Here is a 56,900-nt window from a genome sequence, read left to right on the forward strand (position 1 = left end):
AACCTCCTTGAACAGCGCCTCGCCAATCGCGCTGGCGTCGATTTCAGCGATCTGGCTGATTGACGGAACCGTCCATGGCGCCAGTTGACCGGCAAGGGATCCGTTGATCAGGGTATTGATGAAGTTGACGGCAACCTGGTTGGATGAAAGCTGCATCAGGTCTTCACTGAATATTCTATTCAGTCTGAGTTCACCCTGGCGTGAGGTGTAACCACGAATCAGGGCAGAGTAGGCACCGTTTCCACCGTTGGCATCAATGGCCACGGCTAGCCAGAGTCTGGCGCTTTTCAGCACCTCTCCAGCCTCTTTATCGACAGCGAAAACCTCAGAAACTTTTTCGCCAATAATATCGAACAGCTTTTGATACAGAGGAGCGCAGCTCGCCCCTGCTAATTCCAGTGCAATGTACTCCACACCCTCAGAATTTAACGTCATGCCTTTGCAACTATTTGCCGCATTGAAAATTTCCGATTTTTCCATATCGTTAAAAACATAACTCATTGTTACTTCCTTGTAATAACAGAGCGTGAAAGATAATCACTGAGATACTTGAGCATCTCAGGTGCTTCGCGTAATGACGACAGACCAAGTCCTACACTACCGTGCCCTCCAGCGAAGTCGAAGTTATCCAGATTGATCGTGCAGAAGAAATTTAATTTGCCGAAATCCAGATTCTCCAATTCAGCCCTACCAAAACTTGCCAGCTTTTTGTCAGTCAGTTGCTCTTCGGAAGCCGGGCGAATCAAGCCGTCACACTTGATCAGCCGAGGGGTTCCGTCTCGCCGCGGCCAACCTGCAATGACAAAATTTCGTACGGATGACACATTCTTGAAATGCGGTGGCGGAGCATTCAGCCAAACTTCCAGCCCCGGATAATTCTTTAGTTTCACAATCAACTCATCCGGCCAGTTGACGTGCCGATAACCCCGCTCATGGGGCTCGGTAGTTTCTTTTCTAGTAAAAAGCCCGGCATTCAATTTATAGAGCCGCCAGCTTTCGGGGATCGGTTCCGGGCGCTGATTCTGGTGCCGGTGCAGTCCCGTCCCGGTCCACCAGAAAAGCCCCTTCAGAGCAATGGCCAGACACGCTTTCTTGTTCACCATCTCCGGCATGCCAACGTAAAACTCAGGGACTAGCGTCTTATCTATATAGGCGCCGCCTAATATCGGCACTTGCTGCATGCTCGCCAGTTTTTTCTGACAAGCTTTCTCGTCTGCCTGGTGAATAGCCGCCGACGCCGCGGATTGTTCTTTGCGAATATAAAATTCCGCTACGCAATAACAGACATAAAAGAACAATCCATACTTCAATAACCTTTTAAACCACCTGATCGCCTGCTTACGCGACTTCCTGGACATTTCAAACCTCCCGCTCAAACTGCGGAACGGTTGGTATGTCGTTATGTCCGGATATCGCGTTTGCAAAAACCTCAAAGTATTGGCTCACGCCCGATTCCACACTGAACCGACCTGCCGTCAACTTCGCGGCGCTGGCAAGACCATCGTACTCACCTGCCGACTGCAAAACCTTGCTTACACTGCTGGCAATTCCTTGATGGTCGAAGAAATCCACCAACATGCCATTAGCCCCATCGACAATGACTTCCCTTACCGGAGCCGTATCCGACGCAACAACCACACAACCGGACGCCATCGCCTCCAGTAACGACCACGACAAGACAAACGGATACGTCAAATAAACATGGACTTTGGAACATGCGAGAACCGCGCGGTAAGTCTGGTAAGGAAGTTTCCCTGTGAAATGCACGCTGGAGTGATCGAAACTGACCTCTGCCTCCATCCTGCTGCGCCAATCCGGATACCCGACCGGCTTACTCCCGTAACTGACACCATCACCGCCAACCACGATGATCTGCGCATCGGGGCACTCTGCCTGAATAAGCGGGATCGCTCGCATGAAACTGTGAAAGCCGCGATAAGGCTCGAGGTTTCTGGCGACATAGGTGACGATCGGCTGTCCGGCTTTGAGCTCGATTCCATTGGGCAATCTGACTGCCGCGACTTTCGCCAGGTCAGAACGTTGAATCACACCTTCGTGAACTACCCGGATTGCCGACTGGTAAGCAGCCGGAAACAGGCTGCGCTGCCACTGCGTAGGCGCAATCGCGGCATCACAGTGTTCAAGATTCAACAGATGCAGCGAGTTGAGCACTCGCAGCCGTGACGACTCCGTTGTGGCTCGGCGGAATTCAGGGTCGAACCCGCAATCGGCGCCCTGCGCTCGATAGTAATACTCGCAATAGTGAATCAGCGGCGTATCGGGATAGACGTCCTTGGCGAACAGCGTTTCTCCCCATCCGGGATGAGCAAGAATGACATCTGGCTGATAACCCGAACGCTTCAGCCTGCTCAGAATTTCGAAGACCTTCTGCCCATCAATTACCGCTTGTTCGTATCGGATCAGATAGGGGTGAATATTGCCGGGCGCTCGGCTGGTCGCTCGATAGCGATGGGTGTTCACACCGTCGACGCCCGGTGCCGTGTCCCGGCCTATCGCCACGACCTCATCACCGCGGTCCAGTGCTGCCAGCACCACATGACGGAACTGACCGGGAAAATTTTGATGAATAACCAGTAGCTTCATAGCGCTGAACGTCCATTTTTCGCCGCTATCGAGCTGAGGATTGCTCGCCTCGTTCGGCATCCACGAACGCTAACAAACACCACGAAATGAAACTGTAGGACGCTTCCGGGATTGCCTTGGGAGACGGCCCACGGAACACGTTTTCGACAGGCAAAAAAAAGCGGCGCTTGATGCGCCGCTTGTTCGTTGCGGTGATTTACCAGCGGTTGCCACGGCCGTTGTAGTCACGGCGACCGCTGTGACGATCATAGTTGCCGCGGCCCCGGTGGTCATTGTCCCAACCGCCGCGACGGTGGCCGTCCCAGCGTCCGCGATCGTTGCCGTGCCAGCGACGGCTTTCGTAATAACGCGGGGCCGGTTGATAGTGCCGCGGCGCCTGGTAATAACGCGGTTGCTGGTAGTACCGCGGCGCTGGCTGGTAGTAGCGCGGCTGAGTGTAATAAGTGCCGCCGCTGCGGTAATAGGAGCCGCCACCGCTGTAATAGGCCGGTGCGGGTGATGTGTAGACCTCTGACCTGTAGTAGCTGTCTCCATAGGAATAAGGAACGCATCCGCCAAGGGAAAAAAGCATCACGGCAAGCAGTACGATTCGGCGATACATGGCGGCCTCCTGGACCGCGGGTTGGCCACACCAGCGACGCTGGCAGGCGACCGTCAGCAATTGCGTGACTGTCGAAGAATCAGACAGCGGTTTCAGAATCTGGTGCGTTCCTGCAACAAGTTGAAACAAGTGATTATGAAATCTTGTTTATCCGCAAAATCAGCGACCCGTGAAGCGTAAACGCGCTGCATGACGGTGCAACCGCGCACCACCACGATGCGCTATAGCTCCCCCAGCTTCCCTCGGCAATCCAGCAGATCCCCGCCGCAGAGGCCTCGGCGCGACTTGGCACGTCTCTCGCTTTAGCAAACCTGTGCAGGAGTCATCACAGGTTCGCGGCACCACAATTTGCAATGGCTGACTAGGGTTCCGGCTCGCAAGCGCGAGTGGCTGGTCCGAGAGTTGGCGACCTCCAGTTGAGGTTACACGGCGGGACAAAAGCCCGGGAGACAAGCCACCGTTCGCGGTGCCGCGTTGCCTTCCTGTCCGCCCTCGATCAACTGGAGAATCCGCAATGATCCGACTACGTTTCCCCGCCCTGCTCGCCGCCGCCTTCGCCGCGCTCATCAGCACGCAATCTTCCGCTGCCCAGAAAGACCACTTCAGCGTGTGCTGGACGATCTACGCCGGCTGGATGCCATGGGAATACGCCGGCAGCCAGGGCATCGTCGACAAATGGGCGAAGAAATACGGGATCAAGATCGACGTCGTGCAGCTCAACGACTACGTCGAATCGATCAACCAGTACACCGCCGGCCAGTTCGACGGCTGCACCATGACCAACATGGATGCGCTGACCATTCCCGCTGCCGGCGGCGTTGACAGCACCGCGTTGATCGTCAGCGATTTCTCCAATGGCAACGACGGCATCGTGCTCAAAGGCGAAGGTAAAAAAGTCGCCGATCTGAAAGGCATGGACGTCAATCTGGTCGAGCTGTCGGTCTCGCATTACCTGCTGGCTCGCGCGCTGGACTCGGTGGACCTGACCGAGAAAGACCTGAAAGTGGTCAACACCTCCGACGCCGACATTGCCGCCGCGTTCAACACCGACGAAGTCAACGCCGTGACCACCTGGAACCCGATGCTCTCGGATATCAAGGCCAAACCCGGCGTCACCGAAGTGTTCAATTCCAGCCAGATTCCGGGCGAGATCATGGACATGATGGTGGTCAACAGCGCCACGCTCAAAGACAACCCGGCACTGGGCAAAGCGCTGACCGGGGCGTGGTTCGAAGTGGTCGCTTTGATGAACGCGAAAAATGCCGCGAGCAAAGCCGCACTGGAACACATGGCCAAGGCCTCTGGCACCGATCTCGCAGGCTTCCAGGCGCAACTGGACACCACAAAGCTGTTCGCCACGCCGAGCGAAGCGCTGAATTTCGCCACCAGCAAACAACTGCCGGACACCATGCGCAAGGTCGCTGAGTTCTCCTTCGAGCACGGCCTGCTCGGCGAAGGCGCGAAGGACCCGAGCGCGGTCGGCATGTCTTTCGCCAACGGCGTGACCAGCGGCGACACCGCCAATCTCAAGCTGCGTTTCGATCCGACCTACGTGCAGATGGCCGCCGACGCCAAGCTGTAAGCCACAGAGGATTTGGCCATGCGCCTGATCAATCGCCACCCCGATCGCCCGAGTCGCCTGTTGCTGGTGATCCTGCCGTTCGCGCTTGTCCTGTTCGCCTACTTCACAGGCTCGGCCGAGCGCCTGGCGGACAACCCCAACGACAAACTGCTGCCCAGCGCCGTGCAGATGAGCGACGCGGTAAAACGCCTGGCCTTCAACGCCGACAGCCGCACCGGTGAATACCTGCTGTGGCAAGACACTGCGTCGAGTCTGCGCCGTTTGGTCATCGGCCTCGGCATCGCGGCGCTGGCGGGTCTTTGCCTCGGTATTGCGGCGGGCACCCTGCCGCTGTTCGGCGCGCCGTTGTCGCCGTTGCTGACGGTGCTGTCGATGGTGCCGCCGCTGGCGATCCTGCCGATTCTGTTCATCGTCTTCGGCCTGGGCGAGTTGTCGAAAGTCATGCTGATCGTCATCGGCATCACCCCGGCGCTGGCCCGGGATCTGGAACAGCGTGCCCGCGACATTCCGGTCGAACTGCTGATCAAGGCGCAGACCCTCGGTGCCTCGACCTGGACGCTGATGCTGCGCGTGGTCTTGCCGCAGCTGTTGCCGCGCTTGCTGATCTCGCTGCGCTTGATGCTCGGTTCGGCGTGGCTGTTCCTGATTGCCGCCGAAGCGATCGCCTCCACCGATGGCCTCGGCTACCGGATCTTTCTGGTGCGGCGCTACCTGGCGATGGATGTGATCCTGCCCTACGTGGTGTGGATCACCCTGCTCGCCTGGCTGATGGACTGGGGCTTGAAACAGCTGACCCAGCGCGCTTTCCCTTGGTACGAGGGAGCGGCGAAATGAGCTTCATCACAGTAAAAAACGTCTGGCAGCAGTACGCCGATCAAGTGGTGCTGGAAGGCTTGAACCTGAGCGTCAACGAAGGCGAGTTCTGCACCTTGGTCGGCGCCTCCGGTTGCGGCAAATCGACCTTCCTGCGCCTGCTGCTCGGCCAGGAAAGCGCCAGTCGCGGGGAGATTCTGCTCGACGGCCAGCCCTTGGCCAGCGAGCCGGATGCCAGCCGTGGCGTGGTCTTCCAACGCTACTCGGTGTTCCCGCACCTGAGCGTGCTCGACAACGTCGCCCTCGGTCTCGAATTGCCGCGCGCGCCCTTGCTTGGCCGGCTGTTTGGCAGCGCCAAACGCGAGGCCCGCGAGCAGGCTGCAGCCCTGCTGACAAAAGTCGGCCTCGGCCATGCGCTGGACAAGTACCCGGCACAGCTGTCCGGCGGCATGCAGCAACGCTTGGCCATCGCTCAGGCGCTAATCATGAAGCCGCGCGTGTTGCTGCTCGACGAGCCCTTCGGCGCGCTGGATCCGGGCATCCGCAAAGACATGCACGCGCTGCTGCTGGAGCTGTGGCGCGAGACGCAACTGACGGTGTTCATGGTCACCCACGACCTGTCCGAAGGCTTCAGCCTCGGCACGCGCCTGCTGGTGTTCGACAAGGTGCGCCTCGACCCGCACGCCCCCGGCGCCTATGGCGCCCGCATCACCTACGACATCCCGTTGAACAGCGACCGCCGCGCCCAGCGCGCCGCCGTCGAGGCCCTGCCGCTACCGCTGGCGGGCACCCTTCGCACTGCTTGAGAGGACTGCTCCAATGACTGATTCAATCCAACTCTTCCCACCCTTCGCTGAAGAACTGCTGCCGGGCGGCGGCCACCGTTCGTTCGTGCTCAAGCGCGGCCAATTGCTGCGTCTGACCGACCTGCGCGGCGGCGCCAATGTCAGCCTGACCTTGCTCAATGCCAATGAAAAAACCGAGCGGCTGAACCTGCCCGACAGCCTCAAATGCCAACACACCGCCAAGCTCACCGCCGGCCACTGCCTGTACTCGGACATGGGCCGCGTACTCGCCGCGATCAGCGCCGACACCTGCGGTTGGAGCGACAGCCTCGGCGGCGTGCTGTGCGCGCAAGAGGTCGCCGAAAAATACGGCCAGGGCCGCTATCAGGAATTGCGCAACGGCTTCTTTCGCAACGGCAACGACAACCTGCTGGTGGAACTCGGCAAGTGGGGCCTGGGCCTGTCCGACCTGCTGATGACCCTCAATCTGTTCAGCCGCGTGAACGTCGATGAGGCCGGGCATTTCCACTTCATCGAGGGCAATTCGAAGGCCGGCGACTACATCGAGTTATACGCGCCGATGGACACTTTGGTGGTGCTCACCGCCCTGCAACACCCGATGGACCCGTCCCCCGAATACGCCCCGAAACCCTTGAAGCTGAGCTGGATGAACGCCGACGCCAGCGTCGCCGAACATTGCCGCACTTCGCGCCCGGAAAACGAGCGCGGCTTCATCAACACCGACCGTTTGTTCGCCTGAGGATCGCTGCCATGTCACTCGCAATCGCCACTTCGCACAAGCAAGCCGACAGCGCGATCTACCGCGCGACCATTCCCGCCGGCGAGCCCTGGCTGATGGAAGTCAAGGCCGGGCAGACCCTGCGCATCCTCGATCTGGAAGGCAATCAGGCCGTCGACACCTTGTTCTACAGCCTCGCCAACCCGAAGGAACGCTACGACGTGCAACGCACCTTGCGCCGACAGAACAGCGTCTACCTGAGCACCGGCAGCGTGCTGTATTCCAACCTCGGCCAGCCGATGCTGACCATCGTTGCCGACACCTGTGGGCGCCACGACACCCTCGGCGGCGCCTGCGCGCAAGAGAGCAACACCGTGCGCTACGCCCTGGAAAAACGCTACATGCACAGCTGCCGCGACAACTACCTGCGCGCCTGCGCCCACGACGGCCGATTGAGCAAGAGCGACATCGGGCCGAACATCAATTTCTTCATGAACGTGCCAGTAACGGCGGATGGCGGGCTGACCTTCGAGGACGGTATTTCGGCGCCGGGCAAGTACGTTGATTTGCGCGCGGAGATGGACGTCATCGTGCTGATTTCCAACTGTCCGCAGTTGAACAACCCGTGCAATGCCTACAACCCGACCCCGGCGGAGTTGCTGGTATGGAACTGACCATGAGCCGTTTACGCCGTTGGCTTTTTGCCCTGTGCCAGGCGCGTTCCGGGCAGTGTCTGAAAGCTTCAAGGCACTGATAGTCCTGTGGGAGCTGGCTTGCCAGCGATTGCGGTGTTTCAGTCACCAACAATGTTGGATGTGCCGACCTCATCGCTGGCAAGCCAGCTCCCACAGGGGGTTTGTGGTGGGTTGGAGTGAAGTGTGTTTTTTCCATCCGGGACGGCCCGGATGTCTGTCGAAAAACAGCGGGACGGCCCGCTCCCCCTTCAGGGGTTATGCCATGTTCGAAAAAATCCTGATCGCCAACCGTGGCGCGATTGCCTGTCGCATCCTGCGCACGATCAACGTGCTGAAGGCCCAAGGCGTCGCCGTGTACTCCGAAGCCGATGCTGCCAGCCTGCACAGCTCCCAGGCCGCTGAAGCGCACAGCCTCGGCGAAGGCGCGGCGTCCGTGACCTATCTGGCGGTCGACAAAATCCTCAAGATCGCCAAACAAACCGGCGCCACGGCGATTCATCCCGGCTACGGGTTTCTCTCCGAGAACGCAGCGTTCGCCGAAGCCTGCGAAGCGCAGGGCATCGCCTTCATCGGACCGACGCCGGAGCAATTGCGGGTGTTCGGCCTCAAGCACACTGCTCGCGCATTGGCCAAACAGCACGGCGTACCCATGCTCGAAGGCACCGACCTGCTCGACAGCCTCGATTGCGCGCTGAGCGCCGCCGAACAGGTCGGCTACCCGGTAATGCTGAAAAGCACCGCTGGCGGTGGTGGCATCGGCATGCGCGTGTGCCGCAGCGCCAATGAATTGAGCGAATCATTCGAAGCGGTGAAACGCCTCGGCCAGAACAACTTCAGCGACGCTGGGGTGTTCATCGAGAAGTACATCGAACGCGCGCGGCATCTGGAAGTGCAGGTATTCGGCGACGGCTGCGGTGAAGTCATCGCTCTCGGCGTGCGCGACTGCTCGGTGCAGCGGCGCAACCAGAAAGTCCTCGAAGAAACCCCGGCGCCGAGCCTGCCCGAAGGCATGGCCGATGAGCTGTGCGCGGCGGCGATCAAACTGGCGCGAGCGGTGAATTACCGCAGCGCCGGCACCGTCGAATTCGTCTTCGACAGCGAGGCTCAGCGTTTTTATTTCCTTGAAGTGAACACGCGGCTGCAGGTCGAGCACGGCGTCACTGAACAAGTGTGGGATGTGGACCTGGTGCGCTGGATGATCGAGCTGGCCGCCGGTGATCTGCCACCGCTGCGCGAGTTGTATCAAGGTCTGGAACCGCAGGGCCATGCAATTCAGGCACGTCTGTACGCGGAAGATCCGGGGCGTGATTTCCAGCCGAGCCCGGGCCTGCTGACCGCTGTGCAGTTTCCGCCTGCCAACGGCGTTGAGTTGCGCATCGACACCTGGGTCGAGGCCGGTGTGGAAATCCCGCCGTATTTCGATCCGATGATTGCCAAGCTCATCGCTTGGGCGCCGAGTCGCGAACAGGCTCGCGCTCAATTGCATCAGGCACTGGGCGATAGCCTGCTGTACGGCGTGGAAACCAACCGCGACTATCTGCGGCAGATTCTGCTCGATACTCCATTCGCCAGCGGTCAGCCGTGGACCCGTTGTCTGGAAAATCTGCTGTATCACGCCAACACCTTCGAAGTGCTCAGCGCCGGCACGCAGACCAGCGTGCAGGACTACCCCGGCCGCCTCGGTTACTGGGCCGTCGGCGTGCCGCCCTCGGGACCGATGGATAGCCGAGCGCTGCGTTTGGGCAATCGTCTGCTCGGCAATGAACAAGGCGCCGCCGCACTGGAAATCACCATGAGCGGGCCGATCCTGCGTTTCAATTGTGATGCCGTGGTCGCAGTCACTGGCGCGCCGATTGCCCTTACGCTTGACGCTGAACCGGTGCCGATGAACACCGCGCTGCTGATCCCGGCCGGCGCTACATTGCAACTGGGCAGCATCAGCGGCGCCGGCGCGCGCAGTTATCTGTGTCTGCGCGGCGGCCTGCAGGTGCCGGATTATCTGGGCAGCAAAAGTACCTTCACTCTCGGCCAGTTTGGCGGGCATGGCGGTCGCGCGTTGAGGGCCGGTGACGTCTTGCATGTGCCGGCATTGACCGAGCGCAGCGCCGGCCAGCAACTGGCCGAACAGCACATCACTGCGCTGCCGAGCGTGCGCCAGATCCGGGTGATCTACGGCCCCCACGGCGCGCCGGAATACTTCAGCGAAAACTACATTGCCACGTTCTTCGCAACCCAGTGGGAAGTGCACTTCAATTCCAGCCGCACCGGCGTGCGCCTGATCGGGCCGAAGCCTGAGTGGGTGCGTGAGGATGGCGGTGAAGCGGGTCTGCATCCGTCGAACATCCATGACAATCCGTATGCGATTGGTGCGGTGGATTTCACTGGCGACATGCCGGTGATCCTCGGCCCGGATGGCCCGAGCCTGGGTGGGTTTGTCTGCCCGGTGACGGTGATCGAGGCGGATCTGTGGCAGTTGGGGCAGCTCAAGGCGGGTGATAAAATTCAGTTCATTCCCGTCGACCTCAAGGCCGCCCGCGATCTCGCCCTGAAATGGGATGCACCCTGTGGGAGCGAGCCTGCTCGCGAAAGCGTCGGCCCAGACAAATCGATATTGACTGACACGGCCTCTTCGCGAGCAGGCTCGCTCCCACAGGGTTTAGTGTCGCCTGTGGTGCTGGCGTTGGGTCAAGGCGATCAGCGACTGGTTGCACGGGTTTCTGGCGACACTCATCTACTGCTGGAAATCGGCGCGCCGGAGCTTGATCTGGTCCTGCGCTTTCGCGCCCACGCGCTAATGCAGGCGCTGGAAAGCAAAGCCCTGCATGGCGTGATCGACCTCACCCCGGGCATTCGCTCGCTGCAAGTGCACTACCAGCCGGAGCAACTGCCGTTGGCCGATCTGCTCGGCATCATCGTCGGCGAATGGGACGCGGTGTGCGCCGCAAAAGATCTGCAAGTGCCGTCGCGCATCGTGCACTTGCCGCTGTCGTGGGACGACCCGGCCTGCCAGTTGGCGATCGAGAAATACATGACCACCGTGCGCAAGGACGCGCCGTGGTGCCCGAGCAATCTGGAATTCATCCGGCGCATCAACGACCTGCCGAATCTCGACGAAGTGCAGCGCACGGTGTTCGATGCGAGCTATCTGGTGATGGGCCTTGGCGACGTTTACCTCGGCGCGCCGGTGGCCACGCCGCTCGATCCGCGCCATCGTCTGGTGACCACCAAGTACAACCCGGCACGCACCTGGACCGCCGAGAATTCGGTGGGCATCGGCGGCGCCTACCTGTGCGTGTACGGCATGGAAGGCCCGGGCGGTTATCAGTTTGTCGGGCGCACGCTACAAATGTGGAATCGCTATCGCGAAGTCGCCGCGTTCGATGGCAAACCGTGGCTGCTGCGCTTCTTCGATCAGATCCGCTTCTACCCGGTCAGCGCCGAAGAACTGCTGCGCATTCGCCGTGATTTCCCGCTGGGGCGCTTCGATCTGAACATCGAACACAGCCAGCTCAACCTCGCCGACTATCAGGCATTTCTCAGTCAGGAAGCCGAGGGCATCAGCGCTTTCCGTGCGCAACAACAGGGCGCGTTCAAGGCTGAACGCGAGCGCTGGATCGCCAGCGGCCAGGCGCATTTCGACAGTGAAGAAGCCGTGCCTGACGCCAGCGAAGAAGCTCCACTGCAAAACGGTGAACACAGCGTCGACAGCCACATCGCCGGCAATCTCTGGCAGGTGCAGGTCGCGGCCGGCCAGCGTGTCGCGGCGGGCGATGTGCTGGTGATTCTCGAGTCGATGAAGATGGAAATCCCGGTGCTCGCGCCGCTGGCCGGCGTGGTGCGAGAGATCCGCGTGCAACCCGGTTCGGCGGTGCGCGCCGGACAACGGGTGGTGGTGCTGGAACTCGACTGAAGCCATTTCTGAAAAGGATCAACCGATGAATCTGCAACTCGATGCACTGCGCCACGCCTATCGCAATGGCGACACCACACCGCGCCAACTGCTGCTGCAATTGCGCGAAAAAGCCGCTGCGCTGAATCCCGACTATCACCTGTTCATCCACCTGCTCAGCGTAGATGAACTGGAGCCGTATCTGGCCGCTCTCGACGGTCGTGACCTCGACAGTCTGCCGCTGTATGGCGTGCCGTTCGCGATCAAGGACAACATCGATCTGGCCGGCATTCCCACCACCGCCGCGTGCCCGGCGTTCGCCTATGTGCCGCAGCAGTCGGCGACCATCGTCGAGCAGCTATTGGCGCTGGGGGCGATTCCGCTGGGCAAGACCAATCTTGATCAGTTCGCCACCGGCCTCAATGGCAGCCGCTCGCCTTATGGTGCGTGCCCGAACAGTGTGCTGGCGGAGTATCCGTCCGGCGGTTCCAGCGCGGGTTCATCCCTGGCGGTAGCGCTAGGTGTGGCGAGTTTTGCCTTGGGCACTGACACCGCCGGTTCCGGGCGGGTGCCGGCGGCGCTGAATAATCTGGTGGGCTTGAAGGCGAGCAAGGGCCTGATTTCCACCGCTGGCGTGCTGCCGGCGTGCCGCACGCTGGACTGCGTAACCACCTTCACCGCCACTGCTCGCGAGGCCAGTCAGTTGTTGGCGTTGACAGCCAAACATGATGCTCGCGATGAATACAGCCGACGCAACCCGGCATGGAACGACGGCTCGGCATTCGGCGCGGTACGGCCGTTTCGCTTCGGCGTGCCACGGGCGCAGGACCTTGAATTTTTCGGCTGCAACGAAGGGCCGCAACTGTTCGCAGCGGCCATCGAACGGCTCAAGGCTCTGGGTGGCGAAGCGGTCGAACTGGACCTGTCGCCATTTCTCGAAGCAGCGCGGTTGCTTTACGACGGGCCTTGGGTCGCCGAGCGTTACAGCGTCGCCGGTGAGCTGATGGAGCAGAATCCCGAAGCGGTGCTGCCAGTGATCCGTGCGGTGCTGGCCAAGGCTCCGGCAGTGACTGGCGTGCAGACCTTCCGCGCGCAATATCGATTGCAGGCGCTGAAGGCCCTCTGCGACGAGGCCCTGGAAAATCTCGACTGCGTACTGACGCCGACCATCGGCCGTCCAGTGACGTTGGCCGAGCTTGCGGCCGAGCCGGTGCTGCGCAATTCCGAACTCGGCTATTACACCAACTTCATGAACCTGCTCGACTACGCCGCCGTCGCCGTGCCGACCGCGTTCATGAGCAACGGTTTGCCGTGGGGCGTGACGTTGTTCGGGCGGGTGTTTACCGATCAGTATCTGTTGAGCGTGGCCGATGCCTTGCAGCGCCAGCAGGACAGTGCCCTGCCAGTTCCGGCAAACCCTGCGCGCAATGACCGCGCTCGATTGGTGGTGTGTGGCGCGCACCTGCAAGGGCTGGCGTTGAACTGGCAACTGACCCAGCGTGGCGGGCGCTTGCTGGAAACCACGTTCAGTTCGCCGGACTATCGACTGCACGCCCTCGCCGGCGGCCCGCCATTGCGGCCGGGCATGGTACGGGTCAAGGACGCCGGCGTGGCGATTGCCGTGGAGGTGTGGGAATTGCCGAGCAGCGAATTGGGCTCGTTTCTGACCGGAATTCCGGCGCCGCTCGGGTTGGGCAAGGTGCAACTGGCGGATGGGCGCTGGGAGAGCGGGTTTATCTGTGAGCCGTATGGGTTGGAGGGTGCGGTGGATATCAGTCATTTGGGGGGATGGCGGGCGTATCTGGCATCCCGGGGCTGATCCGAAAGCTCGCCTCACCCTGGCCCTCTCCCCCAGGAGAGGGCCAGGGTGAGGCGATTGTCCATCGGTTGCCATTGGCTGATACCGAGTCGATCACAGATTTTCCATCACCCACAATCCAGCTCCCTCTCACCCGGGAAAGGGCTGGGGTGAGGGGCTGCGATTTCCCTGACACACCGCTACGTCATATCCCCCGCCATTTCAGGCACAAATCCCGCAGTGTTTTCCCGACCATCCCACTAGAATGCATCCCATCGGGCCACTGCCAACGGATCTGCCATGCCGCTTCGTTCTCCCTTGTACTCGCAACGTTCCCTGGTGCTCACCCTGGTCGCCCTGCTCGGCGCCGGCTTTCTCGCCACGTCACTGTTGAGCTACTTCGCCTCCCGCGAGTCGATCCGCGACAACATCGTCAACACTGAACTGCCACTGACCTCCGACACGGTCTATTCGGAAATCCAGAAAGATCTGGTCCGGCCGATCCTGATTTCCTCGATGATGTCCCGTGACACGTTCATGCGCGACTGGGTGGTTAACGGCGAGCAGAATCCCGAGCAGATGACCCGCTATCTCGACGAGGTCATGACCCATTACGGCGCCTACACGGCGTTCTTCGTTTCCAATGCCACGCTCACCTACTACCACGCCAAAGGCGTGCTCAAGCAGGTCAAAGTCGACGAGCCGCGCGACACCTGGTACTTCCGCGTGCGCGACATGCAGGACCCGTACGAGATCAACGTCGACCCGGATCTGGCGAATAAGGACAACCTGACGTTCTTCATCAACTACAAGGTCTACGACTACCACAACCGCTTCATCGGTGCAGCGGGCGTGGGCCTGACCGTGGACGCGGTGATCAAGCTGATCGACAAGTATCAACAGCGCTATCAACGCAGCGTGTACTTCGTCGATACCTTCGGCCGCCTCGTATTGACCGGTGCCGAGGGTGGCCCGGATGGCGCGCACATCGGCCAGAGTCTTGGCGAACTGGAGAGCATGAAAAGTCTGGTCAGCCAGTTGCCCAAGCCGCACAGCGGCAGCTACGAATATTCCACTCAGGGCCAAGGGCATTTTCTCAACGTGCGGTTTATCCCCGAGTTGAACTGGTACCTGTTCGTCGATAAACGCGAGGATGGCGCGCTGAGCGAGATCCGCCAGTCGCTGTATCTCAATCTGCTGATCTGCCTGCTGGTGACGTTGATCGTGCTGGCGCTGCTCAATCGGGTCATCAAGCGCTTCCAGGCGAAGATTCAGGCGCACGCCACCCTCGACAGTCTCACTGAACTGCCGAACCGACGCGGTTTCGACATCCTCGCCGCGCAAGCGCTGCACGAGGCCCAACGAGAAACCAGGCCGCTGACCGCGTTGTTGCTCGACCTCGACCACTTCAAAGCCTTGAACGACACCTACGGCCACATGGCCGGCGATCAGGTGTTGATCGGTTTCGCCCGTGACCTGCAAAGTTGCCTGCGTCACGCCGACATCGTCTGCCGCTGGGGCGGTGAAGAGTTTATCGTTCTGTTGAAAGATACCGACGGCGAGACCGGGCAGAAAATCGCCGAAAAAATCCGTCAACACGTCGAGCAACACGAATATGCCTACGATGGCCACAGCCTGCATCTGACCGTGAGCATCGGCGCCACCACCGTGCAACGCGATGACACCTTGCACACTCTGCTGTCGCGGGCCGATCATGCGATGTACCGCGCCAAGCAAACCGGGCGCAACCGCACCTGCATGGAAATGCCGCACTCGACCTATGCCTGATAACGACGTTAAACCCGACCACTGCCCGGCCTGCGGTGCCCGCAACGACTGCAGCCTCGCCGACCCACGCACCGCCGACCGCGAATGCTGGTGTTACGGCGTAACCATCGACCCGGCGGTGCTCGAGGCGCTGCCGGTCGAGTTGCGCAATCAAGCCTGCCTGTGCCCGCGTTGCGCGCAGGTCGAAGCGCAACTGCAAGCAGGCCGGCGGCCGATCCCGTAAGATGCGCGGCCCTTTGTCCGTTGAATTCTGACCATGCGCGTCGACCGTTTCCTCAGCAATCTGCCCCGCTACAACCGTCAGCAGGTTCGCCTGTTGCTGGTAGAAAAGCGCGTACGGATTGACGGGAAAGTCGTCAGCGACCCGCACAGTGACGTGCTGGAATTCAGCCGGGTCGAAGTCGACGATGAGGTGCTGCAAAGCGGTAAACATGCGCGCTATTTTATGCTGCACAAACCGCCAGGCTGCGTCAGCGCCACTCGCGATCCGCAGCATGCGACCGTGCTCGACCTGCTCGATGAGCCGGACAAGGCTGACCTGCACATCGCCGGACGTCTGGATTTCAACACCTCCGGGCTGATGCTGATCACCAATGACGGCGCCTGGTCGCGGCGCCTGACGCAGCCGCAAACCAGACTGCCGAAGGTCTATTACGTCGAAACCGAACAGGATATCGACGCGAGCTACGCGTTGAAATTTGCCGAGGGCATTTACTTCGCTTTCGAAGATCTGACCACGCTACCGGCGCAGCTTGAGCTGCTTGGTCCACGCTCGGCACGGCTGAGCATCGTTGAAGGCCGCTACCATCAGGTCAAGCGCATGTTTGGGTTTTTCAACAACAAAGTCTTGCGCCTGCACCGCGAATCCGTGGGTGAACTGGCGCTCGATCACGCGCTAAAACCGGGCGAGTACCGCGCTTTGCGCACCGAAGAGATTCATTTGTTCTAAGCCGCCGACCGCTCAGCCGAAGTTGTCGAACAATTTGCCGACGGCACTTGCGTGATCCCGAGTCCCCTGCTTGAATCAGGACGTCGGCCGAAATGTGACCGATGAGTCACCACATACTTCCAAGAAACTTTTTGTCGGTCGTCTGCCCTCAAGGGCTGCGCCTCAGCCGGCAATCTGCCCGCCAATAACAACACCCGTCGACCTGCCGTACCGGATCGACATGGGCCAGCAAATTCCAGGCGTATGCCTACCTGTCACAAAGCTCGTGCAATCTCGATTGCGCGCATACCCGCTTGCTTGCCAGGAGTCTTATGACATGAGGCCAGAAATCGCTGTGCTGGATATACAGGGTCAGTATCGGGTTTACACGGAGTTCTATCGCGCAGACGCCGCAGAAAAGACCATCATTCTGGTCAACGGCTCGATGGCCACGACTGCGTCGTTTGCACAGACCGTGAAAAACCTGCACCCGCAATTCAACGTGGTCTGCTACGACCAGCCCTATGCGGGTCGGTCAAAAGCCCACAACCGGCATGAGAAACATCTGACGAAGGAAGTCGAAGGGCAGATTCTGCTGGAGCTGATCGACCACTTCGCTGCCGAGCACGTGCTGTCGTTCTCCTGGGGCGGTGCGGCAACATTGGTCGCCCTCGCCCAGCAGCCCCGGCGCATCGAAAAAGCCGTGATCAGCTCGTTCTCGCCGGTGATCAATGCGCACATGCTCGATTACCTTGAGCGCGGCGTCGATTACCTCGGCAGCCGCGACGGCGACAGGGTCGGCCATCTGGTCAACAACACGATTGGCAAACACCTGCCGTCGCTGTTCAAACGCTTCAACTATCGCCACGTCAGCAGCCTCGCCGAGCATGAATACGGGCAGATGCACTTTCACATCAACGACGTCCTGCACAGCGATCGCCAGTGCTATCTGAATGCGGCGAAAAAGATCAACGTGCCGGTGCTGTTCCTGAACGGTGAATGGGACGAATACACCGCCGCTGAAGACGCACGCCTGTTTGGCAATCACGTAGCGCACAGCAGCTTCACTACCCTGCAAGCCACCGGGCACTTCCTCGACATGGAGCACAAAGCCGCCTGCCGCGACAGCCAGAACGCTCTGCTCGGCTTCCTGAAACCTGCGCCGCAAGCCAGCCGAACGCGCTACTCGTTTATGCAGGATCACCATGCCCTGGCCATTTGAAACAGCGTCATCGCGGGCAAGGCTGCAAGCTTGAAGTGCCTGTTGCACCGGCGCAGCCCTTGCTCGCGATCGACCGATTTCTGCGTGGCAAGGCCCTCGCAGAGAAAAGAAAACTTCAAATCCGTGGCCGAGTCTGGTACAAAGTCAGCCGCTCTGAGCGGGTATAGTTTAGTGGTAGAACGAAAGCTTCCCAAGCTTTAGATGAGGGTTCGATTCCCTCTACCCGCTCCACCGAATATTGATCTCGCGTTGTGTCGTCTGACGCGGGATGCAGGAATGGAAAAAACCGGTCTTGATGGCCGGTTTTTTTGTGCGTGGGATTTGAGATCTGGTTACCAGCGCAGACCAATTCAGAGGATCACAGACGGAGCAATCACATGAAATTCGGATCCGAAAAGGAATCCACCAGTCCGTTCGCAGACTTCATCCGAAATGCTAAATCGGAGGAGAAAAAGCGTGTTTACAGCGAAGTGCTGACCGAAGCTACCAAAAAGCAGATTGAAGTGATGCTGGCGGCACGTGAGAAGCAAGCGTGACGGTGCTGAGAGAGTAAAGTAGAGCCTGGCACGCGCCGGGCTTTTTATTGGGCAGTTGTCACGGCGTGTTGGAATTGCCTTGCTGGTCGCTTTTTAGCGGCTGGGATTTGAAATGTCAGCGTCAACATCTATCAGAACGAACAATGCTGCCCACCCGTCTGCAGCTTGCTTCCTCGAAATCCAGATGCAGCCTCGCCAGTACATTGAAGATCGGCTCCCCGGCTTTGTGCGGGACATTCAATCGAGTTAATACTTTCTTCCAGTTGGCGAGCGCAGCGAGAGTCTGCTCGATATATTCCTCGGCCTTGAGGAACTGACCGGGTTGTGTTCAAGAGATGCGCCGACATGAGATAACGTGGCGAACTCAAGAAAGTTAGCGGCGTGATTCAGCGAGTCGCAACAATAAACAGCCGTGGAAACGGCAGCAGCACCGAGCCGTCAGCCAAGGCCGGATAAGCCTTGGCAACTTCCGCCAGATACCGCTGCAGATACTGCGCCCGTTCCTCCTCGGTCAACGGGCTCAGGAATGGAATCAACCCGCTGCCCTTGAACCACTCCACCACCCCCGCCGCACCATCGCGAAGTTGGTGGTGATAGGTGGTGCGCCACACATCGACCCGCGCGCAGTGCGGCCGCAGCATTGAAAAATAATCACTGGCACTGGCCATGTCGGTACGCTGCCCGGCAGCGTCTGCGAGCTTGCTCGCCCACGGCCCATTGGCGGCGACTTCACGCATCAAACGGTGGGACGGTTCGTTGAGGTTGTCCGGCATCTGAATCGCCAGGCTGCCACCATCTGAAAGCTTGCTCGCCAAGGCTGGCAGCAACGAAGCGTGATCAGGCACCCATTGCAACACTGCATTGGCAAAGATCACATCGAACGGGCCTTCATCGGTCCACTTGTCGATCTCGGCCACCTCGAACTGCACATCGGGCAAGCGCTTGCGCGCGGCGGCGATCATGTCCGCCGAACTGTCCAGGCCACTGACCTTGGCCTCGGGAAAACGCTGCACCAGCAACTCGGTGGAATTGCCCGGCCCGCAACCAATATCCACCACCGCCCGCGCGTGCTCCGTGGGTATTGCCGCCAGCAGATCACGGGCCGGGCGGGTGCGTTCATCTTCGAAAGCGACGTATTGCTTGGCAGACCAGCTCATTGCGTTCTCCTGTCGAGGGTGTTCTGGCAACTGCCGACACAATACAGCGATCCGTGCGGCACGCCTTCCCTACCAAAGTCCTGCACCGAAACTTGTAAACAGAATTTTCAGCGCAACGCTGATGTCTGAATTTCAAGCTCCCAAAACAAGGACTCCCATCATGAAATTCGCCAAGATTGCCCAAAAACTTGCCCTGTGGGCCGGTAGCCCGAAGACGTTCATGGGGGCGTTGATCCTGATCGGGTTGTGGGGTTTGAGCGGGCCGATTTTTGGTTACAACGACACTTGGCAGCTGATCATCAATACATCGACGACGATCATCACGTTCCTGATGGTGTTCCTGATTCAGAACACGCAGAACCGCGATACCGACATTCTGCATTTGAAGCTCGATGAGCTATTGCGGGTGAACAAGGAGGCGCAGAACGCAATGCTCGGGCTGGAGGCGCTGGATTTGCAGCAATTGGAGGCGCTGCGCCAGCACTACCGAGCATTGGGTGAAAATCAGGTGTTCGATCTCGAAGGGCTTGGCGACAAGAGCAAGCCAAAGCAGGATTTGAATGAGTGCTGAGCAAATCCAGTGCGTAACCACAACTGTGGGAGCGAGCCTGCTCGCGAAAACGGAGGGTCAGTCAACACATCATTGACTGAGACACCGCTTTCGCGAGCGGGCTCGCTCCCACAGGGCAAGCACCGCATTTCAACTGAAGGTCTCGCTCGCGCTACAACAATAAGGCGAAGTTAACGACTGGCCTGCAACGCTCGAGCCTTCTCCAGATGGCTTTGCAGTTTCGGCAAGGTCTCATCGGCAAACGCTTTGATTTCCGGCACGTCGGTGGTTTGCGCCTGCTGCTCGATCTGGGTGATGGCCTCTTCAGTCGCTTTGACCTGGCTCGCGGCGTAGGCCTGATCAAACGTCGCGCCGTCCTTCACTTCCGGCATCAGCTCTTTGGCCTTGTCGGCGAGCTCTTCGCGGGGGGCCACCGGCAGGTCGAGTTTCTTGGCGATTTTCGCCAGATGCTGGTTGGCCGTGGTGCGGTCGTTGATGACAACGATAGTGTAATCCTTGACCTCTTTCGATTCGGTCTTGCCATGGGCCTGACGGCTGGCTTCGATGTCGGCCATGCCTTTGGCGGAGGCATCGTTGATGAATTCGGCTGGCGACTGGGCGAACGCAGTGCTGGCGCACAGGCCCAGCAGGGTTGCAAAACTGGCGTTACGTAAACGGGTGGCCATCCGGCTCATGGTCGCGCCCTCCTTCGTGGAAAATTCAAGCGGGCCGTGATTCGCCCGCTGCTCAAATAGTCGCGGCGGACAATTGTCCGCCTCAGTTAGGAAGGCTTTTACGGTCAAAGGTTTAGAAAAACTGCCGCAGGCGCGACGAACGGTTCAGTCACTATTTGCTCAGCATCAGCCCTTGTCGGGCATCAAACCCGGCAGCGCGTGCACCAGTGCGTTAATGGCAAAACCGATAAACATCACGCCGCACAAACGGGTGATCAGCAATTCGTGACGTTGATACACCGTGCGCACTCGCTGCGCGCCAACCACGCCGATGAGGATTGCGTAAGCCAGCGCGCCGCCGATAAAACTCAGGGCGATCAGCGCCGGCAGCATCGACCAGTTGAGCAGTTCAGCGCGGCTCGACAGCAGCGCCGTGAAGGTCGCCACCGCCACCGGGTAGGCCTTGGGATTGGTCAGGCCGAAGACAATGCCGTGCCAGAACGGCTGCCGCGCCGCCCCTCGCGCCTCGTCGCCGCTACGGCGCTGGGCACGCACTGCACGCCAGCCGAGCCAGAACAGATACACCGCGCTGAGCACGCCGAGCACATCGAAGGCGGTGCTGCCGATCTCCCGCGCACCGACAATCGCCACCAGCGCCGTGCTGCACCAGACCACATCGCCGAGCAGATGCCCACACAGAAACCCCGCCCCGGCCCGCCGCCCATGCGCCGCGCCAATGCCGAACACCGCCAGCACACCCGGACCCGGCGTGATCCCGTAGATGAAACCCGAAGCCAGAACGGCCAACAGCAATGATGGAGTCATGGAAAACCTGCAAGCGCCAGAACACGTGGCGCAGAGTCTATCTCAGCCGAACACGTCCGATCACTGCGCGTCGTGAAACGCATGCCCGGAGACGTTTTTCGATTCAATAACCTCTGAGGTTTTCAGGGACGACATATTGCTGGCCGTCGTAGATCAAGCTGACTTGGGTTGTCTTCAGGTGGGTGGTTTTCGACAGGCACTCTTTACCCGACTGAGTGTTTTTCATCTTGCTGCCACGGCTGGTAACGATCAGATCGGCGAGACCATGATGACTGGACTCAGCGATCTCAACGGTGCGGCGTACCTGTTTGAGGTAGCCCTCGCAGTCGCCGCTGAACTCCCCGTTGTTCTTGTAGACCACCAAGCCTTCCAGCACCGGGCGCAACTGATTGCCTTCGCGGACATACAAGGCCAGATCGGTTTTCTCGTAAGGAATTGCGTGGGAACTGTGGACGAACTTCGAACGCAAGCCAAATGCGCGAACATCCTCTGCCAGGCGATAGCGCGCGGTGTCGATGCGCAGATCGTCGAAACGCACGGCATCGGAGTTGTAAGCGCCGGGTTTGCGGTAAGTGGCAATCGGTTTGGCGTTGCTGGCATTGACGATTGCAAGGTCAAGATCGAATACCCCGACGTCTTCGTCATCCGCATCCGCCAGATACGTGGATTTGACGGCAATCGCCTGATTCTGCACAGCGGGCCAGACCTTGCAACGCGACAGGTATTCGCCATTGAAGGCTTTGGTTTCGCAAGCGGCGTGGACTTGAGCCGTAAGCGCAAACAAGCCGAGTGCGATAAAAATTCGGAGAGGCACAATCATGATTCTTCCTTGAAATATTCGTCTCAGTGACGCAGGTCACACGCCTTTGAAACCTTGCGGCAAAACGTAGGTTTTCCCGTCGTAACGCAACGTGGTCAGCACTGGTTTTTCGTGGGTGGTCTTCGATTCGCAGGTGTCGCGTGGCCCCTCACCCACCAGCCCAGTGGTGACTGAGCGGACAATGATATCCGCATAACCATGGGAACTGGTCTTGCCCATCTCAAGCGTACGCACCGTCTCTGCTCGCTCGCCCGCGCAGTTGCCATCCCATTCGCCGCTGAAGCTGTAAACCAGCAAGCGATCCAGCACCGGGCGCAGTTTGTCGCCCTCCTTCACGTAGAGCGACAGCAGCGTTTCATCCAGCGGATTGACGCGTGACGAGCCTTTGAAATGGGCGCGTACGCCGAAAGCACGGAGGTCGGGCGTGAGTTTATAGCGCGCGGTATCCAGTTCCAGATTGTCGAGCGCGATGGCATCGGAGAGAAACGCCGACGGCTGATGATAGGTCGCCAGCGGCTTGGGGCCGCCAGCGGTAGTGACGGCCAGAGCCAGATCGTACGAACCCACCGTGCCGTCCTGGCCATAGACCGGATCGGGCACAAACGTCGATAGCGCGGTGATCGTCAGCGGTGGATAAGCCGGCCAGTCCTTGCACAGCGAGAAATCCGCTTCCCCGCTGACCGCAGGCGGCGTGCAATCGGCCCACGCCTGCCCAGCCATCAACCATCCACAGAGCGCTGTAGCGCTGATCCATATGGACTTCATTGTCACTCCCGCTCCTTGATGACATTTGCAGCCGCGCACTATCCCCTTCTGCATCGGAGGATTCAACAGATCAGGCCAGCGAATCTTCTCATGTGTCTGAAGTGGGAATTCGCGAGCAGGCTCGCTCCCACAGGAAAGAGCATTCCAAATGTGGGAGCGAGCCTGCTCGCGAAGGCGTCATCACAGACGCCGCCAATCTCAATACTTGTCAAGCGTACGCAACTTCTGCGGCAGGCCCCACAGCAGCAACGCTGCCGCGATCAGCGCGGCGACGCCGATGACGTACAGCGCCGGGGTGGTGCTGCCGGTGAGGTCCTTGATGCGCCCGACCATGACCGGGCTGACGATCCCGCCGAACTGCCCCAAGGTATTGATCACCGCGATCCCGCCTGCCGCGCCGGCACCGGCGCCCGCCAGCAGCTTCGGTGGCAGTGTCCAGAAGCTCGGAATCGAAGCGATAATGCCCGCACCGAGCAGGCCGAGCGCGACGATCAGGAAGGTCGTGTGGCTGGCGAAGATCCCTGCGCTGAAAAAGCCGATCGCACCGACGATCACCAGCCCGGCGACGAACTTGCGCCGTTCACCGGTGGCGTCTGACAAGCGCCCGATCACCACCATGCTGATCGCCCCGCAGATGTACGGAATGGCGGTCAGCAGGCCGATCATCACCGGGCTTTCGGTGCCGGCGCTGCGGATCAATTGCGGTGCCCAGAAATTCAGGCCGTAGGACGCGACCTGAATCAGGAAGTAGATCAAACCCAACGTCAGGAAACCGGGAATTTTCAGCGCCGCGAGCAATGAGCCGCCGCTCTTGTGTGGCTCGTGATGGGCGATGCGGCTGGAGAGCAATTTCTTCTCGTCAGCCGTCAGCCAGTGCGCATCCTCGATGCGGTCCTTGAGTTGGGTCAGCACGAGAAAACCGAGGGCGATACACGGCACACCACCGAGCAGGAACAACCAGTGCCAGCCGCGCATCTGCAACACGCCGTCGAGGTGTTGCAGCACCAGCCCCGAGAACGGTGCACCGACCAGTCCGGCGAACGCCGAGGCGAGAAACAGCATCGAGGTGATGCGGCCACGAAAGTGCTGCGGAAACCACAGTGTCAGGTAATACAGCACGCCCGGAGCAAACCCGGCTTCCATCGCGCCGATCACGAAGCGCAGCGCATAGAACTGCCATTCGCTGTTGACGAAGACCATCGCCGCCGTCGCCACGCCCCACGACATCATGATCCGCGCAATCCAGCGTCGCGCGCCGACCTTGTACAACATCATGTTGCTCGGCACTTCGAACAGCACGTAACCGACCACGAACAGCCCGGCGCCCAAGCCATACGCGGTGTCGCTGAGGCTCAGGTCGGTCTGCAACTGGAATTTGGCGAAGCTGATGTTGATGCGATCGAAGAAGGCAAAGAGGTAGCAGACCATGATCAGCGGCATGAGGCGCCAGGCGACTTTGCTGACCAGGGCTTTTTCGGCGTCGTTATCGACGGACGGATTCACGCCCGCCTCCATTACATTGAGGCTCATAGGTTTTTCTCCAGGCGGACTACCGATGGGCGTCCGATTGTTTTTGTTGTCTGGTGATGACGCTCACTGTGGAGCGCTTTTGTGTGGGAGCTGGCTTGCCAGCGATGGCGTCAGTTCAGCTAACGCTTTCGTTGAATTTGCTGCCGTCATCGCGGGCAAGCCCGCTCCCACAGGGGTACTGGTGTGTCTCAGGTGGGCATCGGATGCAGATCGCAATTGCGCCCGGCCTTGGCCAACTGACCGGGGACGTCGTGGCCTAACAGCGCCGGCAAGCCGCGCGAGAGTTCCAGCAGCAGCGGCAAATCGATCCCGGTGGGAATGCCGACTTCTTCGCACAGATTCACCAGATCTTCAGTGCAGATGTTGCCCGACGCACCCGGCGCAAACGGACAGCCACCGAGGCCACCCAACGCCGCATCGAAGCGCCGTGCACCGGCCTCGTAAGCGGCCAGCACATTGCACAGCCCAAGGCCGCGAGTGTTGTGGAAATGCAGGGTCAGATCGGCCGGCGAAACCCGCTGCAAAACGCGCCGCACCAGGCGATCGACCTGACGCGGATTGGCCATGCCGGTGGTGTCGGCGAGGCTGATGCCCTGAATGCCGAGCTCCTGATAAGCGTCGACGATGTGCAGCACGCGATCCTCGTCGATGTAGCCTTCGAACGGGCAACCGAACGTGGTGGCGATGCTGCCGTTGAGGCGCACACCTGAGCCGCTGACAAACGCAACGATGTCAGCGAATGCGGCCAGCGACTCCTCGCAACGCATGCGCATATTGGCCAGGTTGTGGGTCTGGCTGGCGGACATAACCAGATTCAACTCATCGGCATTCGCCGCCAGTGCCCGTTGCGCGCCTTTGAGGTTGGGGATCAACGCCACGTAAATCACCCCTGGCTGACGCTGAATGCCGTTGAACACTTGCTCGCCATCACGCAGGGCCGGAATGGCTTTGGGCGAGACGAACGAGCCGGCTTCGATGCGGCTGAATCCGGCCTGCGACAGTTGGTTGATCAGGGCGATCTTGTCAGCGGTTTCCACCCATGTCGGCTCGATCTGTAAACCATCGCGCGGCGAGACTTCCTGGACGATCAGGGTTTGCGAATAGTCAGTGATCATTGCACCACCCCTTGGCCTTTCAGGCGTTCGATGTCGAGTTCAGTCAGGCCCAGCCCGGCCAGAATAGCGTCGGTGTGCTGGCCCAGTTTCGGCCCGGACCAATTCACTCCGCCGGGGGTTTCCGAGAGTTTGGGAACGATGCCGGGCATCTTCACCGTTGCGCCACCGGGCAACTCGGCATTGAGCAACATGTCCCGCGCCTGATAGTGCGGATCCGCGACGATGTCAGCCACCGAGTAGATGCGCCCGGCCGGCACTTCGGCAGCTTCGAGAGCAGCCAGGACTTCGTTGATCGGCAGGCTGCTGGTCCAGTGCGTAATGGCTGCATCGAGCAAGCCGCTCTTGGCCGCGCGGCCGTCGTTGTGGGCGAATTCTTCTGCGTCGGCCAAATCAGCGCGGCCAATGGTGTGCATCAGGCGCTTGTAGATCGGGTCGCTGTTGCCGGCAATCACCACGTAGGCGCCGTCCGCCGTGAGATACGTGTTGGAAGGCGCGATGCCCGGCAGCGCACCGCCGCTGCGTTCACGCACATGGCCAAGCATGTCGTATTCCGGCACCAGGCTTTCCATGACGTTGAACACGCTCTCGGCCAGCGAAACATCGACGATCTGTCCACCGCCCTGCCCGGTCTTGACCCGCAGCAGCGACATCAATGCGCCGATCACCGCGTGCAGCGAGGCCAGCGAATCGCCGAGGCTGACGCCGACCCGAGCCGGTGGCGAATCGGGATTGCCGGTGGTGTAGCGAATGCCGCCCATGGCCTCGCCAATCGCACCGAAACCGGGACGGTCGCGGTACGGGCCGGTCTGGCCGTAGCCGGAGATACGCACCAGGGTCAGGTTCGGATTCAGCGCATGCAGCACGTCCCAGCCCAGACCGAGTTTTTCCAGCGCACCGGGGCGCAGGTTTTCGATGATCACGTCGGCGTCACCGGCCAGTTGCTTGACCAGTTCGATGCCTTCAGCGGATTTGAGATTGAGTGCCAGGGATTTCTTGTTGCGCGATTGCAGGTACCACCACAGCGACGTGCCCTCGTGCAGCTTGCGCCATTTGCGCAGCGGGTCGCCTTGGCCCATGGCTTCGATCTTGATCACCTCGGCGCCGAACTCGGCAAGCATGCGCGCGGCAAATGGCGCGGCGATCAGGGTGCCGATCTCGATCACTTTGATCGCACTCAAAGGGGCAGTCATCGCGGGGTACCTCTTGTTCTTGGAATATGTCGCCAAGGCTAGAGGAACGATCGTCAGCGAATCCAGCCGTCACTCGGCAATGGGCGTTCGCGAAATGCGAATGCTTCAGCGATGTGGTGAATTCAAAGCCGCCTTCGCGGGCAAGCCCGCTCCCTCAGGGTTCAAAGTCAGCCGCACAATTTGCATACACGCTGGAAACTGTGGGAGCGGGCTTGCCCGCGAAGAGGCCGGCCCATTCAATAGAGATTCAGGCGCCCTGCTCACGCAAATGCTCAAACAACATCCGGCTCACCGGCGACAACCCCGCCTCATCGCGCACCACCACAATCAGCGCGCGATCCGCCCACGCATCGGTCAACGGCACCGCGCGCAAGCCCAATGCCTGACCAAACAACTCATAGGCTCGTTGCGGCAGAATGCCGATGCCCATGTTCGCCTGGACCATCCGGCAGACCGCATCGAATCCCGGCACATGAATGCGGATGCGCAGGACTTTACCGGCCTGCCGCGCCGCTGCATGGGTACGCATGTTGATCGAACTGGCCGCGTGCAAACCAACGTAGTCGCTGTCGAGGGTTTCATCGAAGGCCACCGATTCCCGCGCAGCCAACGGATGCTCCGGCAGCATCACCACCACCAGTTTGTCCTGGCGATACAGCGCGCTGTGCAGACCTTTGATGTCGCTGTCGTCGGAGCAGATGCCGAGGTCCGCAACGCCGTCGAGCACGCCCTGAATCACCCCGGCGCTGGGCCGTTCTTCAAGGTCGGTCTTGACCTGCGGATGCTGCGCGGAGAAGTCGCGCAAGTCTTCGGGCAGGAATTGAATGATCGCCGAAAGATTGGCCAGCATGCGCACGTAACCACGCACACCGTGGCTGTGCTCGCCTAGCTCCAGGCCCATCTTCTCGACATTGAAGAGCATCTGCCGCGCATGGTGCAGCAGGGTTTCACCGGCCGGGGTGAGGACCATGCCTTTGGCCTGGCGCACGAACAAAGCGATGCCCAACGCCTCCTCTAACTCCATCAGCCGCTTGCTCGCCGCCGAAACCGCAATGGCTTCGCGCGCAGCCGCACGGGTCAGGGTGCCCTCTTCGTGGACGGCGACGAACAGTTGCAGAGTGATCAGGTCGAGACGGCGGATCAGGCTTTTTTGCAGCATGCTGGGCTCGAAGGCAGAGGTTCATCCGAGCCGGCAGGATAGCCCGGTTTTACCTCTGCCTGCTCGATGTCCGATGGTCTTGCGCCGTTATGCGACAGCCGCGGTCAACAAGCGGACCAATTGTGCGCTGTCGTCCCTGCGCCCCAATACCAGGACTGAAGAGCCTTGCAGGCAAGCGTCGATGGCTGACCACGAAACGTCTCTCGAGCCCTCGACATCAAACGAATCATCCACTGCACCATCGGCCAGAAAGCCTCCCGTCAACAAGCCCCGTGCGCTGCCCGAGGTCTGGCCGACTGCAACGATCCGTTTGCCGGCGATGTCGTCCAGCGCAAACCCTGCCGTCCATTGCCTGAGATCCAGTAGCTGTGTCGCTGGGGTGATCACAGGATTTTTGCTATTGAACGTTTCGTCCAGCTCACCGGTATGGTTGATACCACTGATGAACGCATGTTGCAGTTTCGTGCCTTCCGTTGACTCGACCGCCGAACCGAACAGAAGCAAGCGCTCTGCCGTTTGCTCAATGATCTGCTCCACGCGGCTTTCGAGCGGGTGGCCATCGCGCTGAAGGTTCAATAGCAATACGCCCTTGTCGCCGAACGCTTCTGCAACTTTCCCGTTGTGGTCGAATGCCATGACCAATCCCTGATTGGTGATTTCGGTTTTGCCATGCAGCAAAATCAGTCCATCGTCGAGCTGGATGATCCCGGACAGCGAAATGGCCACGCCTGGCAGCGACAGGGGCAGCCAACCGTTGCTGGCGAACGATAAATCGTCCGAGCCATCGAGATTGAACCGCGTCAACAGGCCACTGCCCTTTTGCGCGGTCACGAACAGCAGCCTGTCCGGCTGCGCAAGCTGCGGATCGGATTTGGCCAGCAGCAGTTGCCCCTGCGTGGCCCCAAAGAGTGCCGGAATTCGCATGGGCACAATCCGGTAGCCATTCCTGTCGCCGCCGAACTCGATGTCCGGCGAGCCATCGGACAGAAACCGGGCGATGACTTGCTGGTATTCAAGCGTCTTGTCTTTGACCATGCCAATCACACCGCACATCCAGAACCGTCCGAGCGCATCAACAATCAACGGCCCGCCTTGCGTGAGCGAGCCTGTGCCGAACTGGCCGCTGAGATATCCGCCTTCGCCGAAAGCCGGATCCGGATTGCCATCGGCATCCAGCCGCGCAAGGCCGTAGTACGAATGGCCCGATTGCTCGACGGTAGCGCTGACCATGATCTGCCCCGACGGAGTGATCGCCACGCCTTTGGCAATGGTCTTGCTCGCTCCGGGAAACTTCAGCGCTCGCAGACCAAAGAGCGCATCCAGCTCTCCGGCTGACTGCGCGTTTGGGGGCAATGGCGCGGTGGATTCCGACATGTTCGCATTCTCCTCAAGAGATCGACGTCGATCCCCTCGTTCCGAGCATTCGACCCGAAGCCGCCACGCCGGACAACTGACATAAATGACAGTTTTTTAGAAGAAAACGAAATTACGCTATGTGCAAAAAAGACTGAATGACTGGTAGTTCTTACAGGTTCGAATTCAGGCACGTCATGCCAGTCTCAGCATTCAAATCAGCCATGGACGAGAAGCATGATGAGCACTCGCGACGAGCAAATGCCACAACCTGCCCCGGCCCCGACCATCACCTGTCCCGAGGAGGCCAGCACGACGGGACCTGCGACTTTGTTGCTCGGTAGCGGCATACCCCACGCTCTTGTGCAGGTCTGGAACCTTGAAAACACTCATTCACTCGGCGAGGGGCTGGTCAGCGAAAACGGACGATGGGCGTTCAGCATCAACGGCGTCCAGGCCCAGGGCCAGCAGAAGATTCGCGCACACCAGACCTATGCAGGCATCACGTCTGCATGGAGTGAAGTGCGCGAATACGAGGTGCGACTGCGGCCCGAGATCGACGTCCCGGGCGTTGTCGAACCGATTGAGGGCGCGCAGGTCGATACGCCGCTGATGTTTTCAGGAGATGTCACGCGAGCCGAGGGTTTCGTCAGTATTTTCGATCTGGACACTGGCATGGAGATTGCCAGAGCAGCGGTCGAAAGCGACCGGAAATGGCAAACCCCGGCTGCACCCTCCCTGGCGGTCGGGCAGTACCGGATATCCGCTGTCCACAACATCGCCGGCCAGGTTTCAGATTGGGGCCGTGTGCGGACATTTGCCGTGGTCGCAGAAGCAAGCGAAGGACTGTTCGACTTCGCTCGCCTGCGCGCTTTCATTCAAAACGCATTGCGGAAAATCTCTTCGATCTGGCGCTGATCCGCCGCCCGCGGATTGGTCAGTCCGCAGGCGTCCTTCAAGGCGTTGGCGGCGAGCACCGGGATGTCGCTGAGCTTGGCGCCCAGCTCGCGCAGTCCGCCGGGAATCTCGACATCTTTGGCCAGACTGCGAATGGCATTGATCGCCGCTTGGGCGCCCTCTTCCGCGCTGAAACCGCGAATGTCCGCGCCCATGGCGTGGGCGACGTCCCGCAGGCGATCAGCACAGACCTGCGCATTGAAACTCTGCACATGCGGCAACAGCACGGCGTTACAGACGCCGTGAGGCAAGTCGTAGTAACCGCCGAGTTGATGCGCCATGGCGTGGACAAATCCAAGCGAGGCGTTGTTGAACGCCATGCCGGCGAGGAACTGCGCGTAAGCCATGTTCTCCCGCGCCGCCAGGTCGCTGCCGTCGCGCACGGCCAGGCGCAGGTTGCTGCTGATGAGACTCATGGCCTTCAAAGCGCAGGCGTCGGTGATCGGGTTGGCAGCGGTCGATACGTAGGCTTCGATGGCGTGGGTCAGCGCGTCCATGCCGGTGGCGGCGGTCAGGCCTTTGGGCATCGCGACCATCAATTCAGGGTCGTTGACCGACAGCAGCGGCGTGACGTTGCGGTCGACGATGGCCATTTTCACGTGGCGCGATTCGTCGGTGATGATGCAGAAGCGCGTCATCTCGCTGGCAGTACCGGCGGTGGTATTGATCGCAACCAGCGGCAGTTGCGGCTTGCTCGAACGGTCGACACCTTCGTAATCGCCGATCCGCCCGCCATTGGTCGCGCACAGGGCAATGCCCTTGGCGCAATCGTGCGGCGAGCCGCCGCCCAGCGACACAATGAAATCGCAACGGCTTTCCTTCAACAGCCCTAGACCTGATTCGACATTGGCTGTGCTCGGGTTGGGTTTGGCACCGTCGAAGATCACCGAATCGATGTCCTGCATCGCCAGTTTCTCGGCGATCATCGCGGCGACGCCGGCCTTGGCCAGCCCGGCGTCGGTGACGATCAATGCCTTGTGAAAACCGTAATTGCGGATGGCAAGCATGGCTTCGTCGAGGCAGCCGCTGCCCATGATGTTGACCGCCGGAATGAAGAAGGTGCTGCTCATCGTATGTCTCCTGACTGGAGCCGGATCGACTGCCTCGATTCGGCGGATTCACACAGGATCGACCGATCGGTCACAAGCAATGTTGATCTGGCTCAATGTCCGCTCGTGATAAAGTCGCCGTCCATCTGCCCTTTGTTTTGAGATCGCCCACGCAATGACCGATTTTCTCAATGTCGATGCCACCCTCGAAGACTGGAGTGCCCTGCGCGCCACGACCGCTTTCAGCGGTTTGCTGGTGGGCAACGGCGCCAGTCGCGCGGTATGGGATGACTTCGGCTACGACTCGCTGTTCGAAAACGCCCGTACGGTCGAAGAGAAACCGCTGAGCCCATCGGAACTGGCGGTGTTCGATGCGCTGCAAACCCGCAGCTTCGAGCAAGTGCTGGGCGCCTTGAAAACCACCAGCCGGGTCAACAAGGCGCTGGCGGTGAGCTCGGCGGCGCCGCGCAATCGCTATTACGCGATCAAGGAAGCACTGATCAACACCGTGCACGCGGTGCACATCCCGTGGCGGCTGGTCCAGCCTTCGACTCTGGCGGTGCTCAATGCTGAACTGGCACGCTACCGCACGGTGTTCACCACCAACTACGACTTGCTCAACCATTGGGCGCTGCAACACCCGGGCGAAGCCATCGACGACCTGTTCAATGGCGCGGACGCGAGTTTCGATCTGAGCCAGAGCGCCACCGACAAACCGCGTCTGCTGTACCTGCACGGTGGTCTGCATCTGGTGCGCAATCAGGACGGCACCGCACGCAAACTGACCTCGACCGAAGGCACCCTGCTCGGCAGCTTCGCCATCAACAACACGATCAAGACGCTGGATGATGTGCCACTGTTCGTCACCGAAGGGCCAAGTGCGGACAAGCTGAAGACCATCCGCAGCTCGGATTATCTGTCGTTCTGCTACGAGCAGTTACTGGCCCACGATAACAGCCTGTGCATCTTCGGCCACGCGCTGGGCGAGCAGGATGCGCACCTGGTGCGGGCGTTGCGCCTCGCCAGACCGAAGTGCGTGGCGATCTCGATCTACCCGCGCAGTGCCGCGTTCATCCAGCATCAGAAGCGTCACTACGCCAAGGTGTTTGAAGGTACCGGGGTTGAGTTGCGGTTCTTTGATGCCAAGAGTCATGCGCTGGGTGATCCGAAATTGTCGGTACCGGTTGAGGTTTGATATTGGCCGGGCTGACGCCTTCGCGAGCAGGCTCGCTCCCACAGGTTGATGTCGGATTTCAGAGGACAGGCAGGGTCTTGTCCTTGATGGTTTTCGTCGGGCCGTTGGCCTTCACGCTGGCGATGCCCTTGTCACACGCGCCATCCGATGAATACGACTCGCTGCTGCCGATGATCTGGTGATTGGCTGCCTTCAGGTTGAAATACGGGTGACCATCCTTCGTCGCTTTTTTTTCGTAACGCTCAGCCAGCGGGCTGTTGCTCTGAACCGATGCGATACCACCGTCGGCACCGGCGCGGGTGCTATACAGCTCACTGGTCAGAATCGTTTCGGCGTTCGCCGCTTTCAACACGAACCTGAACTGGCCGTTGCTGCTTTTGCTCACTTCGTACCATCCGGACATGCCTGTTTCTCCTGGGCGATTGAGAGATCTCGCGCTTCAGAGTAAAGACCAGCCCCCGCGGTCTGTCGCCTGCGACTACAGGGTGATTTTGGTGCCGAGCAGGCCGAGGAAGCCGGCCAACCAGTTTGGATGCGCGGGCCATGCCGGAGCGGTGGCGAAATTTCCCTGAACGTGACCCTCGGTCACCGGAATGTCGATGAACGTGCCGCCGGCCAAGCGCACTTCCGGGGCGCAGGCCGGATACGCGCTGCACTCACGCCCCTCGAGCACACCCGCCGCCGCGAGCAGTTGCGCGCCATGGCAGACCGCTGCGATGGGCTTGCCGGCGTTGTCGAACGCGCGCACCAGTTCGAGGACTTTGTCGTTCAGCCGCAGATATTCCGGCGCACGACCGCCGGGAATCAGCAGCGCGTCGTAATCGGCTTCGCTGGCCTTGGCGAAATCGAAATTGAGCGCGAACAGGTGACCGGGTTTTTCGCTGTAAGTCTGATCGCCTTCGAAATCATGAATCGCAGTGCGTACAGTGCTGCCGGCAGACTTGTCCGGACACACGGCGTGGACCGTGTGGCCGACCATCTGCATGGCCTGGAACGGCACCATCACTTCGTAGTCTTCGACGTAATCGCCGACCAGCATCAGGATCTTTTTCGCGACCATGGGGAAACTCCTCGGGGAAAGGTCTGGGAGTATTCAAGGTAGACCCAAATTGAGCTGCAAGCTGCAAGCTGCAAGCTTCAAGCTTCAAGCTTCAAGCTTCAAGAAAAAGCAGGGTCACCCAGATCAGGCACACCAGCGTCATCATTCAACTTGCAGCTTGCCGCTTGAAGCTTGCAGCTGCCTGTTAAGGCATATAACCGTCGGCGCGCAGCAGGCTTTCCAGGCAGTGTTCGCTGATGTGGTAGAAGGCCTTGAGCTCTGCGATCTTCGCCAACAACTGCGCTGGATTAACGGGCTCGGCGCGTTTCACCGCCAGAATCATCTTGTTCTTGTTGGTGTGTTCCAGCGAGATGAATTCAAACACCTTGGTCTCGTAACCACAGGCTTCGAGGAACAACGCGCGCAAGCTGTCGGTGACCATTTCCGCCTGTTGGCCAAGGTGCAAGCCGTATTGCAGCATCGGCTTGAGCAGCGCCGGGCTCTGGATCTGCAGGCGGATCTGTTTGTGGCAGCACGGCGAGCACATGATGATCGACGCTCCCGAGCGGATGCCGGTGTGGATCGCGTAATCGGTGGCGATGTCGCAGGCATGCAAGGCGATCATTACGTCCAGTTCGCTTGGCGCCACGGTGCGCACGTCACCGCACTTGAACACCAGCCCCGGATGCTCGAGCTTGGCCGCTGCGGTGTTGCACAGGTTGACCATTTCTTCGCGCAGCTCGACGCCGGTGACTTCGCCCTCGGCCTTCAGCGTGTTGCGCAGGTAGTCGTGAATGGCGAACGTCAGGTAGCCCTTGCCCGAACCGAAATCGGCGACCCGCACCGGTTTGTCCAGCGCCAGCGGCGACGAGGTCAGGGCATGGCTGAACACTTCGATGAACTTGTTGATCTGCTTCCACTTGCGCGACATCGCCGGGATCAGCTCGTGTTGCGCATTGGTCACGCCCAAGTCCTTGAGGAACGGGCGGCTCAGTTCGAGAAAGCGGTTTTTCTCGCGGTTGTGCTCGGCGGACGGCGCTTCGCGCAATTGCTGAGGTTTGCTCTTGAACAGCGAACTCTTGCCCTTTTTGCTGTATTCCAGCTGTGCTTCGTCGGTCAGCGCCAATAAATGCGCATTTTTGAACGAGGTCGGTAGCAGAGCGGCAATCAGCGCCACGCCCTCGTCAAGCGGCAGGTTCTTGGTGATGTCGCGGGTCTTGTAGCGATAAACGAAGGACAGACACGGCTGCGCCTTGACCGTTACCGGTTTGATGATGACCCGCTGCAGATCTGCCTCTTCACCGACGTACTTGGCCAGCACCAGTTTGATGAAACCGTTGTCGCCGAGGCTGGTTTGCAGCAGCTCGATGAACTGGGCGTGGTGATCGGCGGCCGGTTTGGCGGACGGCGCGGAAGAAGCGGAAACGGACATGGACAAGCGGCCTCGGACGGGCGGAATCGGGAATGGCGGGTATTTTAGGGGGGATGGGGGTTGGGGACATCCTCTTATTTACCCAACGGCAAAATCCATGACACCGACCTTTGTGGCGAGGGGATTTATCCCCGATGGGGCGCGAAGCGGCCCTCTGTGTTCGGCCCGTCAAACCACGCGCGCAGGTGTTGCGACTGCTACGCAGCCGATCGGGGATAAATCCCCTCGCCACACAGGCCAAATATGCGCGACTGCTTCAGCCCAACACCACCAACCGATTCGGCAACTCGTTCCTCACCTGCGTCACCGGCACGTGCACCTTCAACAACTCGCCACACGCCTCCACACACGTGACAAACCCTTCAAGCGTGCGCCCCTGCCTGACCTGTTCGGTAAACGCCGCGACAATCGCGTCCCAATTGCTGTTGTCCAGCCGTTTGGAAATTCCCTCGTCCACCAGAATCTCCACATAGCGCTCAGCCTCGCAGACAAAAATCAGCACGCCGGTGCTGCCCACGGTGTGGTGCAGGTTCTGTTCGAGAAATTGCCGCCGCGCCAGGTTGGAGGCGCGCCAGTGGCGTACGCGGCGCGGGACCAGATGGGTGGTGATCTTCGGCAGGCGGAACAACAGGCACAGGACGATGAACATGCCCCATTGCACCAGCAGCAGGCTGCGCAGGGTCAGCCAGCCCGTGAGGTAGTGGACGATGCCCGGCAACACCAGCGCCAGCAGGCTGGCCCAGAGCAGCGGGATGTACGCGTAATCGTCGGCGCGGGCAGCGAGCACCGTGACCAGTTCGGCGTCGGTGTCGCGTTCGACCCGGGCGATGGCCTCGGCGACTTTGCGTTGTTCGTGTTCAGTCAGTAATGCCATGTCGAAAAGTGCCTGCTCATTATTCTTTTGATCTCACCAGCCGCCGGACGAACCGCCGCCGCCGAAACTGCCCCCGCCACCGCTGAAGCCGCCACCGCCACCGCCGCCGAATCCGCCGCCACCGCCAAAGCCGCCCCCTCCTCCGGAGCCGCCCCGGCCGGCAGGCAGGATACCGAGCATCTGGCAGACAAACACCGTCAGGATGAACAACATCACCAGAAACATGAACAGCGCCGGATGCCGCGAGATGAAATCATCCGCCGGGTCGCCGCTGGATTCGTACACGGTCGACGGCTCATCGAGCGGATTGCCACCAAGCACCACCAGCATCGCCGCAACGCCATCGCTGATGCCTTTGCTGAAGTTGCCGGCCTTGAACGCCGGGGTGATGACCTGATGAATGATCACCGACGACTGCGCATCGGTCAGGCGATCCTCCAGGCCATAGCCGACTTCGATGCGCAGTTTGCGCTCGTCACGGGCGACGATCAGCAAGGCGCCGTTGTTCTTGTCCTTCTGGCCGATGCCCCAGTGCCGACCGAGCTGAACGCCGAAATCCTCAATGGTGGTGCCCTGCAGATCCGGCAGCGTGACCACCACCAACTGCTCACCAGTGGCCTGCTCGTGCGCCTGCAATTGCTGGCTCAGTTGCGCGCGAATCGATGGCTCGAGCATCTGCGCCTGATCGACCACGCGCCCGCTCAGCGGCGGAAACGTCAGTTCGGCCCGGGCGCTGACGGCGAACAGCCAGAGCATCAGCACCAGGCTTAGTTTCAACACACGCATGGACGACCTCGAATCAGAATTTCACTTCCGGGGCCTTCTCCGCGCCGGGCGTGGTGGCTTCGAAGGTCTCGCGCACCGGCAGATCGCTGTACATCACGCTGTGCCACAGGCGACCGGGGAAGGTGCGGATCTCGGTGTTGTATTTCTGCACCGCCAGGATGAAATCGCGACGCGCCACGGCAATGCGGTTTTCCGTGCCTTCGAGTTGCGATTGCAAGGCGAGGAAATTCTGGTTGGCCTTCAGATCCGGATAGCGCTCGGAGACCACCATCAAACGGCTCAATGCGCCGGTCAGTTGATCCTGCGCCTGCTGGAACTGCTTGAGCTTCTCGGGATTGTCGAGGGTGCTGGCATCGACCTGAATCGAGGTGGCCTTGGCTCGCGCCTCAATCACAGCAGTCAGGGTTTCCTGTTCGTGGGCCGCGTAGCCCTTCACGGTTTCCACCAGATTGGGAATCAGGTCGGCGCGGCGCTGGTACTGGTTCTGCACCTGGCCCCAGGCGGCTTTCGCCTGTTCATCAAGGGTCGGGATATTGTTGATGCCGCACGCGGTCAACAGCGTGGCGCACACCAGCAACGTGGCGACTTGTAGCCGTGAACGGTAGGTTGGGCTGATATTCATTGCAGTGATGCTCCATGACACATTGGATTTAAAAACCGAGCGCTGGGCATTCCCGGCCAGCGGTTGGGGCATAATCGGCGCCGCCACTGGCATGCGACGGGTTAATCGGCTAAAAAGTGCCCTTCGCGTTCACGTTGCCGCTGTCGGCTGCGGTTTTCCGGCTCAGAATTTTGCGCCGGCACCCGAACAACAATAGTCGCTCCCTATATTTTGGCTGGCCGGTGTTGCATCACCGTTTGGGCCCTTGAGAAAAAATTCATGAAGAAGCTGTGTTTGCTGGGTCTGTTCGTCAGCCTGGCCAGTCATCAGGTACTGGCCGCCACGACCCCGGTACCTTTGGAGAACAAGGACGCTTTCATCAGCAACCTGATGAAACAAATGACCCTCGACGAGAAGATCGGCCAGTTGCGCCTGATCAGCATCGGCCCGGAAATGCCCCGCGAGCTGATCCGCAAGGAAATCGCCGCCGGCAACATCGGCGGCACGTTCAACTCGATCACCCGCCCGGAAAACCGTCCGATGCAGGACGCGGCCATGCGCAGTCGCCTGAAGATTCCGATGTTTTTCGCGTACGACGTGATCCATGGTCACCGTACGATTTTCCCGATTCCACTGGCCCTCGCATCGAGCTGGGACATGGATGCCATCGGCCAGTCCGGTCGCGTTGCGGCTAAAGAGGCCGCCGCCGACAGCCTCGACATCACCTTCGCGCCGATGGTCGACATCTCCCGCGACCCGCGCTGGGGCCGCAGCTCCGAAGGTTTTGGCGAAGACACCTACCTGACCTCACGCATCGCCAAAGTCATGGTCAAGGCCTATCAGGGCGAGACCCCGAGCGCTGCCGACAGCATCATGGCCAGCGTCAAGCATTTCGCCCTGTACGGCGCGGTCGAGGGCGGTCGTGACTACAACACCGTCGACATGAGCCCGGTGAAGATGTACCAGGATTACCTGCCGCCCTACCGCGCCGCGATCGATGCCGGCGCTGGCGGTGTGATGGTGGCGTTGAATTCGATCAACGGCATTCCGGCCACGGCCAACACCTGGCTGATGAATGATCTGCTGCGCAAGGACTGGGGCTTCAAAGGCCTGGCGGTCAGCGATCACGGCGCGATCTTCGAACTGATCAAGCACGGCGTCGCCCGGGACGGTCGCGAAGCGGCGAAGCTGGCGATCAAGGCCGGCATCGACATGAGCATGAACGACACCCTCTACGGCAAAGAGCTGCCGGGGTTGCTCAAGTCCGGCGAGATAGAACAGAAAGACATCGATAACGCCGTGCGCGAAGTCCTCGCGGCCAAGTACGACATGGGCTTGTTCAAGGACCCATACCTGCGCATCGGCAAGGCCGAGGATGACCCGGCCGACACCTACGCCGATAGCCGCCTGCACCGCGCCGAGGCCCGCGAAGTGGCGCGGCGCAGTCTGGTGCTGCTGAAGAATCAGAACGAAACCCTGCCGCTGAAGAAAGACGCGAAAATCGCGCTGGTCGGTCCATTGGCAAAAGCGCCGATCGACATGATGGGCAGTTGGGCCGCCGCCGGACGTCCGGCGCAATCGGTCACTTTGTTCGATGGCATGCGTTCGGTGATCGGCGACAAGGCCAACCTGATCTATGCCCGTGGCGCCAACATCACGGGCGACAAGAAGGTCCTCGACTACCTGAACTTCCTCAACTTCGATGCCCCGGAAGTGGTCGATGACCCGCGCCCGGCCAGCGTGCTGATCGACGAAGCGGTGAAAGCAGCGAAAGAGGCTGATGTGATCGTTGCAGCGGTGGGCGAGTCCCGTGGCATGTCCCACGAATCCTCGAGCCGCACTGACCTGAACATTCCGGAAACCCAGCGCGAATTGATCCGCGCGCTCAAAGCCACTGGCAAACCGCTGGTGCTGGTGTTGATGAACGGCCGCCCGCTGACGATTCTCGAAGAGAACCAGTCGGCCGACGCGATTCTGGAAACCTGGTTCAGCGGCACCGAGGGCGGCAACGCCATCGCCGACGTGCTGTTCGGCGACTACAACCCGTCGGGCAAACTGCCGGTGACCTTCCCGCGTTCCGTGGGCCAGATCCCGACCTACTACAACCACCTGAGCATTGGCCGGCCGTTCACACCGGGCAAACCGGGCAACTACACCTCGCAGTATTTCGATGACACCACCGGTCCGCTGTTCCCGTTCGGCTATGGCCTGAGCTACACCACCTTCGCCCTGAGCGATATGGCGCTGTCATCGACCACCCTGAACGCCAGCGGCAAGCTCGACGCCAGCGTCATGGTCAAGAACACCGGCAAGCGTGACGGCGAAACCGTGGTGCAGCTGTACATCCAGGACGTCACCGGCTCGATGATCCGTCCGGTGAAAGAACTGAAGAACTTCCAGAAGATCATGCTCAAGGCCGGCGAACAGAAAGTCGTGCACTTCACCATCACCGAGGAAGACCTGAAGTTTTACAACGCCCAGCTCAAATACGCCGCCGAGCCTGGCAAGTTCAACGTACAGATCGGCCTGGACTCGCAGGCGGTGACGCAGCAGAGTTTTGAACTGCTGTAATTTTTTCAGGTAACACATGAACCTGTGGGAGGGGGCTTGCTCCCGAAGGCGGTGTGTCAGGCATTCATCTGCTCAATGACACTCCGCCTTCGAGAGCAAGCCCCCTCCCACATCGGACTTTCGGTGTCTTTGAATCAACGGCTACCCGCGACGGTCGAGAATATTCACCACCAACCGGTCCACCCAGCCCCACACCCGCTGCTTGACCCGCCGCCACAACGGTCGGCGCTGCCATTCCTCAAGACTCACCAGCTGACTCAAGCCGAAGTCCTTCACAAAGCTCGCCTCCACCGCTGCCGTCAGCGCCGGGTCCAGCGCTTCCAGATTCGCCTCCAGATTGAAACGCAGATTCCAGTGATCGAAGTTGCACGAACCGATGCTCACCCATTCGTCGACCAGAACCATTTTCAGGTGCAGGAAGCACGGCTGGTATTCAAAGATCTGCACGCCAGCCTTGAGCAGGCGCGGATAGTAGCGATGCCCGGCGTAGCGCACTGACGGGTGATCGGTGCGCGGCCCGGTCAGCAGCAGCCGTACATCGACACCGCGTGCGGCGGCTTTGCGCAGCGAGCGGCGGATTTGCCAGGTTGGCAGAAAGTACGGCGTGGCCATCCAGATGCGCTGCTGGCCGCTGTTCAAGGCGCGGAACAGTGACTGCAGAATGTCGCGGTGCTGTCGGGCGTCGGCGTAAGCCACGCGGCCCATGCCCTCGCCCTTGTCCGGCACACGCGGCAGGCGCGGCAGACCGAAATGCGCGGCCGGGCGCCAGGCGCGGCGATAACGGTTGGCGATCCACTGCCGGTCAAACAGCAATTGCCAATCGATCACCAACGGGCCGCTGATCTCGACCATCACCTCGTGCCACTCGCTGACATCATGGCCCGGCGTCCAGAATTCATCGGTCACGCCGGTGCCGCCGACCACTGCCAGGCATTGGTCGACCAGCAGCAATTTACGGTGGTCACGATAGAAGTTACCGACCCAGCGCCGCCAGCTCAGGCGATTGTAGAAACGCAGCTCGACCCCGGCCTGCGTCAGGCGCTGGCGCAGATGCAGCGTGAACGCGAGGCTGCCGTAATCATCGAACAGGCAACGCACGCGCACGCCGCGCTCGGCCGCCGCGACCAGTGCCTGCACGATGGCTTCGGCGCAGGCACCGGCCTCGACCAGATACAGCTCCAGTTCGATTTGCTCTTTTGCCCCGGCAATGTGCTCGAGCATGCGCGGAAAGAACTGCGGGCCGTCGATCAACAGTTCGAAACGGTTGCCGTCACGCCAGGGGAACACCGCACCGCGCATGTCAGCGCGCCGTGAAAATCAGCACCGCACCCACCGGCACCGACAGACTGATCGCCGACAGATCGGCGAGTTTGCGCAGGCTTTCCAGACCCGGCGCCAGATCGAAATCCTCGGCATTGATCACCAGCGGCTCCAGCGTGACCACTTGAAAGCGCCGATCATCCAGACGCGTGGCGAGCAACTCGGCCGGGTATTCGTGCTGCTTGCCGTGCAGGCTGACGGTCAGCGGCAGGCGCAATTCCAGCTGCGCGCCGGGGGCCAGATCGTTGATCGGGCGCAAGTCGATCTGCGTAGTGATGGTGGCTGCGGGAAACTGCTCGATCTGGAACAGCTCCTTGCGCATGCGCTCATCGCGCAGCGGAATGCCGCTGTTGATCGATTCGAGCTCGACTTCGACCTCGGCACGACCGTTGGGATCGACCTTGCCGTGCAGCACCAGAAAGCGCTGCACTTCCGACACGCTGGCATTTTTTGTGCTGACAAACGACAGCCGCGACGACTCGCCGTCCAGATACCAATTGGCCTGGGCCGGCAGTGCCGCGGCGGTCAACAGCAGACTGGCGAAGGTTGTATAGAGGGAGCGGTTGAACATTGAACACTCGTGGGGGCGATAAACCTGCACGAACCTTAACCGCCCGCCAAGTTATTGCAAGCCCTGTGGGAGCGAGCCTGCTCGCGAATGCAATGCTCCCCGCACAGCATGTATTGCGGCTTGCGACGATTTCGCGAGCAGGCTAGCTCCCACAGGGGAGACCAGATAATTCAAGGATTCAGGCGACAGCCCTGGCGTTCGCTCAGCCATTGCGCGCTGTTACTGCGGCCCATACCGCTGACGGTGATGGTTTTGCTCGAAGCGTCATCGGTAAAACCGCTGGTTGGCAGCCATTGCTTTACATAACCACGGCAATACCCGGCATCGTTGTTCATCACATACCGGCACGAGCAATATTCCTTGGCGGTGTAGGCGCTGATGATGTCCGGGAACGCCCAGAGATTCTCCCGTTCATACCAACCCCAGCCGAGCAGCACGATCAGCAGCAACAATAGAAAGCGCTTCATGGCCGCACCGCCTGCAAGACGCGTTTGAGCAATTCGTTGTGCTTATAGCTGCCATCACGATCATCGCCGTAACGCACGATCACCAGCTTTTCACTGGGCATCACGTACAACGCCTGGCCCCAATGGCCGAGGGCGGCGAAGGTGTCGGGTGGGGCGTCGGGCCATGGTGATGGTGCGCCATCGACTGGCCGATTGAGCCACCAATGGCCGCCGGGCACGGCTTCGTCCTGCTGCGCCTGGTAGCCGGCAAAAGGTTTCAGGTTGAACGCAAGCCAGTCCTCGGGCAGCAACTGCCGATCGTTCCAGCGCCCGCCGCGCGCCATCAGCAGGCCGACCCGCGCCAGATCGCGCGCAGTGAGATAGGCATAGGACGAGGCGACAAATGTACCGCTGGCATCGCTTTCCCACACGGCGTGGCGAATGCCTAACGGCTCGAACAATGCTGTCCACGGATAATCGGCATAACGCTCTGCACCGACCATGGTTTTCAGGGCGGCGGCGAGCAAATTGCTGTCACCGCTGGAATAGCGGAAAGCCTGGCCCGCTGCGGCGTAAGCATCGTGGTTCGCAGTGAATGCGGCTATGTCGCGACGGCCGCGGGTGTAGAGCATCGCCACCACCGAAGATTTCAGCGGCGCGTATTCGTAGTCCTCCTGCCAATCCAGACCGGAGGCCCAGTCCAGCAGATGGCCGAGGGTGATCGCCGGGTGTTTGTCCAGCGCCGGGTAGAACTTCAGCGCCGGATCGTCGAGCTTGAACAGGCCTTCGCCGTAGGCCATGCCGAGGAGCGTGGCCAGCAGGCTTTTGCTGATTGACCAGGTCAGGTGCGGAGTCTGTGCAGTGGTCGGAGCGGCGTAGCGTTCGTAGAGAATCTGGCCGTCGCGGATGATCAGCAAGGCGTCGGTGCGGATGCCTTCGCGGGTGGCGTCGTTGCGGGGCGCGAAGGCGTAGGTTTCCAGCGCATCGACGGCCGGGCCGGCGATCTGTGGGGCGGTCGGCCATTGCTCGCCGGGCCATTGTTCGGCGTGGGCGGTGAGGCTGATCAGCAGCAGGAACAGGGACAGGCCTTTGAACATGGTTGAGGCTCTGGGAATGAACCTGCTGAGCCTAGTCGGAGCTCATGACAAATTTTAGATGTTGGTCGTCCATGAAATTGCCATCGCTGGCAAGCCAGCTCCCACAGGGGTCCCAAGTGAACGCACATTTCATGAACACCTTTGAAACCTGTGGGAGCGGGCTTGCCCGCGATGAGGCCAGTCAGGCCAACGCAAGAGCCTTGGCCAAGCGCTTGGCCCGGGCCCCTGCAGCCAACTGCATCACGCCTTGATCACGCTGCCACATCGCCGCACACGCAGGATCACCCTGCAACAACGCCTGATCTACCTCGGTCTTGAGGGATTCAAACTGCGCAAACAACCCACCCAACAGCACATGACCGGCCGGATTGTTCGGCGCTTGCCGGCTGGCCTCGGCGCACCCGGCCAACAGCGCCAGCAAACGCAGTTGCAGGGCCTGCGGCCAATTGCTGTCCTGGCCGATGCCGTACAGCCACGCGGTCATGGCGCTGAGCACGTAGACATCCTCAAGACTGCGAAACGGTTTGACGTAGGCGTCCCAGCCATCGCCAGCGAGCAGCTCGCACAGGGCGCCGTCGAGGTGCAGGCGGCCGTGGCTGATGTCCGGCATCAGCGGCAACGCCGGTAGTTTTTCCACCTTCACGCCGGGCTCGCCGGGATACACCACCGCCAGACTCAGGCGCGGTGTTTCGCCCGGCTCCTCACTACGTGCCGCCACCAGCAGCCAGTCGGCGGCATCGCCGGCGGTGACGAAATCCTTGCGTCCGCTCAAGCGCAAATCGCGCAGCCGCGTTTGCATCTCGGCCGGGCGCAGGCTGCGTTGTTCGGTCGCGCACAAGGCGCCAAGGCTCAGCGGCGCGCTCGGCCACAACATGCGCAGCGCCGCCTGATAACCAACCAGAAACGCCAGCCCCGGCGTGGCCATCCGCCGCCCGCCGGCCACCGCCAACTCGAACGGCGTGACGTTGCCCAGCGTCTGCAACAGCGTCGCAAAGCCTTCGGCCAGATCGGCAACGGTGGGCGAGCGTTCACGGCGGTGCAGCAGATCTGTCCAGGGCATGGGCGCCTCCTTGTGGGCTGTCATATAAGCATCACCGAACGTTCATGGCGATGACACCGGGGCTACATAGCCTGACTTTGCACAACACGGCTGCATAAAGAAAGTCGATCGGCTGCAACCCACGACGGGTTAAAGGCCCGTACGGAGATTCACATGACGCAAATCGCCCGCATCAGCGACACCGGCAATGAACGCCGCCTGCAAGCCGAACGCCTGATCGGCGCACAAGCCTTGCAGCAAGCCCAGGCCCTGCGCTTCGCCGTCTTCAGTGGCGAATTCAACGCCAAACTGAAAGGCGCCGAACTGGGTCTGGACATGGATGATTATGATGTTCACTGCAGCCACATCGGCGTGCGTGATCTGAACACCGGGCGCTTGGTGGCGACCACGCGTCTGCTCGATCACACCGCCGCCAGCAGCCTCGGCAAGTTCTACAGTGAAGAAGAATTCAGCCTGCATGGCCTGGCGCATCTGCAAGGCCCGATCCTGGAAATCGGCCGCACCTGCGTCGATCCGGCGTACCGCAACGGTGGCACCATCGCCGTGCTCTGGGGTGAATTGGCCGAAGTGCTCAATCAGGGCGGCTACAGCTACCTGATGGGTTGCGCGAGCATCCCGATGCAGGACGGCGGCATTCAGGCCCACGCGATCATGCAGCGTCTGCGCGAGCGTTATCTGTGCACCGAACACCTGCGCGCCGAGCCGAAAAATCCGCTGCCGACGCTGGATATCCCGTCCAACGTCATCGCCGAAATGCCGCCGCTGCTCAAGGCCTACATGCGCCTCGGTGCGAAGATCTGCGGCGAGCCGTGCTGGGACGAAGACTTCCAGGTCGCCGACGTGTTCATCCTGCTCAAGCGCGACGAACTCTGCCCGCGCTACGCCAGGCACTTCAAGGCGGCGGTGTGATGAGCCGGTTGCGGGTGTACGCGCGAATCGCGCGAGTGCTGCTGGTGGTGACGCTGGGGCTGACCATGGCCAGCGTCTTCGGCGTGTTCGAACGCCTCGGTCTGGCTCATTCGATGGAGCGGCGTCAGCGCTGGTCGCGCTTCTTCATGGCGCGGCTGAGCAATGCCCTGCCGTTTCGCGTGAGCGTCCATGGCGAGCTGCCAAAACAGCCGATGCTGTGGGTCAGCAATCACGTCTCGTGGACCGACATTCCGCTGCTGGGCATGCTCACGCCGCTGTCGTTTCTGTCCAAGGCCGAAGTGCGCACCTGGCCGGTGGCCGGCTGGCTCGCGGCCAAGGCCGGCAGCCTGTTCATCCGCCGTGGGTCGGGCGACAGCCAGTTGATCCGCAAACAGATGACCCGCCATCTGCAAACCGAACATGCACTGCTGATGTTCCCCGAAGGCACCACCACCGATGGCCGTTCGCTGCGCACTTTCCATGGTCGCCTGCTGTCGGCGGCGATCGATTCCGAAGTGATGCTGCAACCGGTGGCGATCCGTTATCTGCGTGACGGCGAAATCGACACGCTCGCACCGTTCATTGGCGACGATGATTTGCTCTCGCACCTGATGCGCCTGTTCAGCCATGACTGCGGCGACGTCGAAGTGCATCTGCTCAAGCCGATTGAATGCCAGGGCCGCGAACGTGCGGCGCTGGCGTTCGAAGCGCAGCAGGCGGTGCAGAAGGTGTTGTTTGGATCGATTCCGGAAACCCGACAATCGCCCATGCGCCCGGCAATCGCTGCCTGAAACACAAATGCCAAAATCACCTTGGCCCCCTGTGGGAGCGGGCTTGCCCGCGAAAGCGGTCGATCAATCAACATCAAAGTTGAATGTGCCGAAGCTATCGCTGGCAAGCCAGCTCCCACAGGAATTCAGGTTGTATGTGATTGCACTGCAAAATCCTGCAGTTGCGGGTAAAACAGGCTGAAATCTTCACTCAACGGTTCATACAAGCGTCGCAACTCCGCCATCGCCCCGGCCAATTCCTCGGGTCTGGTCAGCCGTCGCGAGATCCCGCGCAACACCTGTTCCAGCACCTCGAATTCGCGATACGAGCCCAGCCAGTCGTTGGCGACCATGTGCGGGGCGATCTTTGCCAGCCGTTCCGGCAACTGTCGTTCGCGGGACAGCACCTGATAGACGTCTGCGGTGAACTGCTCCAGCGGTCGGTCGGCATACAGCGGCCAGTCTCGCGCCAGGCAGTGATCGAAAAACACATCGAGGACGATTCCGGCGTAACGCCGCCGCGTTTCGGTAAAGCGGCCCAAAGCGATGTCGACCAAGGGATGCCGATCAGTGAAAACATCGATGCGCCGATGCAGCGCGATCGCCGCCTCCACTTCCGGGTCGAATTGGCCTTGCAGCCGACCTTTGACGAAGTCGCCATACAGGCTGCCGAGTAACTGACCGGGGCGCTGGCCGCCGAGATGCAAGTGCGCGAGATAGTTCATGGGCGCAGCTTAGCACCGCGTCCGGTCATTCGACACGCCCATATCGTTATAACCCGATATAGCGATTTATTGGCTCGTCAGACCATTTTCATATTGGTATATCGCGATCCAACGATTTAAAGTTCGCTCCATCGCGATATATCGCCACTGCCACCACGAGCCCAAGCCATGAACCTCGACCTCGACGAAATAATAAAAGCCCTGGCGCACCCAGTACGGCGAGACATCCTCAACTGGCTGAAAGACCCGAAAGGCGAATTCCCCGAGCAGTTGCACAACCATGAATACGGTATTTGCGCCGGGCAGATCGATCAGCGTTGCGGCCTGTCGCAATCGACCGTGTCGGCGCACCTGGCGACCCTGCAACGCGCCGGGCTGATCAGCAGCCAGAAGGCCGGGCAGTGGCATTTTTTCAAACGTAACGAGGACGTCATCCAGGCGTTTCTCAGCACCCTCAGTAAAGAGCTCTGACCCTTAACGTCAGCCAGCCGACAAGGAAACCTGCATGCCCCTTTCGCTCCTCATTCTCGCCCTGAGCGCCTTCGCCATCGGCACCACCGAGTTCGTCATCATGGGCCTGCTGCCCGACGTGGCGGCGGACCTCGGTGTGTCGATTCCCGGCGCTGGCTGGCTGGTCACCGGTTACGCCCTGGGCGTGGCCATCGGTGCACCGTTCATGGCACTGGCTACCGCGAAGCTGCCGCGCAAGGCCGCGCTGGTGGCGTTGATGGGCATCTTTATTGTCGGCAACCTGCTCTGCGCCATCGCCAGCGACTACAACGTGCTGATGTTTGCCCGGGTCGTCACCGCACTGTGTCACGGTGCGTTCTTTGGCATCGGCTCGGTAGTAGCGGCCAATCTGGTCGCGCCAAACAAACGTGCCTCGGCGGTCGCGTTGATGTTCACCGGTCTGACCCTGGCCAACGTACTTGGCGTGCCACTGGGCACGGCGCTGGGTCAGGAAGCCGGCTGGCGTTCGACCTTCTGGGCAGTGACCGTCATCGGTGTGATCGCGCTGATCGGCCTGATCCGGTTCCTGCCGGCCAAGCGTGACGAAGAAAAACTCGACATGCGCGCCGAACTCGCCGCGCTCAAAGGCGCCGGCATCTGGCTGTCGCTGAGCATGACCGCGCTGTTCGCCGCCTCGGTGTTCACCCTGTTCACCTATGTCGCGCCGCTGCTTGGCGAAGTCACCGGCGTATCGCCGCGTGGCGTGACCTGGACGCTGATGCTCATCGGTCTGGGCCTGACGGTCGGCAACATCATCGGCGGCAAACTCGCCGACAAAGGCATGGCCGCCACGCTGATTGGCGTGTTCATCGCAATGGCCGTGGTTTCCACCGTGCTGAGCTGGACCAGCGTCGCGCTGATCCCGACCGAAATCACCCTGTTCCTTTGGGCCACCGCGTGTTTCGCCGCTGTGCCGGCGCTGCAAGTCAACGTGGTGACCTTTGGCAAGGCTGCACCGAACCTGGTTTCGACCCTGAACATCGGCGCCTTTAACGTCGGCAACGCCCTCGGCGCCTGGGTTGGCGGCAGCGTTATCGCCCACGGCTACGGCCTGTCCAGCGTGCCACTGGCTGCCGCCGCGCTGGCTGTACTGGCCCTGCTGGTGACCCTGATTACCTTCCGCCAGAACGGCAATGCCGAGCTGGCGCCTGCTTCCAACTGATCAACTTCCTTCATTAAAGAGAGGCTTCTAGACATGGCGACTATTTTCGACCCGATCAAACTCGGCGACATCGAGCTGAACAACCGCATCATCATGGCCCCGCTGACCCGCTGCCGCGCCGACGAAGGCCGTGTGCCGAACGCGCTGATGGCCGAATACTACGTACAACGCGCCTCGGCCGGCCTGATCCTCAGCGAAGCCACGTCGGTAACGCCGATGGGCGTCGGCTACCCGGACACCCCGGGCATCTGGTCCAACGATCAAGTGCGTGGCTGGGCCAACGTGACCAAGGCGATTCACGGCGCTGGCGGCAAGATCTTCCTGCAACTGTGGCACGTCGGCCGCATCTCTCACCCTTCGTACCTGAACGGTGAAGCACCGGTCGCGCCAAGCGCCATCCAGCCAAAGGGCCACGTCAGCCTGGTGCGTCCACTGGCCGACTATCCAACCCCACGCGCCCTGGAAACCGCTGAAATCGCCGACATCGTCGACGCCTACCGCACTGGCGCCGAGAATGCCAAAGCCGCCGGTTTCGACGGCGTGGAAATCCACGGCGCCAACGGTTACCTGCTCGACCAGTTCCTGCAAAGCAGCACCAACCAGCGCACCGACCAGTACGGCGGCTCGCTGGAGAACCGTGCACGCCTGCTGCTGGAAGTGACCGACGCCGCGATCGAAGTCTGGGGCGCTGGTCGCATTGGTGTGCACCTGGCACCGCGTGCCGATTCCCACGACATGGGCGATGACAACCTCGCCGAGACCTTCACCTACGTCGCCCGTGAACTGGGCAAGCGCGGCATCGCGTTCATCTGCTCGCGCGAAAAAGAAGGCGCCGACAGCCTCGGTCCGCGACTGAAAGAAGCGTTCGGTGGCCCATACATTGCCAACGAGAAGTTCACCAAGGAAAGCGCCAACGAGTGGCTGGCCAGTGGCAAGGCAGACGCGGTCGCTTTCGGCGTGCCGTTCATTGCCAACCCGGATCTGCCGGCACGTTTGCAGGCTGATGCGCCGTTGAACGAGCCGCATCCGGAGACGTTCTACGGTAAGGGTCCGGTGGGTTATATCGACTATCCGACCTTGTAAGCACGCTGTAGTGCAGCAATGAAAAAGCCCCGGACTTGTGAGAGTCCGGGGCTTTTTGTTGTTGGCGCAGGGTAAGAGCCAGCGACAACGTTTCACAACAGCGACACAATTTCCCTACAAAATCCACGGCTGGCTACGTTTAAACTCCCCGCCGCAATAATCGGCCATGGCGGCTGATTGACATCTCCCCGGGCAATTGCGCATTTTGTTTCATTTGCGCAGGCTTGGGCTCAGGCGCAGCATGTCCAGCCCGGTGTCGACCCAGCGTTCAGCCTCGGCGTGCAGTTCGAAGCTGTCCGGGGCCAGCAGCCAGCCGTACAGCAGGCCGTCGATGTAGGCATGAATGCTGATCGCCGCGCGGGCAGTGTCGAGATCTTCCGGCAACTGGCCGCGATTCACCGCATTACGCAGGGTCAGGCCGATGCGCACGTTGCAATCGAGACTGGCCGTCCGGCGCTGCTGGCGCAGATCGCACATTTCATCGGTGAACTCGCACTTATGAAACAGAATTTCGTTGATGCGCCGGGTTTTCGGGTCCAGTGCAACTTGATGAAACAAATGAATCAGCAACTGGCGCATGCAGCCCAGCGGGTCAGGTTCGTCCTCGCTTTCGCTGGCCTTGGCCAGTTCATCCAGCGGTTCGTGCAGGCTGTCGAGCATGGCCTGGACCAGGTCGGCCTTGTTGCTGAAATGCCAGTAGATGGCGCCACGCGTCACGCCGGCGAGGGTCGCGATGTCCGCCAGGGTGGTGCGGGCAACCCCCCTTTCATAGAAGGCTTTCTCGGCCGCTTCCAGAATCTGGTTGCGGGTTTCCTGAGCTTCCTCTTTGGTACGACGGACCATGGCAGTAAAACCTCAAACAGGATGTTTCAGGGATGGCTGAATATCCGCTGAATAAAGAGGGGGGCGATCTCTCGTGAATCGACTCCCCGGCCTACAATTTCAAACCTTGCGACGACTTTTGTATCAGGGTGGGTACGCGGCGCAGGTGTTTACAAACAACCATGAACGTAAGTATATTACTTAGCAAGCTACTTATCCACCCGGTGCCCGATTTTTACTCTTTCACACTTCTTGTGCGCTTCTTGCGCGCCTGACCCGAGGATCTTCATGCAATTCAAGCCAGCTGTTACCGCTCTGGTCACTGCCGTCGCCCTGGCATCGCTGCTCAGCGGATGTAAAAAGGAAGAAGCGGCCCCTGCCGCTCCGCCTCCTCAGGTCGGCGTCGTCACCCTGCAACCACAAGCCTTTACCCTCACCTCCGAGCTGCCGGGCCGCACCAGTGCGTTCCGCATCGCTGAAGTTCGCCCGCAGGTCAACGGCATCATCCTCAAGCGTCTGTTCAAGGAAGGCGCCGACGTCAAAGCCGGCCAGCAGCTGTATCAGATCGATCCGTCGGTCTACGAAGCGACCCTGAAAAGTGCCGAAGCCAACCTGCGTTCGACCAAGTCGATCTCCGACCGCTACAAGCAGTTGGTCGATGAGCAAGCGGTGAGCCGTCAGGAATACGACACCGCGCTGGCTAACCGCCTGCAATCGGAAGCGTCGCTGCAGACTGCGCAGATCAACGTGCGTTACACCAAGGTCTACGCGCCGATCTCTGGCCGTATCGGCCGCTCTTCGGTCACCGAAGGCGCACTGGTCAGCAATGGCCAGGCCGATGCAATGGCAGTAATTCAGCAGCTCGATCCGATCTACGTCGACGTGACCCAGTCGTCGGTGGAACTGCTGGAACTGCGCCGCGAACTGGAAAGCGGCCGTCTGCAGAAGGCTGGCGACAACGCCGCTGCGGTCAAGCTGACCCTGGAAGACGGCAGCCAGTACAAGCTCGACGGCAAGCTGGAATTCTCCGAAGTCTCGGTTGACCAGACCACCGGCTCGGTGACCCTGCGCGCGGTATTCCCGAACCCGGATCACACCCTGCTGCCAGGCATGTTCGTCCACGCCCAGTTGCAGGCCGGCGTCAACAGCGCAGCGATCCTCGCGCCGCAACAAGGCGTCACCCGCGACCTCAAAGGCACCCCGACCGCGCTGGTCGTCGGCGCCGACAACAAGGTCGAGCTGCGTCAGCTCAAGGCCAGCCGCACCGTCGGCAGCCAGTGGCTGATCGAAGACGGCCTGAAAGCCGGCGATCGTCTGATCACCGAAGGGCTGCAGTACGTCAAACCGGGCGTCGAGGTCAAAGCGACCGAGGCGACTAACGTCGGCACCAAGAACCCGGCCCCCGCACAGGCAGCTGACAAAGCCGCCGGCGGCAAAGGGGAGTAACCCATGTCAAAATTCTTCATCGACCGTCCGATTTTCGCCTGGGTAATCGCCCTGGTGATCATGCTGGTCGGGGCACTTTCGATCCTGAAATTGCCGATCAACCAATACCCGAGCATTGCGCCACCGGCCATTGCGATCCAGGTGACCTACCCAGGCGCGTCCGCACAAACCGTGCAGGACACCGTGGTACAGGTCATCGAGCAACAGCTCAACGGTATCGACAACCTGCGTTATGTGTCTTCGGAAAGTAACTCCGACGGCAGCATGACCATCACCGCAACCTTCGAGCAAGGCACCAACTCCGACACCGCGCAGGTTCAGGTCCAGAACAAGCTGAACCTGGCCACCCCGCTGCTGCCGCAGGAAGTGCAGCAACAGGGTATCCGCGTGACCAAGGCAGTGAAGAACTTCCTGCTGGTAATCGGCGTGGTGTCGCGTGACGGCAGCATGACCAAGGACGACCTGTCCAACTACATCGTGTCGAACATGCAGGACCCGATCTCGCGGACCGCTGGCGTCGGTGACTTCCAGGTCTTCGGTGCGCAGTACGCGATGCGGATCTGGCTCGACCCGGCCAAGTTGAACAACTTCAACCTGACCCCGGTCGACGTGAAAAACGCCATTGCTGCGCAGAACGTCCAGGTGTCGTCCGGTCAGCTCGGTGGCTTGCCTGCCGTGCAGGGCCAGCAACTGAACGCGACGATCATCGGCAAGACCCGTCTGCAGACCGCCGAGCAGTTCAAGGAAATTCTGCTCAAGGTCAACAAGGACGGCTCGCAGGTTCGCCTCAAAGACGTGGCTGAAGTCGGCCTCGGCGGTGAGAACTACGCGATCAGCGCCCAGTTCAACGGCAGCCCGGCGTCCGGTCTGGCGGTGAAACTGGCCAACGGCGCCAACGCCCTCGATACGGCCAAAGCGCTGCGCAACACCATCGACAGCCTCAAGCCGTTCTTCCCGCAAGGCATGGAAGTGGTGTTCCCGTATGACACCACCCCGGTGGTGACCGAGTCGATCAAAGGCGTGGTGCACACCCTGGTCGAAGCGATCGCGCTGGTGTTCCTGGTGATGTTCCTGTTCCTGCAGAACTTCCGCGCCACCGTCATCACCACGATGACCGTGCCGGTGGTACTGCTCGGTACATTCGGCATCCTCGCCGCCGCCGGTTTCAGCATCAACACCCTGACCATGTTCGGCATGGTGCTGGCCATCGGTCTGCTGGTGGACGACGCCATCGTCGTGGTGGAAAACGTCGAGCGAGTGATGAGCGAAGAAGGCTTGTCACCGAAAGAAGCGACGAAGAAATCCATGGGCCAGATCCAGGGTGCACTGGTCGGTATCGCCCTCGTGCTCTCCGCGGTACTGCTGCCGATGGCGTTCTTCAGCGGCTCCACCGGTGTGATCTACAAGCAGTTCTCGATCACCATCGTTTCGGCGATGGCCCTGTCGGTACTGGTTGCCCTGATCTTCACCCCGGCGCTGTGCGCAACCATGCTCAAGCCGATTCCGAAAGGCGAGCACGGCACCCCGAAGAAAGGTTTCTTCGGCTGGTTCAACCGCAACTTCGACCGTGGCGTACGCAGCTACGAGCGTGGCGTCGGCAACATGCTGACCCGCAAGGCGCCGTACCTGCTGGCGTACCTGCTGATCGTCGTGGGCATGATCTGGCTGTTCACCCGCATCCCGACCGCGTTCCTGCCGGAAGAAGACCAGGGCGTTCTGTTCGCCCAGGTACAGACCCCGGCCGGTTCCAGTGCCCAGCGTACGCAAGTGGTCGTGGACGAAATGCGTGAGTACCTGCTGCGTCCGAACAAGGACGGCGGTGAGGCGGACGCGGTGGCTTCGGTGTTCACCGTGACCGGCTTCAACTTCGCCGGCCGTGGGCAGAGCTCGGGTATGGCGTTCATCATGCTCAAGCCGTGGGGCGAACGTAACGCCGACAACAGCGTGTTCAACCTCGCTGCGCGTGCCCAACAACACTTCTTCAGCTTCCGCGACGCGATGGTGTTTGCCTTCGCCCCGCCAGCGGTTCTGGAATTGGGTAACGCCACCGGTTTCGACGTGTTCCTGCAGGACCGTGCCGGTATCGGCCACGAAAAACTGATGGAAGCGCGCAACCAGTTCCTCGGCATGGCGGCGCAAAGCAAGGTGCTGACCCAGGTGCGTCCGAACGGCCTGAACGATGAGCCGCAGTTCCAACTGGAAATCGACGACGAGAAGGCCAGTGCCCTCGGCATCACCATCAGCGACATCAACAACACCCTGTCGATCGCGCTGGGCAGTAGCTACGTCAACGACTTCATCGACCGTGGTCGGGTGAAGAAAGTCTACGTGCAGGGCCAGCCGGACTCGCGCATGAGCCCGGAAGACTTGAAGAAGTGGTACGTGCGTAACGCCGAAGGCACCATGGTTCCGTTCTCGGCATTTGCCAAGGGCGAGTGGGTCTACGGTTCGCCGAAGCTGGCGCGCTATAACGGTGTGGAAGCGGTCGAGGTCCTCGGGGCTCCGGCGCCGGGCTACTCCACCGGTGAAGCGATGGCTGAAGTCGAAGCGATTGCCAAGAAGCTGCCGTCCGGTGTGGGTATCTCCTGGACCGGTCTGTCCTACGAGGAACGTCTGTCCGGCTCGCAAGCGCCGGCGCTGTATGCCCTGTCGCTGCTGATGGTGTTCCTGTGTCTGGCGGCGCTGTATGAGAGCTGGTCGATTCCGATCGCTGTCATGCTCGTGGTACCGCTGGGGATCATCGGTGCACTGATGGCCACCAGCCTGCGCGGTCTGTCCAACGACGTGTACTTCCAGGTGGGCTTGTTGACGACCATCGGTCTGGCGGCTAAAAACGCCATTCTGATTGTCGAATTCGCCAAGGAACTGCATGAACAGGGACGCACCCTGCGTGAAGCGGCAATCGAAGCCTGCCGCATGCGTCTGCGCCCGATCATCATGACCTCGCTGGCCTTCGTCCTCGGTGTTGTGCCGCTGGCGATTTCCACCGGCGCCGGTTCAGGCAGTCAACATGCGATCGGTACCGGCGTGATTGGCGGTATGCTCACGGCCACGATCCTGGCGATCTTCTGGGTCCCACTGTTCTTCGTTACTGTGTCGTCCATCGGTCAGCGCAAAAAGACCGACGCGGATGAGACTACTGAAACTCCTAAAGAGGCTGGCCAATGAGCAAGTCGCTACTCTCCATCGCAGTCGCTGCCTTCGTGCTGAGCGGTTGCTCGCTGATACCTGACTATCAGCAGCCTGAGGCTCCGGTCGCAGGCCAGTACCCGCAGGGGCCGGCGTATTCGCCGGCCCAGGCTCCGGCGCAAGCCGCTGCCGAACAGGGCTGGAAGCAGTTTTTCCATGACCCGGCCCTGCAACAGCTGATCCAGGTCGCCCTGGAAAACAACCGCGACCTGCGTGTCGCGGCGCTGAACATCGACGCTTACGCGGCGCAGTACCGCATCCAGCGCGCCGACCTGTTCCCGGCAGTGTCGGCCAATGCCGCTGGCAGCCGCCAGCGTCTGCCGGCCCGTGCCTCGCAGACCGGCGAGTCGGGGATCACCAGCTCCTACTCGGCGACCGTCGGCGTCAGCGCCTACGAACTCGATCTGTTCGGTCGGGTGCGCAGCCTGAGCGAGCAAGCGCTGCAACAATACTTCGCTACTGAAGAAGCACGCCGCAGTACGCAGATCAGTCTGGTCGCCAACGTCGCCAATGCCTACCTGACCTGGCAGGCGGACAAGGAACTGCTCAAGCTGACGCAGGACACCCTGGGTGCCTTCGAAGAAAGCTACAAGCTGACCAGCCGCAGCAACGAAGTCGGTGTGGCCTCGGCGTTGGATCTGGCGCAGTCGCGCACTTCCGTGGAAAACGCCCGGGCACAACTGGCGCGCTATACCCGCCAGGTCGCGCAGGACGAGAACAGCCTGACCCTGCTGCTTGGCACCGGTATCCCGGCCAACCTGCAAGCGGCCAAACCGCTGTCCGATGACCTGCTCAGCGACGTGCCGGCCGGTCTGCCTTCGGATCTGCTGCAACGCCGCCCGGACATTCTGCAAGCCGAGTACAACCTGAAAGCGGCCAACGCCAACATCGGCGCGGCGCGTGCAGCGTTCTTCCCGAGCATCAGCCTGACCGCCAACGCGGGCAGCCTGAGCCCGGATCTGTCCGGCCTGTTCAAGGGTGGTTCGGGGACGTGGCTGTTCCAGCCGCAGATCAACCTGCCGATCTTCAACGCCGGCAGCCTGCGCGCCAGCCTCGACTACGCCAAGATCCAGAAGGACATTGGCGTGGCGAACTACGAGAAGTCGATCCAGACCGCCTTCCAGGAAGTCGCCGACGGCCTCGCCGCACGCCAGACCTATACCGAGCAGCTGCAGGCGCAACGTGACTTCGTTCAGGCCAACCAGGATTACTACCGCCTGGCCGAACGTCGCTATCGCATCGGCGTCGACAGCAACCTGACCTTCCTCGATGCCCAGCGTCAGCTGTTCAGCGCGCAACAAGCGCTGATCACCGACCGCCTCGCGCAGCTGAACAGCGCGGTCAACCTGTACAAGGCATTGGGCGGTGGCTGGAATGCGCAAACTGCGCAGAACGAACCGCTGAAAGAAGAAGCGCCGAAGATGAAGCTGTTCTGATCATCATCGAGTGAAACAAAAAGCCCACCGACTGGTGGGCTTTTTGTTGCCTGCCATAAAACTACGTTGTCTTGTCTGGCCTCATCGCTGGCAAGCCAGCTCCCACAATGTTCTGTGGTGTACCCAAATTTGTGAGCGATGCAAAAATCTGTGGGAGCTGGCTTGCCAGCGATGAGGCCCTCACATTCACCCAAAAACCGGCTGAATCTTGCGTTCGATAACCGCCCAAAACCCGCTTTCAGCAATTGAACCCGAACACACAGGCCCTTCACCATTCGAACCAGAAAACCAATAACAACAAGGTTCGACACCATGCTCCAGCGCCCTGCCCCGCCCGGCTGACCGCCACCGTTTCATCTCAGACCTGCATCACGTTGCCTGCGCCGCACCCGCCGCGGCAGCGCAGCCGTTCGCCCTAAAAAAACAAGAGAGACCCAAGTCCATGACAGTTTTCCCTGTGCCCTACGCATTGCCCGCTGTGATCGCCCTGACCATCGCCGGTCTGGCCCTGCCAGCCAGCGCCGAAGAAAGCGGTTTCGTCGAGGGCGCCAAGGTCAACCTGAACCTGCGCAACTTCTATATCAACCGCAACTTCACCAACCCGACCAAGACCCAAGGCAAAGCTGAAGAGTGGACGCAGAGTTTCATCCTCGACGCCAAATCCGGTTTCACCCAAGGCACGGTCGGCTTCGGCATGGACGTGCTCGGGCTGTATTCGGTCAAGCTCGATGG

Annotated in this window: 53 protein-coding genes, 1 tRNA gene and 1 riboswitch (2 of these 55 running past the window's edge); of the genes, 26 read left to right on the forward strand and 28 right to left on the reverse strand. The window is 60.6% G+C overall.

The window, feature by feature from the left end:
- The 4 genes from ACMYUN_RS07905 to ACMYUN_RS07920 form a co-directional block, all read right to left on the reverse strand.
- Positions 1 to 501 carry the 5' portion of a calcium-binding protein gene (locus ACMYUN_RS07905; protein WP_415763404.1) on the reverse strand. 5,031 nt of this gene lie to the left of the window's left edge, so the window shows 501 of its 5,532 coding nt (coding positions 1-501); its start codon is at positions 499 to 501; its stop codon lies beyond the left edge, outside the window.
- A 2-nt stretch (positions 502 to 503) separates the two neighbouring features.
- Positions 504 to 1,358, reverse strand: coding sequence for a hypothetical protein (locus tag ACMYUN_RS07910; RefSeq protein ID WP_415763405.1), 855 nt, complete (start codon positions 1,356 to 1,358; stop codon positions 504 to 506).
- A gap of 1 nt (position 1,359) precedes the next feature.
- Entirely contained in the window at positions 1,360 to 2,604 is a 1,245-nt protein-coding gene (locus ACMYUN_RS07915) for a glycosyltransferase family 4 protein (RefSeq protein WP_415763406.1), read from the reverse strand.
- A 196-nt stretch (positions 2,605 to 2,800) separates the two neighbouring features.
- Positions 2,801 to 3,205: a hypothetical protein gene (locus tag ACMYUN_RS07920; protein ID WP_039760873.1), complete on the reverse strand. Its 405-nt coding sequence runs from the start codon at positions 3,203 to 3,205 to the stop codon at positions 2,801 to 2,803.
- A gap of 350 nt (positions 3,206 to 3,555) precedes the next feature.
- Positions 3,556 to 3,656: riboswitch (guanidine-I (ykkC/yxkD leader) on the forward strand.
- 63 nt (positions 3,657 to 3,719) lie between these two features.
- Here ACMYUN_RS07920 and ACMYUN_RS07925 point away from each other — a divergent pair.
- The 13 genes from ACMYUN_RS07925 to ACMYUN_RS07985 all read left to right on the forward strand — a co-directional run bounded on the left by ACMYUN_RS07925 (position 3,720) and on the right by ACMYUN_RS07985 (position 17,980).
- Positions 3,720 to 4,787, forward strand: a complete 1,068-nt coding sequence (locus tag ACMYUN_RS07925) for a putative urea ABC transporter substrate-binding protein (protein WP_415763407.1) — start codon at positions 3,720 to 3,722, stop codon at positions 4,785 to 4,787.
- Positions 4,788 to 4,805: 18 nt separating this feature from the next.
- Complete coding sequence (locus ACMYUN_RS07930) at positions 4,806 to 5,621, forward strand: ABC transporter permease (RefSeq protein ID WP_415763408.1); 816 nt, start codon at positions 4,806 to 4,808, stop codon at positions 5,619 to 5,621.
- Positions 5,618 to 6,406, forward strand: a complete 789-nt coding sequence (locus tag ACMYUN_RS07935; protein WP_039760871.1) for an ABC transporter ATP-binding protein — start codon at positions 5,618 to 5,620, stop codon at positions 6,404 to 6,406. The genes ACMYUN_RS07930 and ACMYUN_RS07935 overlap by 4 nt, the downstream gene beginning before the upstream one ends.
- A 13-nt stretch (positions 6,407 to 6,419) precedes the next feature.
- Positions 6,420 to 7,145, forward strand: coding sequence for an urea amidolyase associated protein UAAP1 (locus ACMYUN_RS07940; protein WP_415763409.1), 726 nt, complete (start codon positions 6,420 to 6,422; stop codon positions 7,143 to 7,145).
- An 11-nt stretch (positions 7,146 to 7,156) separates the two neighbouring features.
- Entirely contained in the window at positions 7,157 to 7,798 is a 642-nt protein-coding gene (locus ACMYUN_RS07945) for an urea amidolyase associated protein UAAP2 (RefSeq protein WP_016771291.1), read from the forward strand.
- Positions 7,799 to 8,081: 283 nt separating this feature from the next.
- On the forward strand, positions 8,082 to 11,729 hold the full coding sequence (uca, locus tag ACMYUN_RS07950; protein WP_415763410.1) for an urea carboxylase: 3,648 nt from the start codon (positions 8,082 to 8,084) through the stop codon (positions 11,727 to 11,729).
- A 25-nt stretch (positions 11,730 to 11,754) separates the two neighbouring features.
- Entirely contained in the window at positions 11,755 to 13,527 is a 1,773-nt protein-coding gene (gene atzF, locus ACMYUN_RS07955) for an allophanate hydrolase (RefSeq protein ID WP_415763411.1), read from the forward strand.
- A 279-nt stretch (positions 13,528 to 13,806) separates the two neighbouring features.
- The gene (locus ACMYUN_RS07960; RefSeq protein ID WP_415763412.1) at positions 13,807 to 15,294 is read left to right on the forward strand and encodes a diguanylate cyclase; all 1,488 of its coding nucleotides are present in this window, start codon (positions 13,807 to 13,809) and stop codon (positions 15,292 to 15,294) included.
- Positions 15,287 to 15,517, forward strand: coding sequence for a cysteine-rich CWC family protein (locus ACMYUN_RS07965; protein ID WP_129998879.1), 231 nt, complete (start codon positions 15,287 to 15,289; stop codon positions 15,515 to 15,517). Before ACMYUN_RS07960 ends, ACMYUN_RS07965 begins: the two co-directional genes overlap by 8 nt.
- A 33-nt stretch (positions 15,518 to 15,550) precedes the next feature.
- Positions 15,551 to 16,243: a pseudouridine synthase gene (locus ACMYUN_RS07970; protein WP_415763413.1), complete on the forward strand. Its 693-nt coding sequence runs from the start codon at positions 15,551 to 15,553 to the stop codon at positions 16,241 to 16,243.
- Between the two features lie 316 nt (positions 16,244 to 16,559).
- On the forward strand, positions 16,560 to 17,444 hold the full coding sequence (locus ACMYUN_RS07975; RefSeq protein WP_310407703.1) for an alpha/beta hydrolase: 885 nt from the start codon (positions 16,560 to 16,562) through the stop codon (positions 17,442 to 17,444).
- 157 nt (positions 17,445 to 17,601) lie between these two features.
- A tRNA-Gly gene (locus tag ACMYUN_RS07980) sits at positions 17,602 to 17,675 on the forward strand.
- A 146-nt stretch (positions 17,676 to 17,821) separates the two neighbouring features.
- Complete coding sequence (locus tag ACMYUN_RS07985; RefSeq protein ID WP_164488340.1) at positions 17,822 to 17,980, forward strand: hypothetical protein; 159 nt, start codon at positions 17,822 to 17,824, stop codon at positions 17,978 to 17,980.
- A 386-nt stretch (positions 17,981 to 18,366) separates the two neighbouring features.
- Here ACMYUN_RS07985 and tam read toward each other — a convergent pair whose 3' ends face one another.
- The gene (gene tam / locus ACMYUN_RS07990) at positions 18,367 to 19,137 is read right to left on the reverse strand and encodes a trans-aconitate 2-methyltransferase (protein ID WP_415763414.1); all 771 of its coding nucleotides are present in this window, start codon (positions 19,135 to 19,137) and stop codon (positions 18,367 to 18,369) included.
- 160 nt (positions 19,138 to 19,297) lie between these two features.
- On the opposite strand from tam, the gene ACMYUN_RS07995 reads away from it, so the two are divergent.
- Positions 19,298 to 19,708 (forward strand): low affinity iron permease family protein, encoded by a 411-nt coding sequence (locus ACMYUN_RS07995; protein ID WP_129999066.1) that lies wholly within the window; start codon positions 19,298 to 19,300, stop codon positions 19,706 to 19,708.
- Positions 19,709 to 19,878: 170 nt separating this feature from the next.
- On the opposite strand, the gene ACMYUN_RS08000 is transcribed toward ACMYUN_RS07995, so the two are convergent.
- The 9 genes from ACMYUN_RS08000 to ACMYUN_RS08040 form a co-directional block, all read right to left on the reverse strand.
- Positions 19,879 to 20,382: a DUF4142 domain-containing protein gene (locus ACMYUN_RS08000; RefSeq protein ID WP_039760848.1), complete on the reverse strand. Its 504-nt coding sequence runs from the start codon at positions 20,380 to 20,382 to the stop codon at positions 19,879 to 19,881.
- A 165-nt stretch (positions 20,383 to 20,547) separates the two neighbouring features.
- Positions 20,548 to 21,186, reverse strand: a complete 639-nt coding sequence (locus ACMYUN_RS08005) for a LysE family translocator (protein WP_039760846.1) — start codon at positions 21,184 to 21,186, stop codon at positions 20,548 to 20,550.
- A gap of 103 nt (positions 21,187 to 21,289) precedes the next feature.
- Positions 21,290 to 22,006: a hypothetical protein gene (locus ACMYUN_RS08010; protein WP_415763415.1), complete on the reverse strand. Its 717-nt coding sequence runs from the start codon at positions 22,004 to 22,006 to the stop codon at positions 21,290 to 21,292.
- Between the two features lie 36 nt (positions 22,007 to 22,042).
- Complete coding sequence (locus ACMYUN_RS08015; RefSeq protein ID WP_415763416.1) at positions 22,043 to 22,771, reverse strand: hypothetical protein; 729 nt, start codon at positions 22,769 to 22,771, stop codon at positions 22,043 to 22,045.
- A 198-nt stretch (positions 22,772 to 22,969) separates the two neighbouring features.
- Positions 22,970 to 24,301 carry an MFS transporter gene (locus tag ACMYUN_RS08020; RefSeq protein ID WP_415763417.1) on the reverse strand — a complete coding sequence of 444 codons (1,332 nt, stop codon included), beginning with the start codon at positions 24,299 to 24,301 and terminating at the stop codon, positions 22,970 to 22,972.
- Positions 24,302 to 24,489: 188 nt separating this feature from the next.
- Complete coding sequence (locus ACMYUN_RS08025; protein WP_415763418.1) at positions 24,490 to 25,416, reverse strand: hydroxymethylglutaryl-CoA lyase; 927 nt, start codon at positions 25,414 to 25,416, stop codon at positions 24,490 to 24,492.
- Entirely contained in the window at positions 25,413 to 26,606 is a 1,194-nt protein-coding gene (locus tag ACMYUN_RS08030; protein ID WP_415763419.1) for a CaiB/BaiF CoA transferase family protein, read from the reverse strand. The genes ACMYUN_RS08025 and ACMYUN_RS08030 overlap by 4 nt, the downstream gene beginning before the upstream one ends.
- 247 nt (positions 26,607 to 26,853) lie before the next feature.
- Complete coding sequence (locus ACMYUN_RS08035) at positions 26,854 to 27,765, reverse strand: LysR family transcriptional regulator (protein WP_415763420.1); 912 nt, start codon at positions 27,763 to 27,765, stop codon at positions 26,854 to 26,856.
- Positions 27,766 to 27,852: 87 nt separating this feature from the next.
- Positions 27,853 to 29,139: a hypothetical protein gene (locus ACMYUN_RS08040; RefSeq protein WP_415763421.1), complete on the reverse strand. Its 1,287-nt coding sequence runs from the start codon at positions 29,137 to 29,139 to the stop codon at positions 27,853 to 27,855.
- A 219-nt stretch (positions 29,140 to 29,358) separates the two neighbouring features.
- Here ACMYUN_RS08040 and ACMYUN_RS08045 point away from each other — a divergent pair, with 219 nt between their 5' ends.
- Positions 29,359 to 30,036, forward strand: coding sequence for a hypothetical protein (locus tag ACMYUN_RS08045; protein ID WP_415763422.1), 678 nt, complete (start codon positions 29,359 to 29,361; stop codon positions 30,034 to 30,036).
- Here the strand turns inward: ACMYUN_RS08045 and yiaY are convergent.
- Positions 29,997 to 31,145, reverse strand: coding sequence for an L-threonine dehydrogenase (gene yiaY, locus ACMYUN_RS08050; protein WP_039762701.1), 1,149 nt, complete (start codon positions 31,143 to 31,145; stop codon positions 29,997 to 29,999). The two genes, ACMYUN_RS08045 and yiaY, sit on opposite strands and share 40 nt — an antisense overlap.
- A 154-nt stretch (positions 31,146 to 31,299) precedes the next feature.
- Here yiaY and ACMYUN_RS08055 point away from each other — a divergent pair, with 154 nt between their 5' ends.
- Positions 31,300 to 32,319, forward strand: coding sequence for a DUF4917 family protein (locus tag ACMYUN_RS08055; protein ID WP_039762700.1), 1,020 nt, complete (start codon positions 31,300 to 31,302; stop codon positions 32,317 to 32,319).
- A 58-nt stretch (positions 32,320 to 32,377) separates the two neighbouring features.
- Here the strand turns inward: ACMYUN_RS08055 and ACMYUN_RS08060 are convergent, their stop codons facing one another.
- The 6 genes from ACMYUN_RS08060 to ACMYUN_RS08085 form a co-directional block, all read right to left on the reverse strand.
- Positions 32,378 to 32,722 carry a YegP family protein gene (locus ACMYUN_RS08060; protein ID WP_415763423.1) on the reverse strand — a complete coding sequence of 115 codons (345 nt, stop codon included), beginning with the start codon at positions 32,720 to 32,722 and terminating at the stop codon, positions 32,378 to 32,380.
- 75 nt (positions 32,723 to 32,797) lie between these two features.
- Positions 32,798 to 33,379 carry a DJ-1/PfpI family protein gene (locus ACMYUN_RS08065; protein ID WP_415763424.1) on the reverse strand — a complete coding sequence of 194 codons (582 nt, stop codon included), beginning with the start codon at positions 33,377 to 33,379 and terminating at the stop codon, positions 32,798 to 32,800.
- Positions 33,380 to 33,563: 184 nt separating this feature from the next.
- Entirely contained in the window at positions 33,564 to 34,790 is a 1,227-nt protein-coding gene (locus ACMYUN_RS08070; protein WP_415763425.1) for a class I SAM-dependent methyltransferase, read from the reverse strand.
- Between the two features lie 256 nt (positions 34,791 to 35,046).
- A complete protein-coding gene (locus tag ACMYUN_RS08075) occupies positions 35,047 to 35,664 on the reverse strand; it encodes a TPM domain-containing protein (protein WP_024011959.1) in 618 nt (205 codons plus the stop codon).
- A 33-nt stretch (positions 35,665 to 35,697) separates the two neighbouring features.
- Positions 35,698 to 36,450: a TPM domain-containing protein gene (locus ACMYUN_RS08080; RefSeq protein WP_039762691.1), complete on the reverse strand. Its 753-nt coding sequence runs from the start codon at positions 36,448 to 36,450 to the stop codon at positions 35,698 to 35,700.
- 13 nt (positions 36,451 to 36,463) lie between these two features.
- On the reverse strand, positions 36,464 to 37,072 hold the full coding sequence (locus ACMYUN_RS08085; protein WP_039762689.1) for a LemA family protein: 609 nt from the start codon (positions 37,070 to 37,072) through the stop codon (positions 36,464 to 36,466).
- A 258-nt stretch (positions 37,073 to 37,330) separates the two neighbouring features.
- Here ACMYUN_RS08085 and bglX point away from each other — a divergent pair, with 258 nt between their 5' ends.
- Complete coding sequence (gene bglX, locus ACMYUN_RS08090) at positions 37,331 to 39,622, forward strand: beta-glucosidase BglX (RefSeq protein ID WP_039762688.1); 2,292 nt, start codon at positions 37,331 to 37,333, stop codon at positions 39,620 to 39,622.
- A 141-nt stretch (positions 39,623 to 39,763) separates the two neighbouring features.
- On the opposite strand, the gene ACMYUN_RS08095 is transcribed toward bglX, so the two are convergent.
- From ACMYUN_RS08095 to ACMYUN_RS08115, 5 genes are all read right to left on the reverse strand, one after another.
- A complete protein-coding gene (locus ACMYUN_RS08095) occupies positions 39,764 to 40,921 on the reverse strand; it encodes a phospholipase D-like domain-containing protein (RefSeq protein WP_039762686.1) in 1,158 nt (385 codons plus the stop codon).
- A gap of 1 nt (position 40,922) precedes the next feature.
- A complete protein-coding gene (locus ACMYUN_RS08100) occupies positions 40,923 to 41,513 on the reverse strand; it encodes a YceI family protein (RefSeq protein ID WP_122505780.1) in 591 nt (196 codons plus the stop codon).
- Between the two features lie 170 nt (positions 41,514 to 41,683).
- Positions 41,684 to 41,980, reverse strand: a complete 297-nt coding sequence (locus tag ACMYUN_RS08105; protein WP_252879570.1) for an amidase — start codon at positions 41,978 to 41,980, stop codon at positions 41,684 to 41,686.
- Complete coding sequence (locus ACMYUN_RS08110) at positions 41,977 to 43,056, reverse strand: serine hydrolase domain-containing protein (protein ID WP_415763426.1); 1,080 nt, start codon at positions 43,054 to 43,056, stop codon at positions 41,977 to 41,979. Before ACMYUN_RS08110 ends, ACMYUN_RS08105 begins: the two co-directional genes overlap by 4 nt.
- Positions 43,057 to 43,237: 181 nt before the next feature.
- Positions 43,238 to 44,116: an acyl-CoA dehydrogenase gene (locus tag ACMYUN_RS08115; RefSeq protein WP_415763427.1), complete on the reverse strand. Its 879-nt coding sequence runs from the start codon at positions 44,114 to 44,116 to the stop codon at positions 43,238 to 43,240.
- Positions 44,117 to 44,269: 153 nt separating this feature from the next.
- Between ACMYUN_RS08115 and olsB the strand changes: the two genes are divergently transcribed.
- Positions 44,270 to 45,025, forward strand: coding sequence for an L-ornithine N(alpha)-acyltransferase (olsB, locus tag ACMYUN_RS08120; protein WP_039762677.1), 756 nt, complete (start codon positions 44,270 to 44,272; stop codon positions 45,023 to 45,025).
- Entirely contained in the window at positions 45,025 to 45,816 is a 792-nt protein-coding gene (locus ACMYUN_RS08125) for a lysophospholipid acyltransferase family protein (protein WP_039762676.1), read from the forward strand. Before olsB ends, ACMYUN_RS08125 begins: the two co-directional genes overlap by 1 nt.
- Before the next feature lie 125 nt (positions 45,817 to 45,941).
- Here ACMYUN_RS08125 and ACMYUN_RS08130 read toward each other — a convergent pair whose 3' ends face one another.
- Positions 45,942 to 46,520: an ACP phosphodiesterase gene (locus ACMYUN_RS08130; RefSeq protein WP_415763428.1), complete on the reverse strand. Its 579-nt coding sequence runs from the start codon at positions 46,518 to 46,520 to the stop codon at positions 45,942 to 45,944.
- A gap of 168 nt (positions 46,521 to 46,688) precedes the next feature.
- Here ACMYUN_RS08130 and ACMYUN_RS08135 point away from each other — a divergent pair, with 168 nt between their 5' ends.
- Genes ACMYUN_RS08135 through ACMYUN_RS08145 form a run of 3 tightly spaced genes read left to right on the forward strand, consistent with a single transcriptional unit; the run spans position 46,689 to position 49,275 of the window.
- Positions 46,689 to 46,991, forward strand: coding sequence for an ArsR/SmtB family transcription factor (locus ACMYUN_RS08135; protein WP_016771327.1), 303 nt, complete (start codon positions 46,689 to 46,691; stop codon positions 46,989 to 46,991).
- A gap of 34 nt (positions 46,992 to 47,025) precedes the next feature.
- Entirely contained in the window at positions 47,026 to 48,192 is a 1,167-nt protein-coding gene (locus tag ACMYUN_RS08140) for an MFS transporter (protein ID WP_415763429.1), read from the forward strand.
- Between the two features lie 33 nt (positions 48,193 to 48,225).
- Positions 48,226 to 49,275: an alkene reductase gene (locus ACMYUN_RS08145; protein WP_415763430.1), complete on the forward strand. Its 1,050-nt coding sequence runs from the start codon at positions 48,226 to 48,228 to the stop codon at positions 49,273 to 49,275.
- Positions 49,276 to 49,485: 210 nt separating this feature from the next.
- Here ACMYUN_RS08145 and emhR read toward each other — a convergent pair whose 3' ends face one another.
- Entirely contained in the window at positions 49,486 to 50,118 is a 633-nt protein-coding gene (gene emhR / locus ACMYUN_RS08150; RefSeq protein ID WP_415763431.1) for an efflux system transcriptional repressor EmhR, read from the reverse strand.
- A 267-nt stretch (positions 50,119 to 50,385) separates the two neighbouring features.
- Between emhR and emhA the strand changes: the two genes are divergently transcribed.
- The 4 genes from emhA to ACMYUN_RS08170 all read left to right on the forward strand — a co-directional run.
- Positions 50,386 to 51,543: an efflux RND transporter periplasmic adaptor subunit EmhA gene (gene emhA / locus ACMYUN_RS08155; RefSeq protein WP_039762673.1), complete on the forward strand. Its 1,158-nt coding sequence runs from the start codon at positions 50,386 to 50,388 to the stop codon at positions 51,541 to 51,543.
- 3 nt (positions 51,544 to 51,546) lie between these two features.
- Positions 51,547 to 54,711: an efflux RND transporter permease subunit EmhB gene (gene emhB, locus ACMYUN_RS08160; protein ID WP_039762672.1), complete on the forward strand. Its 3,165-nt coding sequence runs from the start codon at positions 51,547 to 51,549 to the stop codon at positions 54,709 to 54,711.
- Complete coding sequence (emhC, locus tag ACMYUN_RS08165) at positions 54,708 to 56,168, forward strand: efflux RND transporter outer membrane subunit EmhC (protein WP_129998857.1); 1,461 nt, start codon at positions 54,708 to 54,710, stop codon at positions 56,166 to 56,168. Before emhB ends, emhC begins: the two co-directional genes overlap by 4 nt.
- A 442-nt stretch (positions 56,169 to 56,610) precedes the next feature.
- On the forward strand, positions 56,611 to 56,900 hold the 5' portion of the coding sequence (locus ACMYUN_RS08170) for an OprD family porin (protein ID WP_415763432.1). It continues 970 nt past the right edge of the window; 290 of the gene's 1,260 nt are visible here — the first part of the coding sequence; the start codon lies at positions 56,611 to 56,613; its stop codon lies off the right edge, out of view.

The organism is Pseudomonas sp. CP4 (assembly GCF_047758505.1).
GTDB classification, from domain to species: Bacteria; Pseudomonadota; Gammaproteobacteria; order Pseudomonadales; family Pseudomonadaceae; genus Aquipseudomonas; species Aquipseudomonas fluorescens_AO.

Coding starts and splice junctions, on each gene's coding strand:
- ACMYUN_RS08015 (WP_415763416.1), bottom strand. CDS start 22,771: ATGAAGTCCATATGGATCAGCGCTACAGCGCTCTGTGGATGGTTGATG.
- emhA (WP_039762673.1), top strand. CDS start 50,386: ATGCAATTCAAGCCAGCTGTTACCGCTCTGGTCACTGCCGTCGCCCTG.
- emhB (WP_039762672.1), top strand. CDS start 51,547: ATGTCAAAATTCTTCATCGACCGTCCGATTTTCGCCTGGGTAATCGCC.
- ACMYUN_RS08005 (WP_039760846.1), bottom strand. CDS start 21,186: ATGACTCCATCATTGCTGTTGGCCGTTCTGGCTTCGGGTTTCATCTAC.
- ACMYUN_RS07975 (WP_310407703.1), top strand. CDS start 16,560: ATGAGGCCAGAAATCGCTGTGCTGGATATACAGGGTCAGTATCGGGTT.
- ACMYUN_RS08030 (WP_415763419.1), bottom strand. CDS start 26,606: ATGACTGCCCCTTTGAGTGCGATCAAAGTGATCGAGATCGGCACCCTG.
- ACMYUN_RS08085 (WP_039762689.1), bottom strand. CDS start 37,072: ATGAATATCAGCCCAACCTACCGTTCACGGCTACAAGTCGCCACGTTG.
- ACMYUN_RS08095 (WP_039762686.1), bottom strand. CDS start 40,921: ATGCGCGGTGCGGTGTTCCCCTGGCGTGACGGCAACCGTTTCGAACTG.
- bglX (WP_039762688.1), top strand. CDS start 37,331: ATGAAGAAGCTGTGTTTGCTGGGTCTGTTCGTCAGCCTGGCCAGTCAT.
- ACMYUN_RS08065 (WP_415763424.1), bottom strand. CDS start 33,379: ATGGTCGCGAAAAAGATCCTGATGCTGGTCGGCGATTACGTCGAAGAC.
- ACMYUN_RS07995 (WP_129999066.1), top strand. CDS start 19,298: ATGAAATTCGCCAAGATTGCCCAAAAACTTGCCCTGTGGGCCGGTAGC.
- ACMYUN_RS08110 (WP_415763426.1), bottom strand. CDS start 43,056: ATGTTCAAAGGCCTGTCCCTGTTCCTGCTGCTGATCAGCCTCACCGCC.
- tam (WP_415763414.1), bottom strand. CDS start 19,137: ATGAGCTGGTCTGCCAAGCAATACGTCGCTTTCGAAGATGAACGCACC.
- ACMYUN_RS08125 (WP_039762676.1), top strand. CDS start 45,025: ATGAGCCGGTTGCGGGTGTACGCGCGAATCGCGCGAGTGCTGCTGGTG.
- ACMYUN_RS07925 (WP_415763407.1), top strand. CDS start 3,720: ATGATCCGACTACGTTTCCCCGCCCTGCTCGCCGCCGCCTTCGCCGCG.
- ACMYUN_RS07910 (WP_415763405.1), bottom strand. CDS start 1,358: ATGTCCAGGAAGTCGCGTAAGCAGGCGATCAGGTGGTTTAAAAGGTTA.
- ACMYUN_RS07940 (WP_415763409.1), top strand. CDS start 6,420: ATGACTGATTCAATCCAACTCTTCCCACCCTTCGCTGAAGAACTGCTG.
- ACMYUN_RS07970 (WP_415763413.1), top strand. CDS start 15,551: ATGCGCGTCGACCGTTTCCTCAGCAATCTGCCCCGCTACAACCGTCAG.
- yiaY (WP_039762701.1), bottom strand. CDS start 31,145: ATGAGCAGCACCTTCTTCATTCCGGCGGTCAACATCATGGGCAGCGGC.
- ACMYUN_RS07985 (WP_164488340.1), top strand. CDS start 17,822: ATGAAATTCGGATCCGAAAAGGAATCCACCAGTCCGTTCGCAGACTTC.
- ACMYUN_RS07965 (WP_129998879.1), top strand. CDS start 15,287: ATGCCTGATAACGACGTTAAACCCGACCACTGCCCGGCCTGCGGTGCC.
- ACMYUN_RS08055 (WP_039762700.1), top strand. CDS start 31,300: ATGACCGATTTTCTCAATGTCGATGCCACCCTCGAAGACTGGAGTGCC.
- olsB (WP_039762677.1), top strand. CDS start 44,270: ATGACGCAAATCGCCCGCATCAGCGACACCGGCAATGAACGCCGCCTG.
- ACMYUN_RS08100 (WP_122505780.1), bottom strand. CDS start 41,513: ATGTTCAACCGCTCCCTCTATACAACCTTCGCCAGTCTGCTGTTGACC.
- ACMYUN_RS08040 (WP_415763421.1), bottom strand. CDS start 29,139: ATGTCGGAATCCACCGCGCCATTGCCCCCAAACGCGCAGTCAGCCGGA.
- ACMYUN_RS08140 (WP_415763429.1), top strand. CDS start 47,026: ATGCCCCTTTCGCTCCTCATTCTCGCCCTGAGCGCCTTCGCCATCGGC.
- ACMYUN_RS08000 (WP_039760848.1), bottom strand. CDS start 20,382: ATGAGCCGGATGGCCACCCGTTTACGTAACGCCAGTTTTGCAACCCTG.
- uca (WP_415763410.1), top strand. CDS start 8,082: ATGTTCGAAAAAATCCTGATCGCCAACCGTGGCGCGATTGCCTGTCGC.
- ACMYUN_RS07920 (WP_039760873.1), bottom strand. CDS start 3,205: ATGTATCGCCGAATCGTACTGCTTGCCGTGATGCTTTTTTCCCTTGGC.
- ACMYUN_RS07960 (WP_415763412.1), top strand. CDS start 13,807: ATGCCGCTTCGTTCTCCCTTGTACTCGCAACGTTCCCTGGTGCTCACC.
- ACMYUN_RS08105 (WP_252879570.1), bottom strand. CDS start 41,980: ATGAAGCGCTTTCTATTGTTGCTGCTGATCGTGCTGCTCGGCTGGGGT.
- ACMYUN_RS07930 (WP_415763408.1), top strand. CDS start 4,806: ATGCGCCTGATCAATCGCCACCCCGATCGCCCGAGTCGCCTGTTGCTG.
- ACMYUN_RS07915 (WP_415763406.1), bottom strand. CDS start 2,604: ATGAAGCTACTGGTTATTCATCAAAATTTTCCCGGTCAGTTCCGTCAT.
- ACMYUN_RS08135 (WP_016771327.1), top strand. CDS start 46,689: ATGAACCTCGACCTCGACGAAATAATAAAAGCCCTGGCGCACCCAGTA.
- ACMYUN_RS08045 (WP_415763422.1), top strand. CDS start 29,359: ATGAGCACTCGCGACGAGCAAATGCCACAACCTGCCCCGGCCCCGACC.
- ACMYUN_RS08010 (WP_415763415.1), bottom strand. CDS start 22,006: ATGATTGTGCCTCTCCGAATTTTTATCGCACTCGGCTTGTTTGCGCTT.
- ACMYUN_RS07945 (WP_016771291.1), top strand. CDS start 7,157: ATGTCACTCGCAATCGCCACTTCGCACAAGCAAGCCGACAGCGCGATC.
- ACMYUN_RS08145 (WP_415763430.1), top strand. CDS start 48,226: ATGGCGACTATTTTCGACCCGATCAAACTCGGCGACATCGAGCTGAAC.
- ACMYUN_RS08070 (WP_415763425.1), bottom strand. CDS start 34,790: ATGTCCGTTTCCGCTTCTTCCGCGCCGTCCGCCAAACCGGCCGCCGAT.
- emhC (WP_129998857.1), top strand. CDS start 54,708: ATGAGCAAGTCGCTACTCTCCATCGCAGTCGCTGCCTTCGTGCTGAGC.
- ACMYUN_RS08060 (WP_415763423.1), bottom strand. CDS start 32,722: ATGTCCGGATGGTACGAAGTGAGCAAAAGCAGCAACGGCCAGTTCAGG.
- ACMYUN_RS08025 (WP_415763418.1), bottom strand. CDS start 25,416: ATGATCACTGACTATTCGCAAACCCTGATCGTCCAGGAAGTCTCGCCG.
- ACMYUN_RS07935 (WP_039760871.1), top strand. CDS start 5,618: ATGAGCTTCATCACAGTAAAAAACGTCTGGCAGCAGTACGCCGATCAA.
- ACMYUN_RS08080 (WP_039762691.1), bottom strand. CDS start 36,450: ATGCGTGTGTTGAAACTAAGCCTGGTGCTGATGCTCTGGCTGTTCGCC.
- emhR (WP_415763431.1), bottom strand. CDS start 50,118: ATGGTCCGTCGTACCAAAGAGGAAGCTCAGGAAACCCGCAACCAGATT.
- ACMYUN_RS08020 (WP_415763417.1), bottom strand. CDS start 24,301: ATGAGCCTCAATGTAATGGAGGCGGGCGTGAATCCGTCCGTCGATAAC.
- ACMYUN_RS08075 (WP_024011959.1), bottom strand. CDS start 35,664: ATGGCATTACTGACTGAACACGAACAACGCAAAGTCGCCGAGGCCATC.
- atzF (WP_415763411.1), top strand. CDS start 11,755: ATGAATCTGCAACTCGATGCACTGCGCCACGCCTATCGCAATGGCGAC.
- ACMYUN_RS08130 (WP_415763428.1), bottom strand. CDS start 46,520: ATGAACTATCTCGCGCACTTGCATCTCGGCGGCCAGCGCCCCGGTCAG.
- ACMYUN_RS08035 (WP_415763420.1), bottom strand. CDS start 27,765: ATGCTGCAAAAAAGCCTGATCCGCCGTCTCGACCTGATCACTCTGCAA.
- ACMYUN_RS08115 (WP_415763427.1), bottom strand. CDS start 44,116: ATGCCCTGGACAGATCTGCTGCACCGCCGTGAACGCTCGCCCACCGTT.